Origin of the sequence: Mycobacterium sp. E2327, assembly GCF_001672675.1 — a bacterium.
Classification (GTDB): domain Bacteria; phylum Actinomycetota; class Actinomycetes; order Mycobacteriales; family Mycobacteriaceae; genus Mycobacterium.
In genome coordinates, this window is the sequence record NZ_LZKE01000068.1 from 1 (window position 1) to 56,008 (window position 56,008).

The 56,008-nt window shown below is 68.9% G+C and carries 46 protein-coding genes and 4 pseudogenes; 24 read left to right on the forward strand and 26 right to left on the reverse strand.

Features of this window, described 5'->3' with window-relative positions:
• From A5712_RS08075 to A5712_RS08090, 4 genes and pseudogenes are all read right to left on the reverse strand, one after another.
• Nucleotides 1-1,364: PE family protein (locus A5712_RS08075; RefSeq protein WP_156766476.1), on the reverse strand; the 1,364-nt coding region annotated here is incomplete at its 3' end.
• Nucleotides 1,365-1,462: 98 nt separating this feature from the next.
• Nucleotides 1,463-3,236 (reverse strand): annotated as a pseudogene (locus A5712_RS32665) (PE family protein).
• Between the two features lie 391 nt (nucleotides 3,237-3,627).
• Nucleotides 3,628-4,827, reverse strand: a complete 1,200-nt coding sequence (gene dinB / locus A5712_RS08085; RefSeq protein ID WP_068103343.1) for a DNA polymerase IV — start codon at nucleotides 4,825-4,827, stop codon at nucleotides 3,628-3,630.
• 29 nt (nucleotides 4,828-4,856) lie between these two features.
• Complete coding sequence (locus tag A5712_RS08090; RefSeq protein ID WP_068103345.1) at nucleotides 4,857-5,498, reverse strand: TetR/AcrR family transcriptional regulator; 642 nt, start codon at nucleotides 5,496-5,498, stop codon at nucleotides 4,857-4,859.
• A 76-nt stretch (nucleotides 5,499-5,574) separates the two neighbouring features.
• Between A5712_RS08090 and A5712_RS08095 the strand changes: the two genes are divergently transcribed.
• On the forward strand, nucleotides 5,575-7,044 hold the full coding sequence (locus tag A5712_RS08095) for an NAD(P)/FAD-dependent oxidoreductase (RefSeq protein WP_068103347.1): 1,470 nt from the start codon (nucleotides 5,575-5,577) through the stop codon (nucleotides 7,042-7,044).
• Here the strand turns inward: A5712_RS08095 and rraA are convergent.
• The 10 genes and pseudogenes from rraA to A5712_RS31280 form a co-directional block, all read right to left on the reverse strand.
• Complete coding sequence (gene rraA / locus A5712_RS08100) at nucleotides 7,041-7,523, reverse strand: ribonuclease E activity regulator RraA (RefSeq protein WP_068103349.1); 483 nt, start codon at nucleotides 7,521-7,523, stop codon at nucleotides 7,041-7,043. The two genes, A5712_RS08095 and rraA, sit on opposite strands and share 4 nt — an antisense overlap.
• 1 nt (nucleotide 7,524) lies before the next feature.
• The gene (locus tag A5712_RS08105; RefSeq protein ID WP_068103351.1) at nucleotides 7,525-7,947 is read right to left on the reverse strand and encodes a nucleoid-structuring protein H-NS; all 423 of its coding nucleotides are present in this window, start codon (nucleotides 7,945-7,947) and stop codon (nucleotides 7,525-7,527) included.
• 102 nt (nucleotides 7,948-8,049) lie between these two features.
• Nucleotides 8,050-8,562: a copper resistance CopC family protein gene (locus A5712_RS08110; protein WP_068103353.1), complete on the reverse strand. Its 513-nt coding sequence runs from the start codon at nucleotides 8,560-8,562 to the stop codon at nucleotides 8,050-8,052.
• On the reverse strand, nucleotides 8,559-9,191 hold the full coding sequence (locus A5712_RS08115) for a YcnI family protein (protein WP_068103354.1): 633 nt from the start codon (nucleotides 9,189-9,191) through the stop codon (nucleotides 8,559-8,561). The genes A5712_RS08110 and A5712_RS08115 overlap by 4 nt, the downstream gene beginning before the upstream one ends.
• The gene (locus A5712_RS08120) at nucleotides 9,188-9,844 is read right to left on the reverse strand and encodes a DUF6474 family protein (RefSeq protein ID WP_068103440.1); all 657 of its coding nucleotides are present in this window, start codon (nucleotides 9,842-9,844) and stop codon (nucleotides 9,188-9,190) included. Before A5712_RS08120 ends, A5712_RS08115 begins: the two co-directional genes overlap by 4 nt.
• A 140-nt stretch (nucleotides 9,845-9,984) precedes the next feature.
• Entirely contained in the window at nucleotides 9,985-10,383 is a 399-nt protein-coding gene (locus tag A5712_RS08125; RefSeq protein ID WP_066930409.1) for a helix-turn-helix transcriptional regulator, read from the reverse strand.
• A 484-nt stretch (nucleotides 10,384-10,867) separates the two neighbouring features.
• Nucleotides 10,868-11,533 (reverse strand): annotated as a pseudogene (locus A5712_RS08130) (TMEM165/GDT1 family protein); the annotation flags it as partial.
• Between the two features lie 234 nt (nucleotides 11,534-11,767).
• On the reverse strand, nucleotides 11,768-12,301 hold the full coding sequence (locus A5712_RS08135) for a peptidase (RefSeq protein WP_068103358.1): 534 nt from the start codon (nucleotides 12,299-12,301) through the stop codon (nucleotides 11,768-11,770).
• A 195-nt stretch (nucleotides 12,302-12,496) separates the two neighbouring features.
• A complete protein-coding gene (locus tag A5712_RS08140) occupies nucleotides 12,497-13,120 on the reverse strand; it encodes a superoxide dismutase (RefSeq protein WP_067150615.1) in 624 nt (207 codons plus the stop codon).
• A 138-nt stretch (nucleotides 13,121-13,258) separates the two neighbouring features.
• On the reverse strand, nucleotides 13,259-13,414 hold the full coding sequence (locus A5712_RS31280) for a hypothetical protein (RefSeq protein ID WP_197519334.1): 156 nt from the start codon (nucleotides 13,412-13,414) through the stop codon (nucleotides 13,259-13,261).
• A 520-nt stretch (nucleotides 13,415-13,934) separates the two neighbouring features.
• On the opposite strand from A5712_RS31280, the gene A5712_RS08150 reads away from it, so the two are divergent.
• Both A5712_RS08150 and A5712_RS08155 read left to right on the forward strand, forming a co-directional pair.
• Nucleotides 13,935-14,987 carry a DUF4328 domain-containing protein gene (locus tag A5712_RS08150; protein ID WP_068103362.1) on the forward strand — a complete coding sequence of 351 codons (1,053 nt, stop codon included), beginning with the start codon at nucleotides 13,935-13,937 and terminating at the stop codon, nucleotides 14,985-14,987.
• A gap of 4 nt (nucleotides 14,988-14,991) precedes the next feature.
• Nucleotides 14,992-15,816 carry a glycerophosphodiester phosphodiesterase gene (locus A5712_RS08155; RefSeq protein WP_068103366.1) on the forward strand — a complete coding sequence of 275 codons (825 nt, stop codon included), beginning with the start codon at nucleotides 14,992-14,994 and terminating at the stop codon, nucleotides 15,814-15,816.
• On the opposite strand, the gene A5712_RS08160 is transcribed toward A5712_RS08155, so the two are convergent.
• Nucleotides 15,817-16,959: an LCP family protein gene (locus tag A5712_RS08160; RefSeq protein WP_068103368.1), complete on the reverse strand. Its 1,143-nt coding sequence runs from the start codon at nucleotides 16,957-16,959 to the stop codon at nucleotides 15,817-15,819.
• 22 nt (nucleotides 16,960-16,981) lie between these two features.
• Nucleotides 16,982-17,758, reverse strand: coding sequence for a DUF2470 domain-containing protein (locus A5712_RS08165; RefSeq protein WP_068103370.1), 777 nt, complete (start codon nucleotides 17,756-17,758; stop codon nucleotides 16,982-16,984).
• Nucleotides 17,759-17,853: 95 nt separating this feature from the next.
• On the opposite strand from A5712_RS08165, the gene pheA reads away from it, so the two are divergent.
• Entirely contained in the window at nucleotides 17,854-18,810 is a 957-nt protein-coding gene (gene pheA, locus A5712_RS08170) for a prephenate dehydratase (protein WP_068103373.1), read from the forward strand.
• Nucleotides 18,807-19,493: a histidine phosphatase family protein gene (locus A5712_RS08175; protein ID WP_068103375.1), complete on the forward strand. Its 687-nt coding sequence runs from the start codon at nucleotides 18,807-18,809 to the stop codon at nucleotides 19,491-19,493. Before pheA ends, A5712_RS08175 begins: the two co-directional genes overlap by 4 nt.
• Here the strand turns inward: A5712_RS08175 and A5712_RS31825 are convergent.
• The 3 genes and pseudogenes from A5712_RS31825 to A5712_RS08185 all read right to left on the reverse strand — a co-directional run bounded on the left by A5712_RS31825 (nucleotide 19,470) and on the right by A5712_RS08185 (nucleotide 21,450).
• Nucleotides 19,470-19,670, reverse strand: a complete 201-nt coding sequence (locus tag A5712_RS31825; RefSeq protein ID WP_082973339.1) for a hypothetical protein — start codon at nucleotides 19,668-19,670, stop codon at nucleotides 19,470-19,472. The genes A5712_RS08175 and A5712_RS31825 overlap by 24 nt on opposite strands.
• Nucleotides 19,667-20,069 (reverse strand): annotated as a pseudogene (locus tag A5712_RS08180) (metallopeptidase family protein). The gene A5712_RS31825 and the pseudogene A5712_RS08180 overlap by 4 nt, the downstream one beginning before the upstream one ends.
• Nucleotides 20,070-20,073: 4 nt before the next feature.
• Nucleotides 20,074-21,450 (reverse strand): septum formation family protein, encoded by a 1,377-nt coding sequence (locus A5712_RS08185; protein ID WP_068103379.1) that lies wholly within the window; start codon nucleotides 21,448-21,450, stop codon nucleotides 20,074-20,076.
• 111 nt (nucleotides 21,451-21,561) lie between these two features.
• Here A5712_RS08185 and serS point away from each other — a divergent pair, with 111 nt between their 5' ends.
• Nucleotides 21,562-22,815: a serine--tRNA ligase gene (gene serS, locus A5712_RS08190; RefSeq protein WP_068103381.1), complete on the forward strand. Its 1,254-nt coding sequence runs from the start codon at nucleotides 21,562-21,564 to the stop codon at nucleotides 22,813-22,815.
• Here serS and A5712_RS08195 read toward each other — a convergent pair.
• Entirely contained in the window at nucleotides 22,812-23,330 is a 519-nt protein-coding gene (locus A5712_RS08195) for a carboxymuconolactone decarboxylase family protein (protein ID WP_197519335.1), read from the reverse strand. The two genes, serS and A5712_RS08195, sit on opposite strands and share 4 nt — an antisense overlap.
• Nucleotides 23,331-23,388: 58 nt before the next feature.
• Between A5712_RS08195 and A5712_RS08200 the strand changes: the two genes are divergently transcribed.
• Nucleotides 23,389-23,754, forward strand: a complete 366-nt coding sequence (locus A5712_RS08200; protein WP_068103385.1) for a helix-turn-helix domain-containing protein — start codon at nucleotides 23,389-23,391, stop codon at nucleotides 23,752-23,754.
• Between the two features lies 1 nt (nucleotide 23,755).
• Here A5712_RS08200 and A5712_RS08205 read toward each other — a convergent pair whose 3' ends face one another.
• Nucleotides 23,756-24,235: a DUF2834 domain-containing protein gene (locus tag A5712_RS08205; protein WP_068103387.1), complete on the reverse strand. Its 480-nt coding sequence runs from the start codon at nucleotides 24,233-24,235 to the stop codon at nucleotides 23,756-23,758.
• 71 nt (nucleotides 24,236-24,306) lie between these two features.
• Between A5712_RS08205 and A5712_RS08210 the strand changes: the two genes are divergently transcribed.
• Both A5712_RS08210 and A5712_RS08215 read left to right on the forward strand, forming a co-directional pair.
• Complete coding sequence (locus A5712_RS08210) at nucleotides 24,307-24,915, forward strand: TetR/AcrR family transcriptional regulator (protein ID WP_068103390.1); 609 nt, start codon at nucleotides 24,307-24,309, stop codon at nucleotides 24,913-24,915.
• Between the two features lie 67 nt (nucleotides 24,916-24,982).
• Nucleotides 24,983-26,545, forward strand: coding sequence for an NAD(P)/FAD-dependent oxidoreductase (locus A5712_RS08215; protein WP_068103392.1), 1,563 nt, complete (start codon nucleotides 24,983-24,985; stop codon nucleotides 26,543-26,545).
• 94 nt (nucleotides 26,546-26,639) lie between these two features.
• On the opposite strand, the gene A5712_RS08220 is transcribed toward A5712_RS08215, so the two are convergent.
• Complete coding sequence (locus A5712_RS08220; RefSeq protein WP_068103394.1) at nucleotides 26,640-26,972, reverse strand: hypothetical protein; 333 nt, start codon at nucleotides 26,970-26,972, stop codon at nucleotides 26,640-26,642.
• Complete coding sequence (locus tag A5712_RS08225; RefSeq protein ID WP_068103396.1) at nucleotides 26,969-28,519, reverse strand: MBL fold metallo-hydrolase; 1,551 nt, start codon at nucleotides 28,517-28,519, stop codon at nucleotides 26,969-26,971. The genes A5712_RS08220 and A5712_RS08225 overlap by 4 nt, the downstream gene beginning before the upstream one ends.
• 139 nt (nucleotides 28,520-28,658) lie before the next feature.
• On the opposite strand from A5712_RS08225, the gene A5712_RS08230 reads away from it, so the two are divergent.
• From A5712_RS08230 to A5712_RS08245, 4 genes are read left to right on the forward strand one after another with little or no spacing between them, the layout of a single operon-like run.
• Nucleotides 28,659-29,432, forward strand: coding sequence for a 1-acyl-sn-glycerol-3-phosphate acyltransferase (locus A5712_RS08230; protein ID WP_068103398.1), 774 nt, complete (start codon nucleotides 28,659-28,661; stop codon nucleotides 29,430-29,432).
• Complete coding sequence (locus A5712_RS08235; RefSeq protein ID WP_068103400.1) at nucleotides 29,432-30,199, forward strand: 1-acyl-sn-glycerol-3-phosphate acyltransferase; 768 nt, start codon at nucleotides 29,432-29,434, stop codon at nucleotides 30,197-30,199. Before A5712_RS08230 ends, A5712_RS08235 begins: the two co-directional genes overlap by 1 nt.
• A 16-nt stretch (nucleotides 30,200-30,215) precedes the next feature.
• On the forward strand, nucleotides 30,216-31,001 hold the full coding sequence (locus A5712_RS08240; RefSeq protein WP_068103402.1) for a 1-acyl-sn-glycerol-3-phosphate acyltransferase: 786 nt from the start codon (nucleotides 30,216-30,218) through the stop codon (nucleotides 30,999-31,001).
• 19 nt (nucleotides 31,002-31,020) lie between these two features.
• Nucleotides 31,021-31,836, forward strand: coding sequence for a Cof-type HAD-IIB family hydrolase (locus tag A5712_RS08245; RefSeq protein ID WP_068103404.1), 816 nt, complete (start codon nucleotides 31,021-31,023; stop codon nucleotides 31,834-31,836).
• Here the strand turns inward: A5712_RS08245 and A5712_RS08250 are convergent.
• The 3 genes and pseudogenes from A5712_RS08250 to A5712_RS08260 form a co-directional block, all read right to left on the reverse strand.
• A complete protein-coding gene (locus tag A5712_RS08250; protein ID WP_068103406.1) occupies nucleotides 31,833-33,383 on the reverse strand; it encodes a PE family protein in 1,551 nt (516 codons plus the stop codon). The genes A5712_RS08245 and A5712_RS08250 overlap by 4 nt on opposite strands.
• 103 nt (nucleotides 33,384-33,486) lie before the next feature.
• Nucleotides 33,487-35,121, reverse strand: coding sequence for an LGFP repeat-containing protein (locus A5712_RS08255; RefSeq protein ID WP_197519337.1), 1,635 nt, complete (start codon nucleotides 35,119-35,121; stop codon nucleotides 33,487-33,489).
• A gap of 399 nt (nucleotides 35,122-35,520) precedes the next feature.
• Nucleotides 35,521-36,432, reverse strand: a pseudogene (locus A5712_RS08260) (PirG); the annotation flags it as partial.
• A 243-nt stretch (nucleotides 36,433-36,675) separates the two neighbouring features.
• Here A5712_RS08260 and glf point away from each other — a divergent pair.
• The 11 genes from glf to A5712_RS08315 all read left to right on the forward strand — a co-directional run bounded on the left by glf (nucleotide 36,676) and on the right by A5712_RS08315 (nucleotide 55,871).
• Complete coding sequence (gene glf, locus A5712_RS08265) at nucleotides 36,676-37,875, forward strand: UDP-galactopyranose mutase (protein ID WP_068103410.1); 1,200 nt, start codon at nucleotides 36,676-36,678, stop codon at nucleotides 37,873-37,875.
• Nucleotides 37,872-39,764 carry a glycosyltransferase gene (locus tag A5712_RS08270; protein WP_068103412.1) on the forward strand — a complete coding sequence of 631 codons (1,893 nt, stop codon included), beginning with the start codon at nucleotides 37,872-37,874 and terminating at the stop codon, nucleotides 39,762-39,764. Before glf ends, A5712_RS08270 begins: the two co-directional genes overlap by 4 nt.
• Entirely contained in the window at nucleotides 39,757-40,284 is a 528-nt protein-coding gene (locus A5712_RS08275) for a phosphatase PAP2 family protein (protein ID WP_068103424.1), read from the forward strand. The genes A5712_RS08270 and A5712_RS08275 overlap by 8 nt, the downstream gene beginning before the upstream one ends.
• Nucleotides 40,277-41,185 carry a decaprenyl-phosphate phosphoribosyltransferase gene (locus A5712_RS08280; protein WP_068103426.1) on the forward strand — a complete coding sequence of 303 codons (909 nt, stop codon included), beginning with the start codon at nucleotides 40,277-40,279 and terminating at the stop codon, nucleotides 41,183-41,185. The genes A5712_RS08275 and A5712_RS08280 overlap by 8 nt, the downstream gene beginning before the upstream one ends.
• Nucleotides 41,172-43,154 (forward strand): terminal beta-(1->2)-arabinofuranosyltransferase, encoded by a 1,983-nt coding sequence (gene aftB, locus A5712_RS08285; RefSeq protein ID WP_304528663.1) that lies wholly within the window; start codon nucleotides 41,172-41,174, stop codon nucleotides 43,152-43,154. The genes A5712_RS08280 and aftB overlap by 14 nt, the downstream gene beginning before the upstream one ends.
• Before the next feature lie 329 nt (nucleotides 43,155-43,483).
• Nucleotides 43,484-44,530: an esterase family protein gene (locus A5712_RS08290; RefSeq protein ID WP_068103430.1), complete on the forward strand. Its 1,047-nt coding sequence runs from the start codon at nucleotides 43,484-43,486 to the stop codon at nucleotides 44,528-44,530.
• A 152-nt stretch (nucleotides 44,531-44,682) separates the two neighbouring features.
• The gene (locus A5712_RS08295) at nucleotides 44,683-45,603 is read left to right on the forward strand and encodes an esterase family protein (RefSeq protein ID WP_068103432.1); all 921 of its coding nucleotides are present in this window, start codon (nucleotides 44,683-44,685) and stop codon (nucleotides 45,601-45,603) included.
• A gap of 121 nt (nucleotides 45,604-45,724) precedes the next feature.
• Nucleotides 45,725-46,735, forward strand: a complete 1,011-nt coding sequence (locus A5712_RS08300; RefSeq protein WP_068103434.1) for a cutinase family protein — start codon at nucleotides 45,725-45,727, stop codon at nucleotides 46,733-46,735.
• A 323-nt stretch (nucleotides 46,736-47,058) separates the two neighbouring features.
• The gene (gene fadD32 / locus A5712_RS08305; protein ID WP_068103436.1) at nucleotides 47,059-48,957 is read left to right on the forward strand and encodes a long-chain-fatty-acid--AMP ligase FadD32; all 1,899 of its coding nucleotides are present in this window, start codon (nucleotides 47,059-47,061) and stop codon (nucleotides 48,955-48,957) included.
• A 10-nt stretch (nucleotides 48,958-48,967) separates the two neighbouring features.
• The gene (gene pks13 / locus A5712_RS08310; RefSeq protein WP_068103438.1) at nucleotides 48,968-54,283 is read left to right on the forward strand and encodes a polyketide synthase Pks13; all 5,316 of its coding nucleotides are present in this window, start codon (nucleotides 48,968-48,970) and stop codon (nucleotides 54,281-54,283) included.
• The gene (locus A5712_RS08315) at nucleotides 54,243-55,871 is read left to right on the forward strand and encodes an acyl-CoA carboxylase subunit beta (protein WP_231982050.1); all 1,629 of its coding nucleotides are present in this window, start codon (nucleotides 54,243-54,245) and stop codon (nucleotides 55,869-55,871) included. The genes pks13 and A5712_RS08315 overlap by 41 nt, the downstream gene beginning before the upstream one ends.
• Nucleotides 55,872-56,008: the final 137 nt, after the last annotated feature.

Genomic DNA, 56,008 nt, shown 5'->3' on the forward strand with positions numbered 1-56,008 from the left:
CCGCGTCCGCGGACTTGGACGCGATCGGGTCCGCGATCAGGTCGGCCAATACGACCGCCGCCGTAGGTGGAGTGGTTCGTGCCGGTTCCGGTCACGCCGCTGCCGCCGAAGCCGCCGTCGCCGCCGGCGCCACCGCCGCCACCATCGCCGTTGTGCCCGCTTCCGCTGGAATTGCCGCCGGCTCCGCCGGCGCCGCCGTGGCCACCTTGCCCGCCTTGGCCGGCCACACTGCCGAAGACGTTTCCGCTGACGTTGCCCCCGGTGCCGCCGGTACCGCCGCCTCCGCCGGTGCCGCCCGAGCCACCGCTGCCGGCCTGCCCGAAGAGCCCTCCCCCGGCGCCGCCGGCCCCACCGGCACCGGCGGCACCGCCATCGCCGCCGACACCGCCGGTTCCGCCTGTCGCGGTGCCGCTTCCGCCGCCACCGCCATGTCCGCCGTGTCCGCCGTCGCCGCCGAGGCCGCCCACGCCCGCGGCCCCGCCCAGCAACGCCTGATTGGCGCCGCCGACTCCGCCATGGCCCCCGGCTCCGCCGTGGCCGCCCGGCCCGCCGGTACCGCCGGCGACGGCGTTGTCGATTCCGGCTGCGCCCTGGCCGCCGAGGCCGCCCGCGCCGCCCGCGCCGCCGGCACCGAACAGGGAAACCAGCTGCCGATTCGCGCCGCCGGCGCCCCCGTCCCCGCCGTGGCCGCCGGTCCCGCCGAAGAGGCTCGCGCCGCCCGTCCCGCCGGCTCCGCCGGCACCGCCCGGACCGCCGCCGATCCATCCGCTGGCACCGCCGGCCCCGCCGTTCCCGCCGGCACCGCCGATCAGGGCCTTGCCGTTTCCGCCGGCCCCGCCGTCACCGCCGTGGCCCCACAATCCCGCCGAGCCGCCGTTCCCGCCGGCCTGCCCGGCGCCGCCGGACCCGCCGTTGCCGCCGTTGCCGATCAGCCACCCGCCGTCGCCGCCCGCCTGCCCGGTGCCCGGCGCACCGTTGGCCCCATTGCCGATCAGCGGGCGTCCCGTCAGCAGCTTGACCGGGCCGGGCGGCAACCCCAGGCTCTGGAATTCACCGACGAGGGACGTCAGCGGGTCGGCATTGGCCGCCTCGGCGGCCGCATACTGCCCGCCGCTCGAGGTCAGCGACTGCACGAATTGGTCGTGGAAAAGCGCCGCTTGAGCACTGAGCGAATGAAACTCCTGGGCATAGCTGCCGAACAGCTGGGAGATCGCGGCCGAGACCTCGTCCTGCGCCGCGGCCACCACCGAGGTCGTCGAGGCGGCGGCGGTCGTATTGGCCGACCTGATCGCGGACCCGATCGCGTCCAAGTCCGCGGACGCGGCGGTGAGAATCTCCGGGTCTACCTGCACGAAAGAGGACATCTACGGCTCCTAATCCCTTGTGGGGCCGTAGATTAAAGTCGGCGACTTGCGAGATTCTTGCGGCTGCTCGGCTCGAGCCCGCCTCGCGGACGACTTGGTTAGGGCTGGCCGGTGCCCCCGTCGTTGCTGTTGACAACCACGCCGTGCCCGCCGGAGCCGCCAACGCCAGTGGTGCCCCCGTCACCTCCGCTGTTGTGGAAAACACCGTTGTTGGCGCCGATGCCGCCCGTCCCCCCGCTGGCACCGTCTGTGCCGACGTTGCCGGGGAAGGAGCTCGCGTTGGCGACCGCACCGCCGCCACCGCCGCCGCCGGTGCCGTTGCCGCCACCGCTTCCCCCGAAACTAAGCGCAGCGGTCTGAGTGAGGTTTAACGCGGAGCCGCCGACGCCTCCATCTCCGGCGGTGCCGCTGGCGGTAGCCGCGCCGCCGCCGCCGCCCCCGCCGCCGCCCGCGGAGTTGGTCAATATTGCGGTACCGCCCGCGCCGCCGCCGCCGCCGGCGCCGCCTGATCCGCCGCCCGTCGCGCCGGCACCGCCGCTGCCACCCTCACCGCCGACTCCGACAGCCTGGGGGAGACCTCCAGCCGTCGTTAAGGCGATGCCGCCGCGGCCGCCGGTCCCGCCGTCGCCGCCGGTGCCGCTGCCACCCCCGATCCCGCCGCCACCGACGTGGCCGCCCGTGCCGCCGGCACCGCCGCCACCCCCGCCGCCGGCAAAGACTTCGTTGCCGCTGGCGGGGTCGGTTACGCCTTGACCGCCGATACCGCCGGCGCCGCCGTGGCCCCCGCCGCCGCCGGTGCCGTTGATTCCGCCGCTGGAGTTGCCGCCCGCACCACCGGCGCCGCCATGCCCACCTTGGCCGCCTTGGCCGGCATATCCCTTGGCCAGGGCGCCGTCCGCGGCGCCGCCGGTGCCGCCGGTGCCCCCGTCGCCCCCGGTGCCGCCCTGGCCACCGGCGCCGATCTGCCCGAGCAGGAACGCTCCATTGGTGCCACCGGCCCCACCGGCACCGGCATCACCGCCATCGCCACCGATTCCCCCGCTGCCGCCGAGCAGGGTGGGTAGGTTGTTGACGCCGTCCGCACCGGTGCCGCCGGAGCCGCCCAGGCCGCCGTTGCCGCCCGGGCCGCCCGCCCCGGCATGCCCGCCGAGCGCCGCCGTTCGCGCCGCCTGCCCCACCGTGGCCGCCGGCTCCGCCATGCCCGCCGCCGCCGAACGCGGCAGTGATGCCAGCGCCGCCGGCGCCGCCTGCCCCGCCTGGACCGCCGCCGAGCCATCCATTGGCTCCTCCCGCCCCGCCGTTCCCGCCTGCGGGGCTGGTGAGGGGCTTGCCGTTTCCGCCGGCCCCGCCGTCACCGCCGCGGCCCCACAGTCCCGCCGAGCCGCCCGCCCCGCCCGCCTGCCCGAGCCCGCCGGATCCCCCGTTGCCGCCGTTGCCGATCAGCCAGCCGCCGTCGCCGCCGGCCTGCCCGGTGCCCGGCGCCCCGTTGGCGCCGTTGCCGATCAGCGGGCGGCCTGTCAGCAGCTTGACCGGACCGGGCGGCAACCCCAGGCTCTGGATTTCACCGAGCAATGAAGTCAGCGGGTCCGCGTTGGCCGCCTCCGTGGCCGAATACTGCCCCACACCCGCCGTCAACGACTGCACAAACTGATCATGAAAAAGCGTCGCCTGGGCGCTGAGCGCTTGAAACTCCTGGCCGTAATTGCCGAACACCTGAGAAATCGCCGCCGAAACCTCATCCTCGGCCGCGGCCAATACCGATGTCGTCGAGCCTGCCGCCGCCGCGTGGGCGGATTTGATTGCCGATCCGATCCCGCTTAAATCCGACGAAGCGCTGGTGACGATTTCAGGGGATATCAGGACAAACGACATGCACGGCTCCTTTGTCGGGGAACTGCCACGAAGATCTACGGGTAGCCGAAAATCTACGCTTTCAGTTCGAAGTTTGGAAGCAGTTTCGCTTAGCAAACTGCGCCGAATTTGTTGTGGCACCGCGGTCCATGGGCGGCTCGCGAAATGGCTTACTGGGCCGGCGTGTGACGAATGCCCCTTCGCGTCGGCTGTGGTTCGTTGCGCGAAGCCCTTAACCGAAATAAAGCAGGCAACCGCGGAGCCCCGCCACCTTATTTGACTTTTGGCCACGCACTGCTGCGGTATTGACGACCGGCGGCGCTCACGCTCAGCGGCAAACTGGCAATCGACGCCAAGGCGCATATGTCGTGGCTGCATAGGCAGAGAAATGACACGCGCCGTAGAAGCACAATTAGTCGGGCAGATGTGGCATTTCGAAGCCCGCGTCACGCCCGATCAATACGGCGGGCGTGAGCGCGGATTTGCCATACCGGCGGCGAACCCGGTCGATCGCGTCGTCGATTTCGATTCGGCCCGCGTCCTCGCCGAACGGCAGCATCAGCTGCTGGGCGCCGCTGCGGTCGATCCCCGATACCGCAAACCCCACCAACGTCAGCCCGCGCTGCGCGATCAGGGGAGCCGCGGACGCGACCAGCTGCCGGGCGGCGGCCAGGATGGGCTGCGTCGACGAGGTGGCCCACGGCAAGGTGTGCGAGCGCGTCGCCCGGCCGAAGTCGTCGAAGCGCAGGCGCAGCACCACCGTGCGGCCGGTGCGGCCCGCCGTACGCATCCGAGCGGTGATCCGGTCGATCAGGTTCACCACCACGGCGTCGATCTCGGCGGCCGACATGCGATTGCCCGCGCGGCCCAGCGCCCGCTGCGCGCCCACGGACCGCCGTCGCACCCCGGTGCTCACCCGGCGACGGTCGATGTTGCGGGACAGCGCATACAGCTGGCGGCCCATCGCGGGCCCCAGCAGCGACGCCAGCGTCGACTCGCTGAGCTCGGCGACGTCGGCGACCGTCGCCAGGCCGTGCGCGTGTAGCTTCTCGGCGGTCACCGCGCCGACGCCCCACAGCCGGCGCACCGGCAACGGGCGAAGGAACGCCAGCTCCTGATCGGGCGGCACCAGCAGCAGCCCGTCGGGCTTGGCCTCCTGGCTGGCCACTTTGGCGAGGAACTTCGTCCGCGCGATCCCGACGGTGATGGGCAGCCCGACGCGACTGCGCACGTCGGCGCGCAGCCTGTGCGCGATCTGGGTGGGGGTGCCGGAGACCCGGCGCAGCCCGCCGACATCGAGAAACGCTTCATCGACCGACAGCGCCTCCACGACCGGTGTGCAGTCACGGAACACCTCGAACACGGCGTCGCTGGCGCGGCTGTAGGCGTTCATCCGGGGCGGTACGACGACGGCGTGCGGGCACAGCCGCCGCGCCTGGGACCCGCCCATCGCCGTGCGCACGCCGTAGGCCTTGGCCTCGTAGCTCGCGGCCAGCACGACGCCGCCGCCCACGATCACCGGGCGGCCGCGCAACGTCGGGTCGTCGCGCTGTTCGACGGACGCGTAGAACGAGTCCAGGTCCGCGTGCAGGATGGATGCATCGCACCGCACGAACGTATGTTCGCACGGGCGTCCGACGGCTAAACGGTTTGGCCGTAGATGCTGGTGACCCAGATGTGGGTGAGCGTGTCGACGACGCGTTCCTCGTCGACGGCCGGCTTCTCGGCGGCCAGCGCGGCCATCATCGTGCGCTCGTTCATCTGGTTCAGCGAGGTCGCGAGGTCGGCGGCGGGGATGGTCTCCGGGGCGGCGCCGCGCGCGCGTTCGGCGGTGATCATCGCCGCGGTCTGGTCGATCCATTTCTGCATGAATCCCAGCCACACCGAACGGAGCTCGGAGCTGGTGGCCAGCGCCTCGGTTGCGGCACGCGCCAGCGCGCGATGCGTGCTGAACGCCACGAAGAACGCCTTGATGCCGTTGCGCCACACGCGGCGCGGGTCCTCGGGGAGGCGCTGCACGGCGCCGTCGAACTCGGAGTCGGCGCGCGCGATGACCGGCTCCAGCAGCGACAGCAGCACCGCCTCCTTGGACTTGAAATAGAAGTAGAAGGTCGGCCGCGAAAGGCCGGCGCCCTTGGCCAGGTCGTCGACCGAGATGGCGTTGAACCCGCGCTCTTCGAGCAGGCGCTCGGCGGTCGCCAGGATCGCCTGCTCGCGGTCGTCCCCGGTGGGGCGCAGGGCGCGGCGCCCGCGGAGGGCGCGAGTCGGGCCAACGGCAGTCACGGGGGTTACTTTACATGGAGTCGAAAGTTTCGACAGGCCGTTGACTGGCTCAACAGTGTGTTGATAGCGTGGGGACATGACTGAGCACCTCGACGTCGTCATCGTGGGGGCCGGCATCTCCGGCGTGAGCGCCGCCTGGCACCTGCAGGACCGCTGCCCGACCAAGAGCTACGCCATCTTGGAGAAGCGCGCGGCCATGGGGGGCACCTGGGATTTGTTCCGCTACCCGGGCATCCGTTCCGACTCCGACATGTACACGCTGGGCTTCCGCTTCCGCCCGTGGACCGAGCGCCAGGCCATCGCCGACGGCGGGCCGATCCTCGACTACGTCAAGGGCACCGCGGCCATGTATGGCATCGATGAGCACATCCGGCTCAACCACAGGGTGGTCAGCGCCGACTGGTCCAACGCGGAGAACCGCTGGACGCTGCAGGTCGAAAACAACGGCGCGCCAAGCACAATCACGTGCAACTTCCTGTTCTTGTGCAGTGGCTACTACAACTACGAACAGGGATTCGCGCCGAAGTTCGCCGGCTCGGAGGATTTCCAGGGCCCGATCATCCACCCGCAGCACTGGCCCGAGGACCTCGACTACACGGACAAGAACGTCGTCGTGATCGGCAGCGGCGCGACCGCGGTCACCCTGATTCCGGCGATGGCGGAGTCGGGCGCCAAGCACGTCACGATGCTGCAGCGGTCACCGACCTACATCGTCTCGCAGCCGAAGCGGGACAAGTTGGCCGAGCGGCTCAACCGCTTGCTGCCGGAGAAGCAGGCGTACACCGCGATTCGCTGGCGGAACGTGCTGCGCCAGGCGGCGCTTTACGCGGCCTGTCAGAAGTGGCCGCAGCGGATGCGAAAGATCCTGCTCGGCTTTGTGCAGCGCCAGCTTCCCGAGGGGTACGACGTGCAGAAGCACTTCGGCCCGCATTACAACCCGTGGGACCAGCGGCTGTGCCTCGTCCCCAGCGGCGACCTCTTTCGCGTCATCCGGAAGGGCAAGGCCGACGTGGTCACCGACACCATCGACCGATTCACCCCGACCGGCATCCGGCTCAACTCGGGTCAGGAGCTGCCCGCCGACATCATCATCACCGCAACGGGTTTGAACCTGCAGCTGTTCGGCGGCGCGACCGTGACCATCGACGGGCAGCCGGTAGACCTGACCAAGACGATGGCGTACAAGGGCATGATGCTGTCCGGGCTGCCGAACATGGTCTACACCGTCGGGTACACCAATGCGTCGTGGACGCTGAAGGCCGACCTGGTGTCCGAGTTCGCCTGCCGGCTGCTGAACTACATGGACGACAACGGTTTTGACACCGTGGTCGTCGAGCACCCGGGTTCCGACGTCGAAGAGCGTCCGTTCATGGACTTCACTCCCGGCTACGTGCTCCGCTCGCTCGACGAGTTGCCCAAGCAGGGATCCCGCACGCCGTGGCGGCTGAACCAGAACTACGTGCGCGACATCCAACTGATCCGGCGCGGCAAGATCGCCGACGAGGGCCTGCGGTTCGCCAAAAGCACTGCGGCCGTGTCAGTTTAGTCTGCTAGCACCACGACGATGCCGTCGTCGTCGCTGTAGGCGATATCGCCGGGCGCGAAAGTCACTCCGCCGAGGCTGATTTCGATGTCGCGCTCTCCGGCGCCGGTCTTGCTGCTCTTGCGGGGATTGGTGCCCAGCGCCTTGATGCCGATATCGATGCCCCGCAGCGCGGCGGCGTCACGCACGGCGCCGTTGATGACCAGCCCGGCCCAGCCGTTGGAGCGGGCCAATTCGGCGATGACGTCGCCGACGAGCGCGGTGTGCAGCGAACCCGAGCCGTCGATCACGAGTACCCCGCCGTCGCCCGGCCCCGAGAGCACCGACTTCAGCAACGCGTTGTCCTGGAAGCAGCGCACGGTGCTCACGGGCCCGGCGAATTTCGAGCGGCCGCCGAACTGGCGGAATTGAAGGTCGCAGCTGCGTACGTCGGGGCCGATGGCATCGACGAGGTCGGCGGTCGGCCGAAATGAAACCGCCACCTCAGCGGCGCCGCAGCTGCCGGATCAGCAGGATCGCCAGCAGGCTGAGCGCCACGGCCACGACCAGCGGCACCGGGGATTGGCCGGGTGCGGCCGGCGGGGCCTGGGGCGCGACCGGGTTGTTGGCACCCTCGACGGTCGATTTTGCTTGTGCGGCAGCGTCTTTGGCGGCAGCGGCGAGTTCACCGTTGGTCTCGATCCGCTGCTGTATGCCGAGCGGCGGCGCAGGCGGCGCAGCTTTGGCGGGGGCCTTCTTGGCGGGCGCTTTTTTGGCGACCGCCTTTTTCGCCGGTGCCTTCTTCGCAGGTGCCTTTTTAGCGGGCGCTTTCGCCGCCTTCTTGGCGGCCTTGGCGGGAGGTTTCTTCTCCGGTGGTGTCGAAGCGCCGTCGGGTTCGCTGTTGGGTTCGTCCTGCGGGTCTGCCATGCGGCCGCTCCTTTGCAGCTCTCTAGAGTTCTTTCGCGCGGGCCGGGTTGCTCGCGTCCCATCATGCCAGGAGGCGCGGGACGGCCTCGTCGGCCAGTGCGCTCAGGGTCTGCGGCGCACCGCCCACCAGCCGCCTGCGGCGACCAGGGCCACGGCCGCCACCGCGAACGGCCATGCCGGAATGCCCCCACCGCCGTCGGGACCCGCCGTGGGCGGTCCGGGCGTTCCGGTGCCGGGCACCGTCAGCCGAAACGACCAGGACCCCGACACCACGTGGCCATCCGCGGAGGTCACGCGGTAATTCACCGTGTAGGTGCCGGCCGGGCCGAGCGGCCGCACGCCGACGCCGACGACCGCGCCCTGCACGCTGGGTTCCCCGCTCGACCACTGGTTGCCGTCGGGTCCGACGACCGTCATCGCCGCGAACGTCGTCTGCAACCGCTCGTTGAACGTCGCGGTCACCCGGGCGGGACCGGTCGTGAGAACCGCGTTGTCCGCGGGGTCGGCGGACAACCGCGCCGCGTGCGCGGACGCCGGTTGGGCGGTGAAGATCGCGGTGGACATCATGGCGGCCAGCAGCAGGCCTGCCCAGGCGGCGAGCGCCCAGCGCGTCATGCCCGGCGGCGGACCACGGCCAGGGCCACGCCCAGGACGGCCAGCGCCAGCGCCGCGCCGCCCAGCACGCGCGCGGTGGTGTCCGATGACCTCGGCGGCGCGGCCGCCGCAGGGTGGTGGTGCTCGTGCGGTGCCCCGGCCGTCGCGCTGAGCGTCAACGCGGGTGCCGGGTGTTCCGGTTCACCGCCGCCGGGCAGCGGCGGCTGGTCCCACTTCACGACCGTGCCGTCGGAATAGGTCTGGGTGGCCGGGAAACTGACGGTGTCGGAGTCGGGCAGTTGCACCGAGATCCGGAACAGCGCGAATTGGTCCGGTGCGATCCCGGCGTTGGGCGCGGCGGTCCAGGTCACCGAGCGGACGGTGCCGGCCGCCGCGTCGCGGTCCAGCCGGGCCGTCCATCCGGGAACGGTTTCGGTGCTCGCCGCGGCCACGTTGGGCAGGCCGACGGTCAGCGCGGTGGTCGCCGCACCCGTATTGGATTCGTTGGGCACCTGGAAGGTGACGATCGCCATGGCGCCGCGGACCGGGTTGTCGCTGCTGGCGTGCACGTGCGCCCACGCCGTCGGGATGCCCGCCGCCGAAGCGAGATAGAGCGCTGCGACCGCGATCAGGACGCGCGCGGCGCTCACGTCAGTCCGAGGCGCGCCATCAGGTCCGCCTCGATGCCGTCGAGCTGCGACGAGATCGCCGCGTGCGCCGCCCGCCGTCGCGCGGCCGGCATGTTCTCCGCGGCGGTGACGGCCGCCGAGAGGTCGCTGAGCCGTTCGGTGATGGCGCCGACGAACTGCTTGGTCTCGGCATCCTTGGGCTTCTTTTCCTGCACCACCCGCAGCGACTTCTCCGACCCGGCGATCCGGGCCGACAGCTGGGCGCCCTGCCCGGAGAACTGGCCGATCTGCGCCAACGGGACGCCCAGCTGATCGGCGCGCCGTTGGTCGATCACCGCGCGCGCGGCCATCGCGCCGCGGTAGATCAGCGGCGTCAGGATGGGCGCGAGCAACCGAGATACGGTCAGCACCCGGCGGATCCGAGTAGGCGACAGCAACTTGCCCTCCCGTGCGGTCTTGAGCTCGGCCTCGGCGACCTTCAACGCCGTCCGGTCGCTGTCCCGCTGCGATTTGATCTGTGCCTTGAGGGCCTTTTCGGCGGCGCGCCGGTCGGCCTTGAGCCGGCGGGCGTCGTTCTTGGCGGCCAGCTTGGCCTCGAGCTTGGCGCGGGCCTTGATCGCTCGGGCCTCGGCGCGACGCGTCGCGCGACTCTTTCGCTTGCGGAACAGGCCCATTGCCGGCCGCCTCCCGGTAATCTCGCTGGCTTCGTCGTCCATCGCTCGCGTGTGCGCGATCCGAAAGCCAACCCTAATCGGCATGCGCCGACGGCAGCCGTTCAGGTCGGGGCGTACAACCGGGCGGGCCCGAGCGTGCGCTAGGCGTCCAGGTGTTCGGCGCGGCGCAGTTCCTTGACCCGCTCCACGACGTCCTGCTGTGCCTGCGGGGACAACCCGACCGCGGCCAGGGCGATGCGGCGCACACCGTCATCGCGCATCGTCGCCAGCCAGGACAGCTCCTTGTCGAGCTTCTCGTAGTACTCGTCGTCGGTGAAGTAGGCCGGCTTGATTCGGAAGAAGTTGGCCAGGGCGGCCATGGTCGCGGACGAGGGGTTGGTGCGGTTGCCCGAACGTAGCTGGGACAGGTAGGGAGCCGACATCGTGATGCCCTCCGCCTTCAGTGCCGCGATCACCTCCGCCGAGGTGTGCGGCCCGCGCCCTGGTGGATACACCGTGTCGAACAAGCGATTCAGGCGGGCGGCGAACGTCGTGCTCATCGATATGACCTCCACTTGGCTGTAGAAGTGAACTATTGCCGAGGTGTATTTGCTGATCATCGTAGCGGCGGTTTGGGTCCGCATCCAGGTGCAAACCCCGGGTGGTGGGGGACCGGCATTGCTGACAACTGCCGAATACCCACTTGACGAGCGTCTAACTAATTCGCTGGGGTGTCCACTAAATAACCGAAACTCACAGGTTATCCGCAGCGTTCGGGTTGCGGACGGACGTGGCGGGCGCTCGGCACCACGGGTGGACGCGCGCCTCGAGCGAGGATGCTAGGCGATTGCACGGCAACCAGCGCGCAACGGCCGTCCACCGCCGACAACCTTTGCTGTCAAGTCGGTGACACGCCCACAAAACGGGCCGCGGGTGCACCTAATCGCCCCCGGAAGATACCCCTGGGGCGTCTCCGGGGTCGCGACAGCGTAGGGAAGGTGCGCCGACGGCACTTTAGCCGATGTCCGGTGACCCCCCGGCGGGTGCGGCCTCTATCCGGCGCCGCCGCAGAGTTTGCGCCGCGGCCACGGCGGCGGCGACCAGCGCGACGGCGACGGTCACCGCGATGGCCACCGAGCGCAGGCCCAGCGCGGTGTCGAACAGCATCCAGAGGCCGAACAACAGAAACAGCAGCCCGGCCATCGCGTGCAGCAGCTGCTGGGGAAGACGCTGATGCAGCAACGTCCCGGCCGCGATCGCCAGTCCGTCGGCAAGAACCATCCCCAAGGTGGAGCCGAGCCAGACGCCGGTCCAATCGTGATCGCTGGCCAACGAGACGGTCGCCAGCGACGTCTTGTCGCTCAGCTCGGCAAGCACGAAGGAGGACACCACAGTCAGCAGCGCGAAGCGGGATTCCCCCTTCGTCGAGACCGTCTCGCCGCCGGCCGTGCCCTCCCGCCAGGCCCACACGGCGAAGATCAGGAACGCGATCGCCGACGCAAACGCCATCGGCCGCGCCGGGAGGGTGGTGCCGAGGAAATGGCCGATCCACACCGTCACCCCGTGCACCAGGCAGGCGGCGATCGCCACGCCGGTGAGCACCACCCACCATCGGTAGCGCAGCGCGAAGGTCATGGTGATCAGCTGGGACCGGTCGCCGAGTTCGGCGAGGAAAACCACCCCGAGGGTTAAGAGCGTGGCGGCGAGCATGGCAGGCGACCTTTCGACACGTCGTCGGTGACTGACGGGTCACCGAACATCGGTCGAAGGTCTCGCCCACCGGACCAGAGGACCGGTTCGCCGGCCGGGCTATGCGCCAGTATGTCGACTCGACGATTCGGGGCTACTCCCCTTCGCTAACGGTTCACAGGCTAGCGGGCAGGTCGGGCGAGCGGAAGAAAGGTGGCCGATTTCGGCCAGCCGTATTCTGCGATTTGAATTCCCTTACGCGGCAAGCAGCATCGCCAGGATCGCCGTGTCCGGATGGCTGATCGGGTCGACGCCCACCCGGCTCACCATCGATGTGATGGTTCCGTCGGCCTCCGCCTCCACCCACGCGGCCCGGTGCTCCAATCCGAGGTACGGCAGTCCCGGCAGCAGCACGCACCCGGACGCGGCCCCGTTGCATTCCGGCAACGAGGGCGTCGTTTCCGACGGTGGATGCAGCATCAGCAATGCAGGGGGCTGATGGTCCGCGAAATACCCTGGCTGGATGGCGGATTCGCCGAAGACGGTGCCCTCGGCCAGCACCAGGCCCACGGTGCCCGGCTCGGGTTCGTCGGGCAACTCCTCGCGGGCACCGAACACCGTTGTGGTGGAGAGCAATCCGGGCAGCGACGCGACCCGGACCGCCACCATCAGCAGTTGGGCCCACTCCTTGGTCGAGTCGGGCCATCGCCCGGAGATCACAAACCCCTTGAGGGCGCCGCGGGCATGAAAGGGTGATATCCCTATCGGTCGATCCGACCCGGTTTCCATCTCGACCTCCGCGCGACGCCTCGTTTCGAATAACCACGCTGGTAGCTCGAATAATTAAGCATGCCTGCGCCTTCGGCGCCTTGCAACCCGACACGGTCACTGGCGTACATCTTTTCAAAGTGCCCAAATTCACGCCCGATAAACGACGGGAGCGCCGCGCAATCCGCGCGACGCTCCCGCCGTTTCGAGATGAGGTCAGCCGGCGATCAGTCCCTGGGTTTTGGAGGTCGCGGCCGCATAGCGGTCCTGCACATCCGCCCAGTTCACCACGTTCCAGAACGCCTTGGCGAAGTCAACCTTGACGTTCTTGTACTGAAGGTAAAAAGCGTGCTCCCACATGTCGAGCAGCAGCAGCGGCACGATCCCGAGCGGGAAGTTCGACTGGTGGTCGTACACCTGGAAGATCAGCAGCTTGTTACCCAGCGTGTCCCAGCCAAGCGCCGCCCAGCCCGACCCCTGCACGGTGGTGGCGGCGGCATGAAACTGCGCCCGGAAGTTGTCGAATGACCCGAACGCGTCGTCGATCGCCGCGGCGAGCTCTCCGGTCGGCTTGTCACCGCCGTTCGGGGACAGGTTCTTCCACCAGATGGTGTGGTTGACGTGACCGCCCAAGTTGAACGCCAAGTTCTTCTCGTTCAACAGGATCGCGGCGTGATCTCCCTTGGCCCGCGCCTCTTCGAGCTTCTCCAGGGCGTCGTTGGCGCCTTTGACGTAGGTGGCGTGGTGTTTGTCGTGATGAAGTTCGTTTATCTGACCGGAGATGTGCGGTTCCAGCGCACCGTAATCCCAATCCAAGTCCGGCAAGTTGTATACAGCCACTGCATTCCTTTCTTCGGTTATCGTCTTGGCGCTCCTGCGCGGGGCTGCCACGCGGCGGCCAGCCGTTATCAACCCTGCTCCATGACCGCGCGCGCCGCAAGAACGGCCGCTAGCGAGGGGTACCCGGCGGGCCTTGGTTCAAGACAAGACGATGACGACGAGGACGGCGAGCAGCGCCAGGGCCACCAGCGCGGCGCGCAACGCGGCGACGCTATAGCTGTGGTTGCAGGCAGGCGAGCCGGAATACGAGTTCGACGGGGCCGCCGAACCCGGACCAAACGAATGCGTCGCCATCAAGCGCCTTTCACCTGCACGTCCACCTCGCCCAAGTGAGGTGAGTCACAACGATTTTTCGTGACGGTGATCATAACCCCTCACACTGCCGTTGGAAAACGCACTGGGTAACCGCGTGCCGGAGAAGTGCGGAGCGGGCGGGCACCGGCGATCCCGACGGGGTGATCTGGGGGTGCTTAGCGGGGCAATGCATTTCGCTCTGGTAGCCGACGGGGTTGTTTATGGCACAGCCGTACCACCCGCGCGTTATCCACAGATGCGGTCCGCGGCAGTCGGTAAAGGCCGTGTTGACGCCGTACATACCCAAGGTCTGATTGTGGATAAACCTGTGGAAACTGTGGATAGCCATATGCAACTGTTGGTGTTGCCGCAACCGCTCGAGGCCTCCGCCGGCGGCTTGCGCGGCCTGCAGTGTCGCCAGCGCTGTGTTCGATTGCCCCGCTCTCCCCCGCAAGCGGGAGGTGCCCCCACCGCAGGCCGCTTCCGCGGCCCGCATCGTCGCCAGCGCTACCCTGGTCCGGTGATTCAGGTGTGCTCCCAGTGCGGCACGCGGTGGAACGTGCGCGACCGGCGCCGCGACTGGTGCCCACGCTGCCGCGGGGCGCTGATGGCGCCCATGCCGGACACCCCGTCCCCCGACCCGCGATGGAGTGCCGCGGGCAGCCCGCCGCCGCCCAGGCCGCCCGCGGCTCCAGCGTGGCAGCGCACGGCGCCGCGCCTGCCGCCCGGATTCCGGTGGATCGCGGTGCGTCCCGGCGCCGCGCCGCCGCAGCGGCGCGGACGTCGGCTCCTGGGACCCACCCCGCGCTACGCCGTCATCCCGCGCTGGGGCTTGGCGGACCGCGTCGACCAGGCGCCGTCGGCGGCGGCGGCCGAAAAGCCTTCCCGGACAGGGCCATCCGCACCGCTCGTGCGCACCACGTTGTTTTTGAGCGTGCTGATTCTGAGCGCGGCTGCACTGGTGTACGTCGCACGGTATGCGCTGTTGGTGTACAACCGGAACACCCTGCTGAACTCGGTCGTGGCCGTCATCGCCGATTGGCTCGGGGTGCTGGCCAGCGTGGCGGCGATCGTGGCGGTGATCGTCTCGGCGGTGGTGCTGGTGCGGTGGCTGATCGCGCGACGGGCCGCCGCCTTCGCGCACCATGGGCTGCCGGAGCCGCGTTCCGTCCGGGCGCTGTGGGCGGGCTGCTTGGCGCCGTTCGCGAACCTGCTCTGGGCGCCGGTGTACGTCATCGAACTGGCGACCGTCGAAGAGCATTACGCCCGGGCGCAACGACCCATCCTGCAGTGGTGGATCGCGTGGCTGGTCAGCTACCTCGTTTCGATCTTCGCCATCGCCACCAGCTTCGCCACCGACGCCCAGGGCATCGCGAACAACACCGTGCTGATGGTGTTCGCATACCTGTTCGCGGCGGTCACCGTGGCCGCGATCGCCCGGGTCTTCGAAGGCTTCGAGCGCAAACCGGTAGCCCGTCCCGCACACCGCTGGGTGATCGTCGAACCGGACCGTCCCGCAGGCCGCCCGTCGAGCGCTCCGGTTGAGTTGGAGGGGCAGGAACCGGCAGCATAGGGATATGACGTGGGCCGACGAGGTGCTCGCCGGGCATCCCTTTGTCGTTGCCCATCGCGGAGCTTCGGCCGCCCGTCCCGAACACACCTTGGCTGCCTACGATCTCGCGCTCAAGCAGGGCGCCGACGGCGTGGAATGCGACGTGCGCCTGACCCGCGACGGCCACCTCGTCTGCGTTCACGACCGCCGCCTGGACCGGACCTCGACGGGAGCCGGTTTGGTCAGCACGATGACGCTCGCTCAGCTGCGCGAGCTCGAATACGGCGCCTGGCACGACAGCTGGCGTGAGGACGGCACGCACGGCGACACCAGCCTGCTGACGTTCGACGACCTCGTTTCGCTCGTCCTGGACTGGCACCGGCCGGTCAAGATCTTCGTCGAGACCAAGCACCCGGTCCGGTACGGCTCGCTGGTGGAAAACAAGCTCCTGGCCCTGCTCCATCGCTACGGCATAGCCGCGCCCGCATCCGCGGACCGCTCGCGCGCGGTGGTCATGTCGTTTTCGGCGGCGGCGGTCTGGCGCATCCGGCGGGCCGCGCCGTTGCTGCCGACGGTGTTGCTCGGCAAAACGGCCCGGTACTTGGCGAGCAGCGCGGCCACGGCCGTCGGCGCCACCGCCGTCGGGCCGTCGTTGGCGACGTTGAAGGACTATCCGCAACTGGTGGACCGCGCCGTCGCGCAGGGTCGCGCGGTCTACTGCTGGAACGTCGACGAGTACGAGGACATCGACTTCTGCCGCGATGTCGGCGTGGCCTGGCTGGCCACCCACCACCCGGGCCGCACCAAGGCCTATTTGCAGCGGGCGCGCGCCGCCGACGGCAGCATCTGATCAGCCCGGCACCGGCGCGTCGGAGGCCAGCGCGTCGAACAGCCTGCCGGCGGCATCGTGGTCCCACACCACCACCGCGCCGACGTCGCCGGTGGTGAACTCGCCGATCGGGACGGTCAGCGCGGTCGTCGGCCCGTGCAGCGCCCAGCCGAGCCGCGCCAAATCCCACACGTGGTCGCCCCGATCGACGGTCATCGCGCCCGCGGCCGAGCGGGGCACCGAGTACCAGCGCAGCGGGTCGAGCCACACGGCAGGGCTGGCGGCGCGGTGCAGCAGCGCCGACAAGAACTCGCGCTGGTTGGCCATCCGGTCCAGGTCCGCGCGCGGGGTGTCCCGCGTCCGGACGTACCCCAGGGCGTCGCGGCCGGACAGTTTCTGGCAGCCGGCCGGCAGGTCGATGCCGGCCAACGGGTCGCTGATCGGGGCGGTCGGGCACACGGTGACGCCGCCCAGCGCATCGACCACGCTCGCGAATCCGCCGAATCCGATCTCGACATAGTGATCGAGGCGCAACCCGGTCGCGCGCTCCACGGTCTCGGTAAGCAGGGGCGCCCCGCCGATCGCGAACGCCGCGTTGATCTTGTCCTTGCCATGGCCCGGAATCAGCACATACGAGTCGCGGGGGATCGACACCATCGTTGCCGGTGTGCTCGACCCGAATTCGGGCACGTGCACCAGCAGGATCGTGTCCGTTCGGCTGCTGCCCACATCGCCGCCGGTCGCCAGGTCTTGCTGCTGCTCGGCGGTGAGGCCTTGCCGGCTGTCCGAGCCGACGATCAGCCAGTTCGTCCCGCGGCCGGCCGCGGGTCGGTCGGGATAGTCGGTCAGCGCCTGCTCGCGCCGCAGCGTGGTGTCGAACCATATGGCGCCGCCGACGATGCCGGCGCCGGCGAGCAGCGCGCCGATCAAGGCGGTGAGCGCCACCGCACGGACCCAGCGGCGGCGGCCGCGCTTGCGGCGGGCCCTCGGGCCGACCGGTCGTGGCGGGGGAGTCGACGGCGGTGCCGGGGTGAGCGGTGGCGCGGGCCGGCGCAGCGGGGTGGTCGGCGGGTCGGCGGCCGGCCCGGTGGCACGGCGAATCGCCTGCGGCGGCTCGGGCCGGCGCGGCGGCACCGGCCGTTGGGGCGAGCGGTCGCCGTTCACCCGGATAACGTACGTGCAGGGACTACCGGCGGGCTCGCAGCCCGTTGATGAACGGGCAACCCATCAGCACGCGGATGGCCTGGCGCAGCCCCGTCATGTCGTCGACCGGCTTGTGGAACGGCAGCCGGACGTCGTGGTCGCCGTCGTAACCCTCGATGCGGAACCGCACGCCGTATCGGTCGAGTCCGAGCGGGCGAACCTGGCCGCGGCGCACGCCCGGCGGCAGCTTCGACACCAGCCGCGCGACGACGTCGTTGTGGACGGTGTCGAGGTGCCACAGCAGGCTCGACTCGATCTCGCAGAAGGGGTCGGGACGGGCGGCGAGCAGATCGGCCACGCTGACCGGCTCGGCGCCGGTGGCGTCGGTGACGACCACCGAGTCGATCTCCAGCCGCAGTAGCCGGTACCGAGGCCCTCCCGCGCACGCCGCCGACCGCGGTGTCTCGACCTCGAGCAAGGCCGGATTCGGGTCCTCGGTGGCGATCAGGTCCAGCGTGTCGGTCAGCGCGTCGTCCGGGACCTCCTGCAAGCGGCCGCGCACCCACACCAACGAACGGACCGGCTCGCGCACCGGCAGCGGCGCATAGTCTGTCAGCTCCAGCAGCGCCTGCGATCCGGAGGTCAGGCAATCGCGCGAGGCCGGCAGGACGACCGCGAAGGATCCGTCGGCCAGCAGGTGGTGCACCGGGGTGGCGATCGGGTCCGCGCCCTCGATGGCCAGGAGCGCGCCGGCGGCCTTGGCGCAGGCGCTGCGGATGCGTTCTGCGGTCGTCGGTGCGGGGTGGCTCAGCGAAAGCATCGGACTCCTCGAGGCAAATTAGGTAAGCCTAAGTTAACTTACGACCCATCCCGTCGCAAGACCCGTTTGACGTGGCGCGCCGTTAGGGTTGGGGCGTGGTCCGCATCGCATACCTCGGTCCCGAAGGGACGTTCACGGAGGCGGCGCTGCTGCAAATCACGGCCGCCGGCCTCGTCCCCGACCAGGGACCGGGTGCCGTGCGCACGATGCCGATCGAGAGCACGCCCGCCGCGCTGAATGCGGTCCGCGACGGTGACGCCGACTACGCGTGCGTGCCGATCGAGAACTCGATCGACGGCTCCGTGATACCCACGCTGGATAGCCTGGCGATCGGCTCGCCCCTGCAGGTGTTCGCCGAGACCACCCTGGACGTGGCCTTCAGCATCGTCGTCAAGGCGGGTCTGGGCGCGGCCGACGTCCACACGCTGGCGGCGTTCCCGGTGGCGGTGGCGCAGGTGCGGCAGTGGTTGGCCGCCCACCTGCCCGGCGTCGAGCTGCGGCCGGCCTACTCCAACGCAGACGCGGCGCGCCAGGTGGCCGAGGGACAGGCCGACGCCGCGGTCACCTCGCCGCTGGCCGCCGAGCATTGGGGGCTGGGGTCGCTGGCCGACGGCGTCGTCGACGAGCCGAACGCCCGCACCCGCTTCGTCCTGATCGGGCTGCCCGGGCCGCCGCCGGCCCGCACCGGAGCGGATCGAACGTCGGTGGTGCTGCGCATCGACAACGTGCCGGGCGCGCTGCTGTCCGCGCTGGCCGAATTCGGCATCCGCGGCATCGACCTGACCCGGATCGAATCCCGGCCGACCAGAACGGAGCTCGGAACCTACCTGTTCTTCGCCGATTGTGTCGGCCACATCGACGACGGCGCGGTCGCCGAGGCACTCAAGGCGCTGCACCGTCGTTGTGCGGATGTGAGATACCTGGGTTCCTGGCCGACGGGATCGGCCGCCGGGGTGCTGCCGCCACCGGCCGACGAGGCGGCGCGCTGGCTCGCGCGGCTGCGCGAAGGCAAGCCCGAGCAGAGTTTCGAGACCGGGGGGTCGGAGCGATGAGCGGTCGCTTGGTGTTGTTGCGGCACGGGCAGTCCTACGGCAACGTCGAGCGCCGGCTCGACACAAGGCCGCCCGGGGCCGAGCTGACGCCGTTGGGCCGCGACCAGGCCCGCGCGTTCGCCCGCGGCTCGGGGCGCCCGGCGATGCTCGCGCACTCCGTGGCCACGAGGGCCTCGCAGACGGCCGAGGTGATCGGCGCCGAACTCGAGATGGGCGCCGTGCAGTTCACCGGCATTCACGAGGTGCAGGTCGGCAAGCTGGAAGACCGCAGCGACGACGAGGCGGTCGCGGAATTCAACGCGATCTACGAGCAGTGGCATCGCGGCGATCTCGACGTGCCCCTGCCGGGCGGGGAGACCGGCAACGACGTCCTGGACCGCTACGTGCCGGTGCTGACCGAGCTGCGGCTGCGTTACCTCGACGACGACGACTGGAACGGCGACATCGTCGTCGTCAGTCACGGCGCGGCGATCCGGCTGGCTTCCGCGGTCCTGGCCGGGGTGGATGGCAATTTCGCGCTGGACAACCACCTGGAGAACGCCGATTCGGTGGTGCTGGCCCCGATCACCGACGGGCGGTGGAGCTGCGTGCGCTGGGGGTCCTTGACGCCGCCGTTCTACCCCCAGGCCGACGCGAGCCCGGTCGCCGACGCGGTCGGCTCAAGCACCGATCCGATGGGCTGACGACTCTTCCGTACACGCGCAGCCGACGGCGTCGCAGTCGACGACGAACGTGTGCACCACCAGCTCGGGGCTGTCGCAGTCCGGCTCGGTGCATTCCCACCGGCGCAACGAATGACGAATGATGGTGCCGTGGCAGTGATCTAAGCCCGCCCGGCACTCGCGACACTCAGCGCTCATGAACCGTTCATAACATCCGGTCCGGACGAAATCGGGTTGCCGCGCCCGTCAGGCCCAGCCCAGTTCCTCCAGCCGGTTGTCGTCGATGCCGAAGTGGTGGGCGATTTCGTGGATCACCGTGATCGCCACCTCCTCGACGACGTCGTCGTCGGAGTCGCAGACGTCCAGCAGCGCCTCGCGGTAGATCGTGATGGCGTCTGGCAGTGAGCCGGCGTAGTCCGAGTCACGCTCGGTCAGCGCCACCCCTTCGTACAGCCCGAGCAGTTCGGCGTCCTCGGGGTGGCGGTCTTCGACGAGCACGACGACGTTGTCCATCGCGGCGGCCAATTCGGGCGGGATCAGGTCGAGCGCATCGGAGACCAGCTCGTCGAACCGGCGCGGATCCATCCGCACGGGCACGCGGCTAGCCCGCCGGGGCCGGGGCCGGTTCAGCCGGGGCGGGTGGTGGCGCCTCCGCCGGCGGGTTGGGCGCCTGCGGCGCCGGGTTGGCCGGTGGGGCCGCCCCGCCGTCCTGCGGGGGCGGGACGTCCTGCGGGGCCGGGGCCTGCGTTGCGGGCGCTTGCGGTTGCGTTGCGACCGGCTGCTGCCCGGGCAGGTGCTGGTTGTTCGGCGGTATGGCGTCGGGCGCGGTGCTGGCCTGGGTGGGCTGGCTCGGCGCCTGAACCGGGATCGGCGGCATCGTCAGCCGCTCCTCGGGAATGTCGGGTGGGGCGATTGGCGCTTGGCCGTTGATCAGCAGCTTGCCTTTGGCGCTGTTCACCAGCGTGGCCCAACCGCCGTTGCCCAGCGTGGCGCCGATGCTGCACGCGACCTCGCGGCTACCCGCCGACCAACTCGGCAGGGACACGGTCGGGTAGATCAGCGTCAGGGTGGTGGTGCGCAGTTTGGTCGGCGCCAGGTACGCGTCCGTCATCTTGGTGCACGCGTCCTTGATGAAGCCGTCCTGGTCGGGCTCGGCGGGCAGCGGACCTTGAAACTTCTCGGCCAGGTTCACGGTGCCGGTGACTTCCATCGCGTGCGGCGTCGCGCAGTCGACCGGGACATCCGTGGGCTGGTTGATCGCCGGGTCGATGCCCAGGCAGGTGCCGGTGGGCCAGACCTTGGACTGGTCCACGTCGGCGACCTTGCCCTTGAACGCCTGCTGCTGGTTGTTGCCGCCGGGGAGTTGCAGGCCGCACAGCATGCGGCGGTCACCGGACTGGCGCCAGGCTCGGTCACCGGCCCACAGCAGGCTGACCATGAACTTGCTGTTGGGATCGAACTTGGGGCCCAGGTAGTTGTGGACCGCGGGCTCGCATTGTTCCTGGGTCATCTGCTGGATCCGGGCGGGCGACGGGGGCGCGGCACTGGGCCCGTACTCCGAGCCGGGGAAGGTCCGCATGTCGACGGACTCGGCGACCTCGAACTTGTGGTCCTCGGTGCAGTTGACGATGCTCGCGGACTCGGGGGTGGCGTCCGGCCACATCAGGCAATCGCCGCCCTTGGCGCGATTGAACGCGGCGTCGCTCTTGGTTCCGGTGCTGGGCACCGGGTCGATGTAGCCGGCCAGCCGCCCCGGGCCGCCGCCGACCGGGATCGCGGTGACCAGTCCGGCGATCAGCAGGCCGCCGAGCGCGGTCAGCAACAGCGCTCGCCTGGTCGCCGTCGCCTGCAACCCGCGCGGCCAGCGGAAGCTGCTCGGCGGTTGGTTCGTCGCGTCGTCGCGGGAGCCGGCGTTCTCCGAACTGGAGGCGCTGGCTTCCGAAACTTCCTTCTCCGGCGCTTGCGACATCGGCTCCATTCTGACAGGGCGCCCTGAGTGACGTGACAAAAGTTACTGATGTGGTATGTGGGGCCCGCGTTGGCGGGTGCTCTGCCATCTCGTCCGGGCCGCAAAAGTAGTGTCGGGGCCGTGATCGACCTGAAGCTGCTCCGGGAAGACCCCGATGCCGTGCGCCGTTCGCAAGTCAGCCGTGGCGAGGACCCGGCCCTCGTGGACGCCCTGCTGGCCGCCGATGCCGCGCGCCGCTCGGCGATTTCGGCCGCCGACGGCCTGCGCGCCGAGCAGAAGGCCGCCAGCAAGAGCGTGGGCGCCGCGTCGCCCGAGGAACGCCCGGCCCTGCTGCAGCGCGCCAGGGAGCTCGCCGAGCAGGTGAAGGCCGCGGAGGCCGCGCAGGCCGACGCCGAGGCGGCGTTCACCGCGGCACACATGGCGATCTCGAACGTCGTCGTCGACGGGGTGCCCGCCGGCGGCGAGGACGACTACCGCGTGCTGGACATCGTCGGCGAGCCGCCGGTGATCGAAAGCCCCAGGGACCATTTGGAACTCGGCGAGGCGCTGGGCCTCATCGACATGCAGCGCGGCGCCAAGGTGGCCGGCTCGCGGTTCTACTTCCTGACCGGCCGGGGCGCCCTGTTGCAGCTCGGCCTGCTGCAGCTGGCGCTGCGGCTGGCCGTCGACAACGGCTTCGTCCCGATGATTCCGCCGGTGCTGGTGCGCCCGGAGGTGATGGCGGGCACGGGATTTCTGGGCGCCCACGCCGAGGAGGTGTACCGGGTCGAGGCCGACGACCTCTACCTGGTGGGGACCTCCGAGGTACCGCTGGCCGGCTACCATTCCGACGAAATCCTGGACCTGTCCGGCGGCCCGCGCCGGTACGCGGGCTGGTCCTCGTGCTTCCGGCGGGAGGCCGGCAGCTACGGCAAGGACACCCGCGGCATCATCCGGGTGCACCAGTTCGACAAGGTGGAGGGCTTCGTCTACTGCATCCCCGACGATGCCGAGGCCGAACATCAGCGGCTGCTGGGTTGGCAGCGCGAGATGCTGGCCCTGATCGAGGTGCCGTATCGGGTGATCGACGTGGCGGCGGGAGACCTCGGCTCGTCCGCGGCGCGCAAATTCGACTGTGAGGCATGGGTTCCCACGCAGGGGACCTACCGCGAGCTGACGTCGACGTCGAACTGCACCACGTTTCAGGCGCGCCGGCTGTCCACCCGCTACCGGGACGACAACGGCAAGCCGCAGATCGCCGCCACGCTCAACGGCACGCTCGGCACCACCCGGTGGCTGGTGGCGATCCTGGAGAACCACCAGCGGCCCGACGGCAGCGTGCGGGTGCCGGCCGCGCTGGTTCCCTTCGTGGGCACCGAGGTGCTCGAGCCCTAACCGACGTCGGCGAAGGTCGGGCTGCCCGCCTCCAGCGGCACGCGCGCGGCGCGCGCGGTGAAGCTGATCGCGTGATACCAGCCGCACAGCATGGTGAGGTCGAGCATCTCGCGTTCGTCGAACTCGTCGCGCAGCGCCGCCCACAGGGCGTCGCCGATGTCGCGGTGGTCGCACAGCGCGTCGACCGCGCGAATCAACAGCCGATCGCGCTCGGCGGCCCAGCACGGGTCGTCGGGGGTCCCATGGGTCAGGGAGCGGATCTGGCCGCGGTCGAGGCGCGCCTTTTCCGCGAAAAACGCGATGTGCACTCCCCATTCGTACTCGCACGCACACCGCGCGCAGGTGCGGTCGATGACGATCTCGCGGTCGCGCAGCGATAGCGACAGCGCGCGGCTCAGCTCGTAGCTGCCCCACAGCGTCATGGCTTCGGCCATGGGCAGGTTGCGCACCACGGTCCGAAACAACGCGATCGGCGGCACGCCCGGCGGCATCATCTTGTCCAGCTGGGCGGCCACCGCCGGCTCATAGGGGGGTTCGCTCGCGCCGATCCGAGGCGTTACTATTTCCGTAACCATGAAAAACGAAACTACGTTACGGAAATCGAAACGTCAATCGGGGGTCCGCCCGGGCACCCCGGTGCGCGGGTCGACGACGGGGCGTCCGCTGATGGCCGCCCTCGACCTGCTCGGGCGGCGCTGGTCGCTGCGCATCCTGTGGGAGCTTCGGGACGGCCCGCTCGGGGCCCGCTCGTTGCGCGACCGCTGCGACGGCATGTCGCCCAGCGTCCTCTACGACCGCCTCGGCGAGCTGACCGATGCGGGCCTCGTCGTCCAACGGGACGACCAGAGCTACGAGCTGAGCGAGGCGGGCCGCTCCCTCGGCAAGGCCCTGACCCCGCTGGAGCGCTGGGCCGCGCGATGGGCCGAGACGGCTCGCTGAGTCAGGCGTTCACCGGCTCGCGGCTGCGCTCGTGGCGGCGGACTCGTTCTGCCGTGGCGAAGTACCAGGCCAGCGGGAAGGAAAAGCTGGTGAAGAAGCTGGCCACGAAGAACAACCACGGGCGCCGCACGCCGCGCCGGTAGCCGTCCACGATCGTAAACACCGGCAGCAGAATGACATTCGCGATGATGTAGTCCTGGCTACCGGATCCCGCCGCCGGGTTGCCGAACTGCTGCGCCAGGAAGTGCGGGTAGCTGGCCGGCCCCGAGACGATGCTGCCCTCGCCGTGCGCGGCGAGCACGAAGTGGATGTTGAAATACCAGCCCAGCACGATCGAGGCGATGCCCGCCGCGTAGTAAACGAGTTCTAGCGCCGAGAACCATGGTCCGTCGGCGGGTTTGGCGTAGATTCTCGGGTTCGACGCGATAATCCAGCCGATGACGGCGATCCCGAGGATTGCGTGAATGTAGAGCCAGATCATGGGCGAAGTGTCACCCTCATCCCGAAGTTTTGTCAATATTGACACACAATGCCTGGGGTACCTTACTGAGCATGGTCAGGCCGGCGCAGACGGCGCGTAGCGAACGCACCCGGGAGGCGCTGATACAGGCCGCCCTGGTGCGGTTCCTCGCGCAGGGCGTCGAGGAGACGTCGGCCGAGCAGATCGCGGCGGACGCCGGGGTGTCGCTGCGGACGTTCTATCGCCACTTCCGGTCCAAGCACGACCTGCTGTTTGCCGACTACACCGGGTTGAACTGGTTCCGCGCCGCGCTGGACGCGCGTCCCGCCGACGAACCGATCATCGATTCCGTGCAGTCGGCCGTCTTCTCGTTCCCATATGACGTTGAGGCCGTGACGAAGATTGCCGCGCTGCGGGGTGGCGAGATCGATCCCGGCCGCATCGTCCGCCACATCCAGGAAGTGCAGGCCGACTTCGCCAACGCCGTCCAGGAGCAGCTGCACCGGCGTAGCTGCGCCGCGGCCGCCACGCCAGACGCCCGCCTGCGCGCCGCGGTCACCGCACGCTGCATCGCGGCCGCGGTGTTCGGTGCGATGGAGTTCTGGATGCTCGGCGACGATCGGTCGCTGGGCGAGCTGGCGCGGGTGTCCCACGTCGCGCTCGAGTCGCTGCGGGCCGGCATCACCGACGCCTGGACCTGACCCCGGTTTCGTCATAATTGACAAAACTTCGCGGGCATGCCAGCCTCCATTCCTGGAGGGCAGGGACATGACTGAATACGACGCGATCGTCATCGGCGCGGGACACAACGGGTTGGCCGCGGCCGTGCTGCTGCAGAAGGCCGGGCTGCGAACGGTGTGCCTGGACGCCAAGTTGTACGCCGGTGGGATGGCTTCCACCGTCGAGCTTTTCGACGGGTACCAATTCGAGATCGCCGGCTCGGTGCAGTTCCCGACGGCGTCGGTGGTCGTCGAGGAACTGGGCCTGGACACCCTCGAGACGCTCGACCTCGAGGTGATGTCGGTCGCGGTGCGCGGCGTCGGTGACGACCCGCTGGTCCAGTACAGCGACCCGATCAAGTTGTTCACCCATCTCAACGAGGTGCACGGCGCGGACGCCGTCAACGGGATGGCCGGCCTGATGGCCTGGAGCCAGGCGCCCACCCGGGCGCTCGGCCGATTCGAGGCGGGGACGGAGCCCAAGACTTTCGACGAGATGTACGCCTGTGCCACCAACGAATTCGAGCGCTCGGCGATCGACGACATGCTGTTCGGGTCGGTCACCGACGTGCTGGACCGCTACCTGCCGGACCGCGAGAAGCACGGCGCGCTGCGCGGCTCGATGACCGTGCTGGCCGTCAACACCCTGTACCGGGGGCCGTCCACCCCGGGCAGCGCGGCCGCGCTGGCCTTCGGGCTCGGGGTTCCCGACGGGGACACCATGCAGATGAAGAAGCTGCGCGGCGGCATCGGCGCGCTCACCGCGCACCTCGCCCGGCTGTTGGAGAGCCTGGGCGGCGAGGTCCGGCTGCGCACCAAGGTGACCGAGATCCTGGTCGCCGACGGGCGGGTGACCGGCGTGCGCACCGAGGCGGGCGACACCGTGAGCGCGCCGGTCGTCGTCTCGAACCTGGCGCCGGACCTGACGCTCAACGAGATGATCGACCCCGCGGCGCTGCCCGCGGACATCCGCGAGCGGTACGCGGGGATCGACCACCGCGGCAGCTACCTGCAGATGCACTTCGCGCTGGACGAGGCCCCCCAGTTCGCCCCGCCGTACGAGGCGCTCAACGAGCCGGCGATGCAGGCCTCGATCGGCCTCTTCTGCACCCCCGAGGAAGTCCAGCAGCAGTGGGAGGATGCCCGACGCGGCATCGTGCCGGCCGACCCGACCGTGGTGTTGCAGATCCCCTCGCAGAACGATCCCGACCTGGCGCCCGAGGGCAAGCACGCCGCATCGGCGTTCGCACTGTGGTTCCCGATCGAGGGCGGGGCGGACTATGGGCAGACGAAGGTCGAAATGGGCCAGCGGGTCATCGACAAGATCACCCGGCTCGCGCCGAACTTCGAGCGCAGCATCATCCGGCACACCACGTTCACGCCCCGGCACATGGGCGTGATGTTCGGCGCCCCCGGTGGCGACTACTGCCACGGCCTGTTGAGCTCGGACCAGATCGGGCCGAACCGGCCGGGCCCGAGAGGCTTTCGCGGCCAACCCATCCCGATCCAGGGGCTGTACCTCGGCGGCGCCGGCTGCCACGGTGGCCCGGGAATCACGTTCATCCCCGGCTACAACGCCGCCCGCGCGGCGCTGGAGGACTTGGGCCGATAGAGGCCGCTGCCGGCGCCGCTAGTACCTCGTCGAGCGTGCAACCATTGCGAGAAATCGCGCGAGAATTCGCAAGGAATCCACGTTCGGTGACTCGTCAGCCCCGCCCGGCCAGCAGTTCGTCCAGCAGTGCGACGAACTCGTCCGGGCGCGCCGGCGTGAACGCCGGGCTGGGCCAGGTCCCCGGGACGTCCAAGGTGATCAAGGTGGACCTGAACGGCCGTTGCACGTCCAGGGGCAGCCAGCGGCGCAGGTCGGAGCTGCCCCAGATGCGGAAGCGCTGCATGAACATGCCCAGCCCCTCGGCCTTGTAGCCGTCGATGGCGTCCAGCGCGATAACCTTCGACGTGCCGGAGGGAAAGTGGTAGCGGCGCAACGTGATCGCCGCGCGATCCAGCTGGACCAAGCCATCGTCGTAACTGGCGTTCATTTCCGAGTGCTCCGCAGCTGGTGTCCCCGTGCGGTCAGGCAGCGGCCGTCGTCCAGCCGCCACTGCCACCCGTGCAGGTTGCAGGTCAACGTGTCGTCCTCGATCACACCGAATTTCGACAGGTCAGCCTTGAGGTGGGGGCATCGGCGCTGAATCTCCCAGCCGTCCAAGGTGATTGACGCGGAATCGTCGTGGGTCTCGGCGAACCAGCCGTCGGCGTAGGCGATGCGTTCGTCGGTCAGGCACTTGAAGAACGTGTACAGGTACTCGTTGTAGCCGCCCACCCGCCACGCGGAAAACCGGGTGGACAAGAAGATGGTGTTGACCCAGTCGGGTTCGTGATCGCGCAGCACGGTGCGCACCAACTCGGGCGCGATGGCGAAACCGTAGCGGACCTTTTCGTCGGGAATCCGTTCGCGCACGGTTCTTTTCGGGAAGTCCAGGATCACCGCTTCGGGGCCGATGACCAGTTCGACGGGATAACCGATGCCGTCGCAGATCTCGTCGCTTTGCAGCATGATCGGCTCGAACAGCGCGCGCAGTTGTTCCAGCAGCGGCTCGCCCGTCGCCGGCGCCCAGCTCGCCCGCTCGGCGGCCAACACCGGAGCCATCCGCTCGGCGTACTCGGCGATGTAGGCCGCTTTTCCGGTGGTGAAGATGGCCTCGACCTGGTCCTCGGGCAGCGGATGGGTCAGCGAATTCAGCGTCGAGCCGGTGAAGTCCGCGGTCGACCCGGGCATCATCAGCAGGCCGCGATCGTGGCCGTGCGCGCGCATCTGCTCGAGGAACACCACCTGGTCGGGAAAGATGTTGGCCGGATCGCCGTGGTCGTCGTTGAGGTGGCGCAACTCGGGGTCCAAGAAGCACGGCGGCCCGGCCGACGGCACGACCCAGGTCGCCCCGACCTGGGCGATGTACTGACGGGCGCGGTCCATGCCGCGCTGCCTCTTTTGGCTGGCGAACGACTCCTTGGCGCGGGCCGGCATGTCGTAGACCATCGGATACCAGATCGCCCCGGAGTACTGCAGCAGGTGCACGTCGACCTGGCCGAAGTCCGCGGCCAACACGTCCAGATCCACCGGCCGGGCGTCGTTCATGTTGAAAACCGTTGTCTCGCCGTCGGAAACGACCAGCGCCGAATCGCCGATCGGGCCGTCGGCCGGCGCGCGCAGGGCGATGATCATGATGTCGAGCTCGCCCTTGGGCCCACTGAGCCGGTGCGTGGTCGAGTCGGTGGTCTCGAAAAACCGGTGAAACCCCAGCTTTTGCAGCTCGTTTCGCAGGTCGGGCACCGGGAAGTCGGGCAGCAGCACCACCGCGTCCTTGTTGACGTGCTCGCGCAGATTCTTGGCGTCGAAGTGGTCCTTGTGCAGGTGCGAGACGTACAGGTAGTCGCAGTCGCCCAGCTGGTTCCAGTCCAGCCCGCTGTTGTCCGGGAACGGGAACCAGGACGCGAAGTAGGCGGGATTGACCCAGGGGTCACAAAGGATGTTGCCCGCGCGGGTCGCGATCAGGAATCCGGCGTGGCCTACGCTCGTGACCTGCACTGATACCTTTCGGGGACGTTGGGGGTTGACGGCTCGTCAGGCCCCGAGCTTAGCGCGATGCCGCATCTTCGGGCGGTCTGCGTCGCCGGGCTCCAACGCTTGAGGCGCCGCACAGCCCGGAGCACTAGGCTGAAGCGCTGTGGAACCGGTATACGGGACTGTCATCCAGCTCGCCCGCCTGGTCTGGCGCATCCAGGGTCTCAAGATCTCCGTCTCGGGCGTCGAGAACCTGCCGAAGACCGGCGGTGCCGTCATCGCGATCAACCACACCGGCTACCTGGACTTCACGTTCGCGGGACTGCCCGCCTACAAGCAGGGCCTGGGGCGCAAGGTGCGGTTCATGGCCAAGCAGGAGGTCTTCGACAGCAAGATCACCGGGCCGATCATGCGCAGCCTGCGGCACATCTCGGTGGACCGACAGGACGGGGCCGCGTCCTACGAAGCCGCCGTCAGGAACCTCAAAGACGGTGAGCTGGTGGGCGTCTATCCCGAAGCCACGATCAGCCGCAGCTTCGAGATCAAGGAGTTCAAGTCGGGGGCGGCCCGGATGGCGGTCGACGCGGGCGTTCCGATCGTTCCGCACATCGTCTGGGGCGCGCAGCGGATCTGGACCAAGGGGCACCCCAAGAAGCTGTGGCGCCCGAAGGTGCCGATCGTGGTGCTCGCGGGCGAGCCGATCGAGCCGACGCTGGGCGTCGAGGAACTCAAGGGGCTGTTGCATTCCCGGATGCAGCATTTGCTGGAGCGGGCCCAGGAACAGTATGGGCCCCACCCGGCCGGGGAGTTCTGGGTGCCGCACCGGTTGGGCGGCGGCGCCCCGTCGTTAGCTGAGGCGGCCCGCATGGACGCCGAGGAGGCCGCCGAGAGGGCTGCCCGCCGCGCCCGGGCCGCCGGGCCACCACCGGAGCAGTAATGGCGGAGCCGACCTTTCGCACGCTCGAGATCCTGGCCCAGCTCGTCGTCCTGGCCACCGGCACGCGCATCAGCTACAGCGGGGAGGAGAACATTCCCGACCGCGGCGGGGCCGTGATCGCGATCAACCACACCAGCTACGTCGACTTTCTTCCTGCCGCATTAGCCGTGCATCGCCGCCGCCGTCGGCTTAGATTCATGATCAAAGCCGAGATGCAGCAGGTGAAGGTGGTCAATTTCTTGATCAAGCACACCCGCACCATTCCCGTGGATCGTGGCGCCGGGGCGGACGCCTACGCGGTGGCCGTGCGGCGGCTGCGCGAGGGCGAGCTGGTCGGTGTCTACCCGGAGGCCACGATCAGCCGCAGCTTCGAGCTCAAGGAGTTCAAGACGGGCGCGGCCCGGATGGCCACCGAAGCCGACGTCCCGATCGTCCCGGTTGTCGTCTGGGGTGCGCATCGCATCTGGACCAAGGACCATCCCCGGAACGTCGGCCGCAAGAAGCTGCCGATCAGCGTCCAGGTGGGGGCGCCGTTGCGGGCCGCCGGAGACATTGAATCCACCAATGCCGCGCTGCGCGAATCGATGACGACGCTGCTGCACCGGGCGCAGCAAGACTATCCGCACCCCGCCGGCGCCTACTGGGTGCCGCGCCGGCTCGGCGGCGGCGCGCCGACCTTGGCGGAGGCGGCGCAGATAGAGGCCGACGAGGCGGTGGCACGGTCGGCCAGGAGGGCCGCCCACCGTACTCCGCATCAGCCGCGTTAGGGGGAAGGAGAAGAACATGGCAGAGCCGTTTTTCCGCTTCGCGGAGATCGTTGTTCCCGCGTTCGCTGCGATGAACGGAACCAAGCTCAATTACGAAGGCCTGGAGAACATTCCCGCCCGCGGTGGCGCCTTGATCGCGCTCAATCACACCAGCTACCTGGACTGGATGCCCGCGTCGATCGCCGCCCACGAACGCAAGCGACGGCTGCGCTTCATGATCAAGGCCGAGATGGCGGACGTGAAGGCCGTCAACTTCGTGATCAAGCACTGCCAGCTCATTCCGGTGGATCGCCGGAACGGGGAAGAGGCGTACGCGGTGGCAGTCCAGAAGCTGCGCGAGGGTGAACTCGTCGGGCTCCATCCCGAGGCCACCATCAGCCGCAGTTACGAACTCCGGGAGTTCAAGTCGGGAGCGGCCCGCATGGCGCTGGAGGCCCAGGTGCCGATCATCCCCATGATCGTGTGGGGCGCGCACCGGATTTGGCCCAAGGACCATCCAAAGAAGGTGTTCCGCAACAAGGTTCCGATCACCGTGGCCGCCGGCCGGCCGCTCGCACCGCAGGGCAACGTCGAGCAGCTCATCGCCGCGTTGCGCCAGACGATGAACGCGATGCTGTACCGGGTGCAGGAGCAGTATCCGCACCCCGAGGGCGAGTTTTGGGTCCCGCGCCGGCTGGGCGGTTCCGCGCCGAACCAGGACGATTCCAGGGCGATCCGGTTGGCCGAATTGCAGCAGCGGATGCAACGATCCGGCACCGACGGCGTGACGCGACCGGGCCAGAGCCAAAGCGGAATCCACTGAGAGAAAGCGGATTCGCTCAATGACCTTGCCGGCGCTGATCGCCTGCGACGTCGACGGCACCTTGTTCGACGAAAGCGAGACCATCTCCCCGCGCACCCGCGCCGCCGTGCGTGCCGCCGTCGACGCGGGGGCGCAGTTCGTGGTGGCGACCGGCCGGCCGCCACGCTGGATACGACCCGTGGTGGAGGCGCTCGGTTTCGCGCCAATCGCGGTGTGCGCCAACGGTGCCGTTCTATACGATCCCGCGAACGACCGCGTGCTGTCGTCGCGAACGCTGGCCGTGGACACGCTGGCCGAGTTGGCGGAGCTCGCGACGCGCGTCATCCCGGGCGCGGGGCTGGCCGTCGAGCGGATCGGCGAACGCGCCCATGACACGGCGACGCCCCAGTTCATCAGCTCGCCGGGCTACGAGCACGCGTGGCTGAACCCGGACAACACCGAGGTGTCGATCGCCGATCTGCTGAGCGCCCCGGCGATCAAGCTGCTGATCCGCAAGGCCGGTGCCCGCAGTTCGGACATGGCCGCCGAACTCGCCAAACATGTTGGCATCGAAGGTGATATCACCTACTCGACGAACAACGGCCTGGTCGAGATCGTGCCGCTGGGGATCAGCAAGGCCAGCGGTGTGGAAGAGGTCGCCAAGCCGCAGGGGATCACCAGCGACGAGGTGGTGGCGTTCGGCGACATGCCCAACGACATCCCAATGCTGCTGTGGGCGGGCCACGGTGTGGCGATGGGTAACGCGCATCCCGACGTGCTGGCCGCCGCCGACGAGGTCACCACGCCCAACAGCGACGACGGGGTGGGACGCGTGCTGGAACGCTGGTGGCTCTAGCCCGCGGGCGTGATTGCGGCCGCTAGTTGTTGGGGCAGGTAATTGACCATCAGCGGGACCAGTCCCATGAACGGCGTGCCGAAGATGGTGACGAGTAGGGGCACACCGCCCGGGAACCCGCTGAAATCTACCGTGGCCGTAATGGGATGGGGCGGAACGAGAATGCCGTCGAAGGGCAGGTGCAAGGTGATCGGCAGGGTGGTGCTGACGGGGCCAATGATCGGCACTGTCACGTTTATCGGCACGGGGATCGTCATGTCCACGATGGTTTCTCCGTTCAGGAAGCCGTTGGCCACCACGGCCGGAGCATTTACCAACGCACCGAGGGCCCCCACGGGGTTGCCGGCCAACAGGGCCGTCTGAACCGCCGTCGCGCTGGTCGCGAGCCCCGTGAGCCCGGCGAGCGGCGCACCCGCAGCCGCGTAGGTGATCACCAGCGGCAACCCGAAGAAGGCGCTCAGCGATCCCGTCGTGGGATTTGCCAGTGGTAACGACGCCGTCGCCGAAATGCTGGGAATCGTAAGTACATTGAGCACATTGGTGAAGTTCTGCGACATCTGCCTGGGGATCGAGGGCGGCATCAGGTTGGTGAAGTACTGTGCCTCCTGCCCGGGAATGTTGGCCAGCGTGAACAGATTCCCCAGCGGGCCGAGCAGGGTGGGAGTCACTACGACATTCACCGTGGGAAGGACAGGGGGGAGGATGCTTCCGCCCGTTATCGTGATCACCGGCGTCCCCGGGTCGGCTCCCGTGACGAGGAGATTGGCGAACGCCTGCGCCACGTCCTGCACCGCGCCGAAGTAATTGCCCGCCAGGACGGCCTGCAGGGCCACCTGGAGCTGCGCGCCGAAAGCGGGCAGGCCGGTGATGATGCCGGTCGTCGCGGCGTAGAGGTTGATGAAGAACTCCTGGGCGAAGCCGATCTGGGTGGTGACGAACCCCTGCAGGGCCGTGACCGGGTTGAACGCCAGAAGTTGCTGGATTGCGGCCTGGATGGTCGTTGGCAGGTTCGCCAGCACCGTCGGGAAGTTCTGGATGGTGTAGGTGAGCGCCGTCGCGACTTGCTGCCAGTAACCCATCTGGTTGGCGATGACCTGGCGCAGGAATGGGAAGGGGTCGGCCGCCCAGGCGCCGAAGACCGACTGCAGGTTCGCCGAAGTCGTGGCGATCAGCTGCCCGTACGCACCGCCTGGGACGAAGGCCGCGGCCGCGCCGCCGAGCGCCTGGGCGGGGGAGTACACCGTACTCAGCAGGCCCTGCTCGACGTTGGCGATCTCGGTGCCCAGGTACGCCGCCGCGCTACCGTTCAAGAGGCTCACGAACTCGTCGTGAAAAGCCGCCGCCTGCGCCGCGGCGGCGTGGAATTCGCGGCCGTAGGCGCCGAACACCTGCGAGATCGCCGCGGACACCTCGTCGGCGGCCGCGGCCGCGATCCCAGTGGTGGGGGCCGCCGCCGCCGCGGTCGCCTCGCTCAGGTTGGAGCGGATACCCGCCAGGTCGTCGGCCGCCGCCGTCACCAGCTCCGGTTCTGTGATCACGAACGACATCGCCGTCTCCCCTCGACTCGGTATCAACCGGGTGATTGCCAGGCAAAGCCGAGCCTAATGTGACGGAGCCCACATCCGGCCCGGAATGGCGGTCAAAGTGCCGTTAGGTGGCGGTGGGGTGCGCCGGCAGCGAGAAGTGTTCGGAGGGCACCTCGGGACCGCTCGGCGACTGCAGCGGCGTCGTGATGCCGTCGACGACCTCGGTGACGTTTCCGGTGAGCCGCTCGTAATTCAGGACCCCGTGCTGGAAATTCTGCGTAATGCGCAGCGGCTCTTGGATTTCCGCGCTGGTGGGCAACCCGAGCGGGCCGCGCTCGTAGCTGAGCGAGGCCCAGGCGTCATAGATGGCGCCGGTCACCGGCTGCGCGCCCGTCTCGGGCGACCAGTACATCGCGCCCTTGGCGAAGGTCGCGAAGCGGGCGCCGCCTTCGGCGTCGTCTTCCGGCGAGGTGGGTGCGCCGAGGACGCTGTTCATGCCGCCGAGCGCGAGCCAGTGCTCGTAGATGGCGCCGCCCTGCAGTGCCTTGATCAACTCCTCCGGAGGGTCGTTGAAATGCGATGCGATATCGCGGATTTCGTCCATCAGCGCGTAGGCGGCGTTGCCGGGGCAGTCGGTGTTGCCGACGTCGCGGTGGGTGAAGATGGTCGGCAGGTTCGCGATGGCGCCGGCCGGGAACGTGGTGTAGTGGCTGCCGGCCGACTCCAGGGCCACCGTGCCCTTGGGGTCGACGCCGTCCATGCCCAGCCGCCAGCCGAGCAACCGGCCCACGGTCCGCAGCTGGATGGGGGTCGGCGGCACGTCATCGAAGTTGCCGATCATCGCCACACCCCAGGTGTTGCGGTTGAAGCCGCCGGTGTGGAAGGCCTCGACGGCCTTGGTCAGGCCTCCGGCGCTGCCCTCGAACACCTGGCCGTACTTGTCGACCAGCGCGTTGTAGGCGATGTCGCACCACCCCAGGGTCTTGCTGTGGTAGGTGTAAATCGCCTTGACGATCCCGGCCGATTCCAGCGGGGAGTAGTCGTTGCTGCCCGCGGTGTGATGGATGACGGCGGCGCGAATCCCGTTGTCGTACTGTGGACTACCGCATCGCAGCGACTCGTCGGCGCCCCACTCCGCCCGGCTGATGATGGCGGGGGGCTGGCCGGGCATCATGACCCCCGACGGCGGCGTCCACTGGGTTCTGGCCGGCGATTGCGGCGGGGAGATGAGGATCGCCGAGATGTTCTCCGCGTACGGCTGTTCCCTGGACGCCGGCTTGTATCCGAGGCCCGCGTCGTTGGCCGGGGCCGGGGGCGGTTGGGTCATCGGCGCATCGATCGGTCGAGTGACCGCGATCTGGACCGTTGTCGTGGTGCCGACGAACACCGGGTCGGTGCTGCGCGGGCCCTCGGTGGCTCCGGCGCTCGCGGGTCCGGCGTCGGGGGCTGCGGTCTCGTATTCGGTCTGGTACCAGGGGCCCCAGGAGCCGTCGGGACGCTTGGCGCGCACCCGGGTGGACGTGCCGGCGAGGTCCCCGGTGAGGGCCACCAAGGAAAACGGGGTGTCTTGGCTGAGTTCGCGGACCGTAACCCCGCCCCCGAGCCCGATCAGTGGCTGCTCGGCCAGCTGGGTCTCGGGCGGCCGCGGAGGTTTCGGGGTTCCCCGGTCGCGCGTCGCGTCGCCAACCCAGCAGACGATGACGACCGTCGCCGCGATGGCGGTGAGCAACATCGTCGGCGCGCGACTCCGGGACACCAGCTGATGTTACTTGTGTTTCTGGTGTTATTTATGAGGCGACACGACCTGTGCCGCCGAAAGACCCCGAAAACCTGTTCGACGGCACCGCAGAGGGCGGGCTCTGCGGTGCCGTCAGGGGGCAGGTTCCTCGCGGTCCTAGTGGGGCAGAACCGGCGCGGCGGCGCCGGTCAAAGCGCCGGTGGCACCGGTCGCGGCCGGTAGCGCACCCGCGGCGGCCGGCAGCGCACCGGCTGCAGCACCCGGCAGCGCACCCGCGGCACCCGGCAGGGCACCCGCGGCACCCGGCAGCGCACCAGCGGCACCCGCGGCGGCCGGCAGCGCACCGGCGGCAGCGCCAGGCAGGGCACCCGCGGCACCCGGCAGGGCACCCGCGGCGCCCGGCAGGGCACCCGCAGCGCCCGGCAGGGCAGCGGCGGCGCCCGGCAGGGCCTTGGCCGCACCCGGCAGCGCACCCGCGGCGGCCGGCAACGCGGCGCCCGGCGCGGCACCCGCGGCGCTCTGCTGGATACCTTGCGTGATGGCCGGCATCACCAGGCCCTTGAGCAGGTCGATCGCCTGGTTGGCCCCCAACTGGTTGGCGGCCTGCATCAGGTCGTTCATCAGACCGCCGCCGCCGCCAGAGGTGCCGCCGGTCCCGCCGGTGCCGCCGGACGCGATCGGCGAAGCGCCGCCCAGCGTCGACGGGTCACCAAGGATGGGGTACGTGCCGCCGGCGCCCGGGTCCAGCCCGGTCGTCGAGTCGATCGGCACCTCGCTGGGCGAGAGCGTGGGGCTCGCGAGCCCGGGTGTGACCCCGGCCGGGCTGGTCAGCCCGGGGTTGGCAAGCGCGGGGTTGAGCCCCGCGGCCGGCGTCGTCGGCACCGCGCCGGGCGTGGCGACCCCGGGTGTACCCGGCGTCGTGGGCGGCAGGCCCGGGTTCGCCAAAGCGGGGCTCGTCAAGCCCGGGCTGGTGAGCGCGGGGCTCGTCAGGCCTGGGCTGGTCAGGCCTGGGCTCGTCAAACCTGGGCTGGTCAGGCCCGGGCTGGTGAGGCCCGGACTGGTCAGACCCGGCGTCGCGGCACCGGTGCCACCACTTAGGGCGGGCACCGGCGGCAAGTTGATGCCGAACTGCGACAGGCCCTGCGACAGCGCGCCCATCAGCTCGCCGGGCAGGTCGGACATCACCGCGGCCTGCTTGAACTCGTGGTGCTCGGCCGGCTTGCTGCCGGCGGTCGATTCGTAGACCAGGAAGTATGCGCAAGGACTCGCCACTGCCACAGCGGCGACCGCGCTCATGGCTGTCGAAACCTTGCGTCGGCGTCGATTCGGCACGGAAGTCTCCTCGTATCTGGACAACTATTTGAACTGCTTGTTGTGTCGGCGTGCCCTGCCCGTCGTATCCGGCGTGAAGCACACAGAGTTGATGGTACGAGTGAGATTGCTGTGACTAGAGTGCTGATATTGAATCGTGAGGTAATTGAGAGTCCGACTGTGACCGCGGATCCTCGACCAACCCCGGCGCCGTGGCCTCGCCAAATGGGTTAGGCCCGCGCCGTCGGATACCCTAAGCAACCGATGACAGCTCGTTTCGACCTCCTCGTCGTCGGCTCCGGATTCTTCGGCCTGACCATTGCCGAGCGCGCGGCTACCCAACTCGGGAAGCGCGTGCTCGTCCTCGACCGGCGCCCGCATCTGGGCGGCAATGCGTACTCCGAGGCCGAGCCCCAGACCGGCATCGAGGTGCACAAGTACGGCGCACACCTGTTCCACACCTCTAATAAGAGGGTCTGGGATTACGTGCGCCAGTTCACCGACTTCACCGACTACCGCCATCGCGTCTTCGCGATGCACAACGGGCAGGCCTACCAGTTCCCCATGGGGCTGGGCCTGGTGTCGCAGTTCTTCGGCCGGTACTTCACCCCGGACGAGGCGCGCCAGCTGATCGCCGAGCAGGCCGCCGAGATCAACACCGCGGACGCGCAAAACCTGGAAGAGAAGGCGATCTCGCTGATCGGCCGGCCCCTTTACGAGGCGTTCGTCAAGGGCTACACGGCCAAGCAGTGGCAGACCGACCCCGCCACGCTGCCTGCCGCCGTCATCAATCGGCTGCCGGTGCGCTACACGTTCGACAACCGATACTTCAGCGACACCTACGAGGGCCTGCCGGTCGACGGCTACACGGCGTGGCTGCAACGGATGGCCGACGACGACCGCATCGAGGTCAGGCTGAACACCGACTGGTTCGACGTGCGCGACCAACTGCGCGCGGAGTCACCGGACGCCCCCGTCGTGTACACGGGGCCGCTGGACCGCTACTTCGACTACGCCGAGGGCCGCCTGGGCTGGCGCACACTGGACTTCGAGGTGGAAGTGCTGCCGATCGGGGATTTCCAGGGGACGCCGGTGATGAACTACAACGACCTCGACGTGCCCTACACCCGGATCCACGAGTTCCGGCACTTCCACCTCGAGCGTGACTACCCGACCGACAAGACGGTGATCATGCGCGAGTACTCCCGCTTTGCCGAAGACGATGACGAGCCCTACTACCCGATCAACACCGAGGCCGACCGCGCCCTGTTGGCGGCCTATCGAGAACGGGCGAGGGCCGAGACGGCGTCGTCGAAGGTCCTGTTCGGCGGCCGGCTGGGCACTTACCAATACCTGGACATGCACATGGCCATCGCCAGCGCGCTGAGCATGTACGACAACATCCTTGCGCCGCATCTGCGCGACGGCGCACCACTCATGCAGGACGAGGGGGCGAACGCATGAGCGCGGTCAGTCTGCTGTCACGAATCATCCTGCCGCGGCCGGGCGAACCCCTCGACGTGCGCAAGCTTTACCTCGAGGAGTCGACCACCAACGCGCGGCGCGCGCACGCGACGTCGCGCACTTCGCTACAGATCGGCGCCGAATCGGAGGTGTCGTTCGCGACGTACTTCAACGCGTTCCCGGCCAGCTACTGGCGGCGCTGGTCGATCTGCACGTCGGTGGTGTTGCGGGTCGAGCTGACCGGAACCGGACGCGTCGACATGTACCGGACCAAGGCCACCGGGGTGCGGATCTCGGTGGAGGGCCGCCAGTTCGTCGGCACCGACGATCAGCCGGCGGTCGTCGAGATCGAGGTGCCTCTCAAGCCGTTCGAGGACGGCGGCTGGATCTGGTTCGACATCACCACCGACACGGCGGTCAGCCTGCTCAGCGGTGGGTGGTACGCCACCGAGCCCGCTCCGGGCACCGCCAACGTCGCCGTCGGTATCCCCACCTTCAACCGTCCCGCCGACTGTGTCAACGCACTGGCCGACCTCACCGCAGATCCATTGGTGGACAAGGTGATTGGGGCGGTAATCGTGCCGGACCAGGGCGTCCGCAAGGTGCGCGACCATCCGGACTTTCCGGCCGCAGCCGCCGGTCTGGGCGACCGGCTGTCGATCCACGACCAGCCGAACCTCGGCGGTTCCGGCGGATACAGCCGGGTGATGTACGAGGCGCTGAAAAACACGGACTGCCAACAGATCCTGTTCATGGACGACGACATCCGCATCGAGCCGGACACCATCCTTCGGGTGCTGGCGCTGAACCGCTTCGCCAGGACGCCGATGCTGATCGGCGGTCAGATGCTCAACCTGCAGGAGCCGTCGCACCTGCACATCATGGGCGAGGTGGTCAACCAGTCGAACTTCATGTGGACCGCCGCGCCGCACGCCGAATACGACCACGACTTCGCGCAATTCCCCTTGAACGACAACAACGATCGGAGCGCGCTGCTGCACCGGCGCATCGACGTCGACTTCAACGGCTGGTGGACGTGCATGATCCCGCGGCAGGTCGCCGAGGAGATCGGCCAGCCGGTGCCGTTGTTCATCAAATGGGACGACGCCGAATACGGCCTGCGCGCCGGCGAGCACGGCTATCCCACGGTCACCTTGCCCGGGGCCGCGATCTGGCACATGGCCTGGAGCGACAAGGACGACGCCATCGACTGGCAGGCCTATTTCCACTTGCGCAACCGGTTGGTGGTCGCGGCGCTGCACTGGGACGGCGATATCACCGGATTGGTCCGCAGCCACCTCAAGGCGACGCTGAAACACCTTGCCTGCCTTGAATACTCGACGGTCGCGATCCAGAACAGGGCGATCGACGACTTTCTGGCCGGTCCCGAGCACATCTTCTCGATCCTGGAATCGGCGCTGCCCGAAGTGCACCGCATCCGCAAGGAGTACCCGGACGCCGTTGTGCTGCCGGCCGCGAGCGAGCTGCCGCCGCCGCAGAACAAGACCAAGGCGATGAAGCCGCCGGTGAACCCCGTCTCCATCGGTTACCGGCTGGCGCGCGGGATATTGCACAACATGACAGCGGCCGACCCGGAAGCCCACACGCGCCCGGAGTACAACGTGCCGACCCAGGACGCGCGCTGGTTCCGGCTCTGCACGGTCGACGGCGTGACGGTGACGACCGCCGACGGGTGTGGCGTGGTCTACCGGCAGCGCGACCGGCGAAAGATGATGTCGCTGTTGGCCAAATCGCTACGCCGCCAGCGTAAGTTGCTGGGCCGGTTCGACGAGATGCGCCGGGTCTACCGGGAGGCGCTGCCCGTGCTGTCCAGCAAGCAGAAGTGGGAGACGGCGTTGTTGCCGGCCGGCGAGTCAAAACATGGTTGAATCGGCCGCCCCGCGCGGTGAGGTGGCCGCGCTGGTGGCCGTCCAGTCGGCGCTGGCCGATCGGCCCGGAATGCTGGGCGCGGCGCGAGGGCTCTCCCACTTCGGCGAGCACAGCATCGGCTGGCTGGTGGTGGCGCTGCTCGGTGCGGTGCTGATGCCGAGCCGTCGCCGCGAGTGGCTGGTGGCCGGGGCCGGCGCGTTCGTCGCGCACGCCGCCGCCGTGCTGGTCAAGCGCCTGGTGCGGCGCAAGCGGCCCCATCACCCGGCGGTCGCGGTGAACGTCGGCACCCCGAGCCAACTGAGCTTCCCCTCCGCGCACGCCACCTCCACCACCGCCGCGGCCATCCTGATGAGTCGCGCAACCGGGCTCCCGTTACCCGTGTTGCTCGTCCCTCCGATGGCGCTGTCGCGGATACTGCTGGGCGTGCACTATCCCAGCGACGTAGCCTTCGGCATCGCCCTCGGTGCCGCCGTCGCGGGGATCGCCGACCGAGCGCGAGAGGCGTGCCCAAATGAGTGAAGACGTGGTGGTCGGACCTCCGGCGAACCTGATCGTCGGGGTGGTCAAGGCGATCCGCCCGCGCCAATGGGTGAAGAACGTCCTCGTCCTGGCCGCGCCGCTGAGCGCGGCGGGACGCGGTCACCGTTATGACTACGGCCAGCTGGGAATTCAGGTCGCGGTGGCCTTCGCGGTGTTCAGCCTGGCGGCCTCCGCGGTGTACCTGATCAACGACGTCCGCGACGTCGAGGCCGACCGCGAACACCCCACCAAGCGGTTCCGCCCGATCGCCGCCGGCGTGGTGCCGGAATGGCTGGCCTATGCCCTGGCGGTGGTGCTCGGGGTGGCGTCGCTCGGCCTGGCGTGGTGGCTGACGCCGAACCTCGCGGTGGTGATGGCGGTCTACATCGCCATGCAGCTGGGCTACTGCTTCGGCCTCAAGCACCAGGCGGTGATGGACATCTGCATCGTGTCGTCGGCGTACCTGCTGCGGGCCATCGCCGGGGGCGCGGCCACCGACACCCGGCTGTCGCAGTGGTTTTTGCTCATGGCGGCATTCGCGTCGCTGTTCATGGTGGCCGGCAAGCGCTACGCCGAACTGCAACTGGCCGAACGCACCGGCGCGGCCATCCGCAAGGCGCTGGAGAGCTACACCAGCACCTACCTGCGCTTCGTCTGGACGATGTCGGCCACCGCGGTGGTGCTGTGCTACGGGCTGTGGGCATTCGAGCGCGAACACGGCGAGGCGGGCTGGTTCGTGGTGTCCATGGTCCCGTTCACCATCGCGATCCTGCGCTACGCGGTCGACGTCGACGGCGGGCTGGCCGGGGAGCCCGAAGACATTGCGTTGCGCGACCGGGTGCTGCAGCTGTTGGCGCTGGCGTGGATCGCAACAGTTGGGGCCGCCGTTGCCTTCGGCTAGCCCCCATCTGGAAGGCCTGAAGGCGCTGGGGGTGGGGGTGCTGCGCCGGCCGGTGATCAGGCGGCCCGGCCGGCCGCTCTTCCCCTACGTCACCGCGGTGCGGGTCAGCCTGTGGATCAGCGTGGCGGTGGTGGCCGTCCTGTTCGGGTGGGGCGCGTGGCAGCGGCGTTGGATCGCCGACGACGGGCTCATCGTGCTGCGCACGGTGCGCAATTTGCTGGCCGGCAACGGCCCGGTATTCAACCAGGGCGAACGGGTCGAGGCGAACACGTCCACGGCGTGGACCTATCTGATGTATCTGGGCAGCTGGGTCGGCGGTCCGATGCGCATGGAGTACGTGGCTTTGGCGCTGGCCCTGACGCTTTCGGTGCTGGGCGTGGCATTTTTGATGCTCGGCGCCGGCCGCTTGTACGCGCCCAGCCTGCGGGGCCGCAGGGCGATCATGCTGCCCGCCGGCGCGCTGGTCTACATCGCGTTGCCGCCCGCCCGCGACTTCGCCACATCGGGCCTGGAGAGCGGCCTGGCGCTGGCCTACCTGGGGTTGCTGTGGTGGATGATGGTGTGCTGGGCGCAGCCGGTGCGCGGGCGCCCGGGTGGCCCGGTCTTCGTCGGTGCGCTGGCCTTCGTCGCCGGGTTCAGCGTGCTCGTCCGGCCCGAACTGGCGCTGATGGGGGGGCTGGCGCTGATCATGATGCTCATCGCCGCCCGCACCTGGCGGCGACGGGCGCTGGTCGTGGTGGCTGGCGGATTCCTGCCGGTCGCCTACGAGATCTTCCGGATGGGCTACTACGGCCTGCTGGTGCCCGGCACGGCGTTGGCCAAGGACGCGGCCGGCGACAAGTGGTCGCAGGGAATGATCTACCTCGCCAACTTCAATGCGCCCTACGCCGTGTGGGTTCCGGTGCTGCTGTTGGTGCCGCTCGGCGTGCTGGTGGTGGTGGCCCGCCGCCGCCCGTCGTTCCTGCGCCCGGCGCTGTCGCCGGACTACGGGCGCCTGGCGCGGGCGGTGCAGAGCCCGTCGGCGGTCGTCGCATTCATCCTCGTCAGCGGCCTGCTGCAGGGCCTCTACTGGATCCGGCAGGGCGGCGATTTCATGCACGCGAGGGTGTTGCTGGCGCCGCTATTTTGTTTGCTGGCGCCGGTGGCCGTCGTCCCGGTTGCGCTTCCCGACGGGCAGGACTATTCGCGGGAGACCGGCTACTGGGCGGCCGGTGCCGCCGGCGCGCTGTGGCTGGGCGTCGCGGGTTGGTCGCTTTGGGCAGCAAACTCACCCGGGATGGGCGACGACGCCACCCACGTCACCTACTCGGGCATCGTCGACGAGCGCCGCTTCTATGCACAGGCCACCGGGCATGCGCACCCGCTGACGGCCGCGGACTACCTGGACTACCCGAGGATGGCCGCCGTCCTGACCGCGCTCGACAACACCCCGGAGGGCGCGTTGTTGCTGCCGTCGGGCAACTACACCCAGTGGGACCTGGTGCCGATGCTGCAGCCCGCGCCCGGGGACGCCAACGCGCCGCAAAAACCGCAGCATGCCGTGTTTTTCACCAACCTGGGCATGCTGGGGATGAACGTCGGGCTTGATGTGCGGGTGATCGATCAGATCGGGCTGGCAAACCCGCTCGCCCAGCACACGGAGCGGCTGAAGCACGGCCGCATCGGGCACGACAAGAACCTCTTCCCCGACTGGGTGATCGCCGACGGCCCGTGGGTGAAGTTGTATCCGGGAATTCCAGGCTATTTGGACGTGAACTGGGTCGCGCAGGCCGTCGCGGCGCTGCAATGCCCCGAGACGAAGGCGATGCTGAGCTCGGTGCGAGCCCCAATGACCTTGCATCGCTTCGTTTCCAACGTCGTACACAGCTTCGAGTTCACCAAGTACCGAATCGATCGCGTTCCGCTCTACGAGCTCGCCAGGTGTGGGCTGCCGGTTCCGCCGGCGATCCCGCCGCCTCCCCGCGAATGAGGCGTCGCATCCGGATTTTTTTCGGCACGTCTTGAAACCGGCGCTGCCGGTGACTGTGCGGCACATTGCCAGCAACTTCACATCTGTGCTCTCACCAGTGATCGACCGCGGCCAAGCACATGCGGAAACGCGATTCTCGACCGCGCCGTTCGGCCCGAAATTCGTTGCAAAAATGGGCCGAATGACTGTTTGCCTGACCTGCTCGATGAGAGGGGATGGCCGATGGTGTGGTTGACTACACGAGCACTGCTGCGCAGATCGTATGCAGTACGACCCAATTCGACGATGCGCCTGTACTAAGGGCGCGCCGAAAGGATGAGGAAGCAAGGATGACGCTTGTCGACAGGTTTCGCGGCGCCGTGGCTCGCATGCCACGACGACTCGTGGTGGGGGCCGTTGGCGCGGCCCTGCTCTCGGGTCTGATTGGCGCCGTGGGGGGCTCGGCGACCGCTGGGGCGTTCTCGCGCCCGGGTCTGCCGGTGGAGTACCTGCAGGTTCCCTCGGCCGCAATGGGCCGCGACATCAAGGTTCAGTTCCAAAGCGGTGGTGCCAACGCGCCGGCGCTCTACCTGCTCGACGGCATGCGCGCGCAGGACGACTACAACGGCTGGGACATCAACACCCCCGCGTTCGAGTGGTACAACCAGTCGGGCATCGCCGTGGTCATGCCGGTCGGCGGGCAGTCCAGCTTCTACTCCGACTGGTATGCGCCCGCCTGTGGTAAGGCCGGCTGCACCACCTACAAGTGGGAGACCTTCCTGACCAGCGAGCTGCCGGCGTACCTGTCGGCCAACAAGCAGGTCCGGTCCACCAACAACGCGGCGGTCGGTCTGTCGATGGCCGGCTCGTCGGCGCTGATCCTGGCCGCCTACCACCCGAACCAGTTCGTCTACGCCGGCTCGCTGTCGGCGCTGCTGGACCCGTCGCAGGGAATGGGTCCGTCGCTGATCGGGCTGGCCATGGGCGACGCGGGTGGCTACAAGACCAAGGACATGTGGGGCCCCAAGGAGGACCCCGCCTGGCAGCGCAACGACCCGTCGCTGCAGGTCGGCAAGCTGGTCGCGAACAACACCCGCATCTGGGTGTACTGCGGTAACGGCAAGCCGTCGGACCTGGGTGGCGACAACTTGCCCGCCAAGTTCCTCGAGGGCTTCGTGCGGACTTCCAACCTGAAGTTCCAGGACGCGTACAACCAGGCCGGCGGCCACAACGCGGTGTGGAACTTCGACGCCAACGGCACCCACGACTGGCCCTACTGGGGCGCGCAGCTGCAGGCGATGAAGGGTGACTTGCAGTCGACGCTGGGCGCCACCCCGGGCGCCGGTCCGGCCACGGCCGCGGCCGCGGGCAACCAGGGCACGGGCACCGGCACCTAAGAACGAGCACGCGACTGACGGCGGCGATCCATTCGGGTCGCCGCCGTTGGTTTGCGCGCGGCGAGTGTGGCCTATATCACTACCCTGCTGACCGCCCCGCCTGTCGCCCTGGCTAATGTGCAGACACAGCGACTAGACGATGGAGGGTGGACATGAGGGTCGTACGGGGTCTGTCAGCGCTTCTGCGGATGTTTGGCGTCACCGCACTGTCCGTCGGGTTGGCGGTGACCTTCGCCTTGGTGACGACGGCAACCGCCGGCAAGGCCAGGGCCGCGGGTTACGAGAGCCTGATGGTCCCGTCGGCGGCGATGGGCCGTGACATCCCGGTGGCCTTCCTGGCCGGCGGTCCGCACGCGGTGTATCTGCTCGACCCCTTCGACGCCGCCCCGGACGTCAGCAACTGGGTCACCGCCGGCAACGCGATGAACACGCTGGCCGGCAAGGGCATCTCGGTGGTGGCCCCCGCCGGGGGCGCCTACAGCATGTACACCAACTGGGAGAACGACGGCAGCAAGCAGTGGGACACGTTCCTGTCCAGCGAGCTGCCCAACTGGCTGGCCGCCAACAAGGGCCTGGCGCCCGGCGGGCACGCCGCCGTCGGTGCCTCCCAGGGCGGCTACGCCGCGATGGCGCTGGCTTGCTTCCACCCCGACCGGTTCGGCTTCGCCGGTTCGCTGTCCGGTTTCCTGTACCCGTCGAACACCACGACGAACGGTTCGATCCTGGCCGGCCTGCAGCAGTTCGGCGGCGTTGACGGCAACGGCATGTGGGGCGCGCCGCAGCTGGGCCGGTGGAAGTGGCACGACCCGTGGGTGCACGCCTCCCTGCTGGCGCAGAACAACACCCGCGTCTGGGTTTGGAGCCCGACCACCGACGCGGCCAGCGATCCCGCCGCCATGATCGGCCAGGCCGGCGAGGCGATGGGCAACAGCCGGATGTTCTACCAGCAGTACCGCAGCGTCGGCGGGCACAACGGCCACTTCGACTTCCCCGGCGGCGGCGACAACGGCTGGGGCTCATGGTCGGGTCAGCTGGGCGCCATGTCGGGCGACATCGTGGGCGCGATCCGCTAGGACGCGAGGCCCGGGGTGCCGCGCGCAACGCCGGTACCGTGTAGGAAAGTGCAGCAGGGGGCGGGACGTCCGCTTGCCCGGGAACCGAGCTGCGATCGACCGACTCTGCCGGCAGGAGACCATGACGACGAGCGCGCGGCGTAAACGCCACCGGATCCTCGCCTGGGTTGCCGCCCTTGCCGTGGCGGGCGTCGTGTTGCTGGTCGTGGTAGCCGTCATCACGCTGTTGCGCAACCGGGAATCGCCGCCCAGCGCCGTGCCGCCCGGCATCCTGCCGCCGCCCTCCACGTCGACCCACCCGCACAAGCCGCGGCCGGCGTCCCAGGACGCCTCGTGCCCCGACGTGCAGCTGATCAACGTCCCGGGCACCTGGGAGTCCGCCCCGCAGGACGACCCGCTCAACCCGGGGCAGTTCCCGAATGCGTTGCTGCACAAGGTGACAAACGAGATCTCCCAGCAGTTTCCGTCGTCGCGGGTGCAGACTTTCACCACGCCCTACACGGCGCAGTTCCACAACCCCTTGAGCGGCGACACGCAGATGTCCTACAACGAAAGCCGGGCGGAGGGCACCCGCGCGACCGTCCAGGCGATGACCGACATGAACAACAAGTGCCCGCTGACCAGTTACGTGCTGATGGGCTTCTCCCAGGGCGCGGTGATCATCGGCGACATCGCCAGCGACATCGGCAACGGCCGCGGACCCGTCGACGACGACCTGGTGCTCGGTGTGACGTTGATCGCCGACGGCCGTCGCCAGGACGGGGTGGGCAACGACATCGGGCCCAACCCGCCGGGCGAGGGCGCCGAGATCACGCTGCACGAGGTGCCGGTGCTGTCCGGGCTCGGCCTGACCATGACGGGTGCGCGGCCGGGCGGCTTCGGTGCGCTGAACGGCAAGACGAACGAGATCTGCGCCCCGGGTGACCTCATCTGCGCGGCGCCGAACGAAGCGTTCAGCGTCGCCAAGCTGCCGGACACGTTGAACACCCTGGCCGGTGGTGCCGGGCAGCCGGTCCACGCGCTGTATGCCACGACGCAGTTCTGGAACCTCGACGGGGCGCCGGCGACCGATTGGACGCTGAATTGGGCCCGCGGGCTGATCGAAAACGCGCCGCATCCCAAACATGGGTGACTTCGCCGGATGACGATGGGCCGGTCGGCGGGGAAGAGGGCACTAGACACAGCCGCGACGTAGGCGAATCCGTGACGGGATCGGCGGTACCTTGTGATTTGGTCTGCCGCGGGGCGGCCCTTAACATTAAGAGAAAATTAAGAGCAATCAGCACTTGGTTGCGGTCCCGATCGGGGGCCGAAGCTGGCGGGGACTGGCACGGACCGGCGCTCCCAGCCGGGTGTCGTGCACAGCCGGCTCGTGTATAGAGGACCAGTCGGCGAAGCCGACAAGGCATTGAGTCGGCCAAGCCGACCGAGATGGTTGTGACAGGAGAAGACGGCATGGCGTACCACAACCCGTTCATCGTGAATGGAAAGATCAGGTTCCCGGACAACACGAACCTGGTTCGTCACGTTGAGAAGTGGGCGAAGGTTCGCGGCGAAAAGCTCGCCTATCGGTTCATCGACTACTCCACCGAGCGCGACGGCGAGTACCGCGACATCTCGTGGTCGGAGTTCAGCGCCCGCAACCGGGCCGTCGGCGCTCGCCTGCAACAGGTCACCCAGCCCGGTGACCGCATCGCCATCCTGTGCCCCCAGAACCTCAACTATCTGGTCGCGTTCTTCGGCGCGCTGTATGCCTGCAGGATCGCCGTGCCGTTGTTCGACCCGAGCGAACCGGGCCACGTCGGCCGTCTGCACGCCGTGCTCGACGACTGCACCCCGTCGACGATCCTGACCACCACCGAGGCCGCCGAGGGAGTCCGCAAGTTCATCCGCGCCCGCTCGGCCAAGGAGCGCCCGCGCGTCATCGCCGTCGACGCCGTGCCGAACGAGGTCGCCGCCACCTGGGAAGAGCCGGTGGCCGACGAGAACACCATCGCCTACTTGCAGTACACCTCCGGCTCCACGCGCACCCCGACCGGCGTGCAGATCACCCACCTGAACCTGCCGACCAACGTGCTGCAGGTGCTCAACGGCCTCGAGGGCAAAGAGGGTGACCGCGGGTTGTCCTGGCTGCCCTTCTTCCACGACATGGGCCTGATCACCGCGCTGCTGTCACCGGTGCTCGGCCAGAGTTTCACCTTCATGACCCCGGCCGCGTTCGTGCGGCGACCGGGCCGCTGGATCCGGGAGATGGCGCGCAAGCCCGACGACGCCCCGGAGTGCGAGGTCTTCACCGTCGCGCCGAACTTCGCCTTCGAGCACGCCGCGGTGCGCGGCGCGCCCAAGGAAGGTGAACCGCCCCTGGACCTGAGCAACGTGAAGGGCATCCTCAACGGCAGCGAGCCGGTGTCCCCGGCGTCGATGCGCAAGTTCTACGAGGCGTTCGCGCCGTACGGACTGCGGGAGACGGCGATCAAGCCGTCCTATGGCCTGGCCGAGGCGACTTTGTTCGTCTCCACGACGCCGATGGACGAGGCGCCCCGGGTCATCCACGTCGACCGCGACGAGATGAACAACCAACGCTTCGTCGAGGTCCCCGCCAACGCGCCGAACGCGGTCCCCCAGGTGTCCGCCGGCATCATCGGTGTCGACGAGTGGGCCGCCATCGTCGATCCGGACACGGCCAGCGAGCTGCCGGACGGGCAGGTCGGCGAGATCTGGCTGCACGGCAACAACCTCGGCACCGGGTACTGGGGCAAGGAAGAGGAAACCCAGCACACCTTCCGCAACATCCTGAAGTCCCGCGTCAGCGAGTCGCACGCCGAGGGCGCCCCGGACGACGGGCTTTGGGTGCGCACCGGTGACTACGGCACCTACCACGACGGCCACCTCTATATCGTCGGCCGCATCAAGGACCTGGTCATCATCGACGGGCGCAACCACTACCCGCAGGACCTCGAGTACTCGGCGCAGGAAGCCAGCCGCGCGCTGCGCACCGGCTACGTGGCCGCCTTCTCGGTTCCGGCCAACCAGCTGCCCCAGGTCGTGTTCGACAACCCGCACGCCGGCATCAAGCACGACCCCGAGGACACCTCCGAGCAGCTCGTGATCGTCGCCGAGCGCGCCGCCGGCACGCACAAGCTCGACTACCAGCCCATCGCCGACGACATCCGCGCGGCCATCGCCGTGCGACACGGCGTCACCGTGCGCGACCTGCTGCTGGTGCAGGCGGGAACCATTCCGCGCACCTCGAGCGGCAAGATCGGGCGCCGCGCCTGCCGCGCCGCCTACCTCGACGGAAGCCTGCGCAGCGGCATCGGTTCCCCGACCGCCTTCGCGGGCGCGAACGACTGAACCAGGAATCATGACTGACATAGACGAATCCCAGGAGAATCTGCCCGCCAAGAAGGCCGAGTTAACCGTCCCCGAGATGCGCCAATGGCTGCGCAACTACGTCGCCAAGGCCACCGGGCAGTCGCCCGATTCGATCGACGAGTCGGTGCCGATGGTCGAGCTGGGCCTGTCGTCGCGCGACGCGGTGGCGATGGCCGCCGACATCGAGGACATGACCGGTGTCACGCTGTCGGTCGCGGTGGCGTTCCAGCATCCGACCATCGAGTCGCTGGCGACCCGGATCATCGAGGGCGAGCCCGAACCGGACCTGTCGGACGACGACGTCGTCGACTGGTCGCGCAACGGCCCCGCCGAGCGCGTCGACATCGCCGTCGTGGGCCTGGCGACCCGGCTGCCCGGCGACATGAACAGCCCCGAGGAAACCTGGCAGGCGCTGATCGAGGGCCGCGACGCCATCACCGATTTGCCCGAGGGCCGCTGGGAGGAATTCCTCGACGAGCCGCGGCTGGCCGAGCGGATCGCCAAGGCCCGCACCAAGGGTGGCTACCTGAAGGACATCAAGGGCTTCGACTCCGAGTTCTTCGCGATCGCCAAGACCGAGGCCGACAACATCGACCCGCAGCAGCGGATGGCGCTGGAACTGACCTGGGAGGCGCTCGAGCACGCCCGCATCCCGGCGTCGAGTCTGCGCGGCGAGGCGGTCGGCGTCTTCGTCGGCGTCTCCAACCATGACTACGGCTTCTTGGCCATCTCCGACCCGACCGCCGCGCACCCGTACGCGATCACCGGTAACTCACCGTCGATCATCGCGAACCGGGTGTCCTACTTCTACGACTTCCGTGGGCCTTCCGTCGCGGTCGACACCGCGTGCTCGAGCTCGCTGGTGGCGATCCACCAGGCCGTGCAGGCGCTGCGCAACGGCGAGGCCGACGTGGCGGTGGCCGGCGGCGTCAACGCGCTGATCACGCCCGCGGTGACGCTCGGTTTCGACGAGATCGGCGCGGTGCTGGCCCCCGACGGCCGGATCAAGTCGTTCTCCTCGGACGCCGACGGCTACACCCGCTCGGAGGGCGCCGGCATGCTGGTGCTCAAGCGGGTCGACGACGCCCGCCGCGACGGCGACCAAATCCTGGCCGTGATCGCCGGCAGCGCGGTCAACCACGACGGCCGGTCCAACGGCCTGATCGCGCCCAACCAGGACGCGCAGGCCGACGTGCTGCGGCGCGCCTACAAGGACGCCGGCATCGATCCGCGCAACGTCGACTACATCGAGGCGCACGGCACCGGCACCGTCCTCGGTGACCCGATCGAGGCCGAGGCGCTGGGCCGCGTCGTCGGCCGCGGCCGCCCGGCCGACCGCCCCGCACTGCTGGGCGCGGTGAAAACCAATGTGGGCCACATGGAGTCGGCCGCCGGCGCGGCCAGCATGGCCAAGGTGGTGCTGGCGCTGCAGCACGACAAGCTGCCGCCGTCGCTGAACTTCGCAGGTCCCAGCCCCTACATCGACTTCGACGCGATGCGCCTGAAAGTGATTGACAAGGCGACAGATTGGCCGCGCTACGGCGGCTACGCGCTGGCCGGGGTGTCCAGCTTCGGCTTCGGTGGCGCCAACGCCCACGTGGTGGTGCGCGAGGTCCTGCCCCGCGACGTGATCGAGAAGGAGCCGGAGCCGCAACCCGAGGCCAAGGCTGACGCCGACGCGGCCTCGGAAACCGCTCAAGCGCCCACGTTCGAGGCGCACTCGCTGCGGTTCGACGACTTCGGCAACATCATCCCCGACGCGCCGGCGGCCGAGGAGGAAGAGCCCGACCTGCCCGAGGTCACCGAGGAGGCGCTGGAGCTTAAAGCGGCTGCACTGGAAGAGCTTGCGGCGCAAGAGCTTCCGCCACCGGTTGTCCCGCTCGTCGTGTCGGGGTTCCTGACCTCCCGCAAGAAGGCCGCGGCGGCGGAGCTCGCGGACTGGATGGAAAGCCCCGAGGGACAGGCGTCGTCGCTGGAATCGATCGGCCGGTCGCTGTCGCGTCGCAACCACGGCCGCTCGCGCGCGGTGGTGCTGGCGCACGACCACGAGGAGGCCATCAAGGGCCTGCGCGCGATCGCCGAGGGCAAGCAGCGGCCGAACGTGTTCAGCGTCGACGGCCCGGTGAGCAACGGGCCGGTGTGGGTGCTGGCCGGTTTCGGTGCCCAGCACCGCAAGATGGGCAAGAGCCTGTACCTGCGCAACGAGGTCTTCGCCAAGTGGATCGAGAAGGTCGACGCGCTGGTCCAGGACGAGCTGGGCTACTCGGTGCTCGAGCTGATCCTGGACGACTCGCAGGACTACGGCATCGAGACCACCCAGGTGACCATCTTCGCGATCCAGATCGCGCTGGGCGAGCTGCTCAAGCATCACGGTGCCAAGCCCGCGGCCGTGGTCGGTCAGTCGCTGGGCGAGGCGGCGTCGGCGTACTTCGCCGGCGGCCTGTCGCTGCGCGACGCCACCCGGGCCATCTGCTCGCGCTCGCACCTGATGGGCGAGGGCGAGGCGATGCTGTTCGGTGAGTACATCCGGCTGATGGCGCTGGTGGAGTACTCCGCCGACGAGATCAAGACGGTGTTCTCCGACTACCCCGACCTGGAGGTGTGCGTCTACGCCGCACCCACCCAGACCGTCATCGGCGGACCGCCCGACCAGGTGGACGCGATCATCGCCCGGGCCGAGGCTGAGGGCAAGTTCGCCCGCAAGTTCCAGACCAAGGGTGCCAGCCACACCCAGCAGATGGATCCCCTGCTCGGGGAGCTGGCCGCGGAGCTGCAGGGCATCAAGCCGATGAGCCCGACGTGCGGCATCTACTCGACCGTGCACGAGGGCAGCTACATCAAGCCGGGCAGCGAGCCGATCCACGACGTGGACTACTGGAAGAAGGGGCTGCGCCACTCCGTCTACTTCACCCACGGAATCCGCAACGCCGTCGACAGCGGGCACACCACCTTCGTCGAACTGGCGCCCAACCCCGTTGCGCTGATGCAGGTCGGCCTGACCACGGCGGACGCCGGGCTGCACGACGCCCAGCTGATCCCGACGCTGGCCCGCAAGCAGGACGAGGTCGAGTCGATCATCTCCACCCTGGCCCAGCTCTACGTCTACGGCCACGACCTGGACCCCCGCACGCTGTTCACCCGCGCCGCGGGGCCCGCGGATTACGCGAACATCCCGCCGACCCGGTTCAAGCGCAAGGAGCACTGGCTCGACGTGCAGGTCGCCTCGGGCAGCGGCGCGATCATCATGCCGGGCAACCACGTCGCGCTGCCGGACGGCCGCCACGTCTGGGAGTACGCGCCCAAGGGCCTGACGGATCTCGCGTCGCTGGTGAAAGCCGCTGCGGCCGAAGTGCTTCCGGACGCCAAGTTGACCGCCGCCGAGGAGCGCGCCAAGCCGGGGGAGGGCTCCCGGCTGGTGACCACCCTGACCCGGCACCCCGGTGGGGCGTCGGTTCAGGTGCACGCCCGTATCGACGAGTCGTTCACGCTCGTGTACGACGCGCTGGTGACGCGGGGCGGTGCCGAGTCCGTGCTGCCGGTTGCGGTCGGCGCCGGCACGGCGCTCGCGGCTCCGAACAACGGGGCCGTCGCGGAGGCTCCCGTCGACGGTCCGGAGGAGGAGGCGCTCACCGACAGCTTGACCAACCGGTACATGCCGGCCGGCTTCGCCAAATGGTCGCCGGATTCCGGCGAAACCATCGCCGAGCGGCTCGGCGCCATCGTCGGCGCGGCCATGGGTTACGAGCCCGAGGACCTGCCGTGGGAGGTGCCGCTGATCGAGCTGGGCCTGGACTCACTGATGGCGGTGCGGATCAAGAACCGCGTCGAGTATGACTTCGACCTGCCGCCGATCCAGTTGACCGCGGTGCGCGACGCCAACCTCTACGCGGTCGAGAAGCTGATCGAGTACGCCGTCGAGCACCGCGACGAGGTGCAGCAGCTGGCCGAGCACCAGAAGACGCAGACGGCCGAGGAGATCGCCAGGGAGCAGGCCGAATTGATCAGCGGCGCGACGCCCGCGTCGGTGGTGGCGCCGGCGCCGGACCCGCAGGCCGAGCCGCAGACCCAGGCGCCCCCGGCGTCGGACCTTCCGATCCCGCCGCCGCCGACCAACCCGTCGGGCCCCGCGGCTAATGGCGCCGGGCAGCCGAACCTGGCCGGGGCGGCCGAGGCGCTCAACCAGCAGGCGGTCGCCGAGGCGCTCAACTCCGACGTGCCGCCGCGCGACGCGGCCGAGCGGGTCGCGTTCGCCACGTGGGCGATCGTGACCGGCAAGTCCCCGGGCGGCATCTTCAACCCGCTGCCCAAGCTGGACGCCGACGCCGCCGCCAAGATGGCGCAACGGCTTTCGGAGCGCGCCGAGGGTCCGATCACCGCCGAGGACGTGCTGGCGTCGGAGAACATCGAGGCGCTGGCCGAGAAGGTGCGCGAGCACCTGGAGGCCGGGGTGGTCGACGGTTTCGTGCGCACCCTGCGGGCGCGCCCGGAGGGCAGCACGCGGACACCGGTGTTCGTGTTCCACCCGGCCGGCGGCTCGACGGTGGTCTACGAGCCGCTGCTCAACCGGTTGCCGGCGGACACCCCGATGTATGGCCTCGAGCGGGTCGAGGGCACGATCGAAGAGCGTGCGGCGCAATACGTTCCGAAGCTGATCGAGATGCAGGGCGACGGGCCCTACATCCTGGCCGGCTGGTCGCTCGGCGGCGTGCTCGCCTACGCGTGCGCGATCGGGCTGAAGCGACTGGGCAAGGACGTCGAGTGGGTCGGCCTGATCGACGCCGTGCGCGCGGGCGAGGAGGTTCCGCAGACCAAGGAGGAGATCCGCAAGCGCTGGGACCGCTACGCCCGGTTCGCCGAGAAGACGTTCAACGTCACCATTCCGGAGATTCCCTACGAGCATCTCGAGCAGCTCGACGACGAGGGCCAGATCAAGTTCGTGCTGGAGGCGGTCAGCCAGAGCGGGGTGCAGATCCCGGCCGGGATCATCGAGCACCAGCGCACGTCGTACCTGGACAACCGGGCCATCGACACCGCCCAGATCCAGCCGTACGACGGGCACGTCACGCTCTATATGGCCGATCGCTACCATGACGACGCGATCATGTTCGAGCCGCGCTACGCCACCCGCAAGCCGGACGGCGGTTGGGGCGAGTACGTGTCCGACCTCGAGATCGTGCCGATCGGTGGCGAGCACATCCAGGCCATCGACGAGCCGATCATCGCCAAGGTCGGTGCGCACATGACCCAGGCGCTGAACAAGATCGATGCCGAAAGGCAGCAGGACAAGTCCGAACAGGTTAGGTAGGCAAGTAGTGACGGAGACCGTGCCAGCTCCAGCGCCCGTTCAGCACACCACTGCGGAGAAGTTGGCCGAGCTGCACGCTCGCCTGGAACTCGCCAAGGAACCCGGCGGCGAGAAGGCGGCCGCTAAGCGCGACAAGAAGGGCATCCCGAGCGCCCGCGCGCGGGTGCATGCGTTGGTCGATCCCGGCACGTTCTTCGAGGTCGGGGCGCTGGCCAAGACGCCTAACGACCCGAACGCGCTCTACGGCGACGGGTGCATCACCGGCCACGGCATGATCGACGGCCGCCCGGTGGGGGTGTTCTCCCATGACCAGACGGTGTTCCAGGGCACGGTCGGCGAAATGTTCGGGCGCAAGGTGGCCCGCCTGATGGAATGGTGCGCCATGGTCGGGTGCCCGATCATCGGCATCCAGGACTCCGGCGGCGCCCGCATCCAGGACGCGGTCACCTCGTTGGCGTGGTACGCCGAACTGGGCCGGCGCCACGAGGCGCTGTCCGGTCTGGTTCCGCAGATCTCCCTCATCTTCGGCAAATGCGCTGGGGGAGCGGTGTATTCGCCGATCCAGGACGACTTGCTGGTGTCGGTGCGTGACCAGGGCTACTTCTTCGTGACGGGGCCCGACGTGATCCGGGAGGTCACCGGCGAGGACGTCACCCTCGACGAGCTCGGCGGCTCCGACGCGCAGGCCCGCTACGGCAACATCCACCAGGTCGTCGACTCCGAGGCCGAGGCGTTCCAGTACGTGCGCGAGTTCCTGTCGTTCCTGCCGTCCAACTGCTTCGACAAGCCGCCGATCGTCAACCCCGGCCTGGAGCCGGAGATCACGCCGACCGATCTGGAGCTCGACTCGATCGTGCCGGACTCCGACAACATGGCCTACGACATGCACGAGATCCTGCTGCGGATCTTCGACGACGGCGACTTCCTCGAGGTCGCCGCGCAGCACGGGCCGGCCATCATCACCGGGTACGCCCGGGTCGACGGGCGCCCGGTCGGCGTGGTCGCCAACCAGCCGATGCACCTGTCCGGTTCCATCGACAACGAGGCCTCCGACAAGGCGGCCCGGTTCATCCGGTTCTGCGACGCGTTCAACATCCCGCTGGTCTTCGTCGTGGACACGCCGGGGTTCCTGCCGGGCGCCGAAGAGGAGAAGCGGGGCATCATCAAGCGCGGCGGCCGGTTCCTGTACTCAGTCGTCGAGGCCGACGTGCCGAAGGTGACGATCACGATCCGCAAGTCCTATGGCGGCGCGTACGCCGTGATGGGCTCCCGGCAGCTGACCGCAGACTTCAACTTCGCCTGGCCGACCGCGCGCATCGCGGTGATCGGCGCCGAGGGCGCCGCGCAGCTGTTGATGAAGCGGTTCCCGGACCCGACGACGCCCGAGGCGCAGCAGATCAAGAAGGACTTCATCGAGGGCTACAACCTCAACATGGCGATCCCGTGGACCGCCGCCGAGCGGGGTTTCATCGACGCGGTCATCGACCCGCACCAGACCCGGCTGCTGCTCCGCAAGTCGATGCACCTGCTGCGCGACAAGCAACTGTGGTTCCGCGTCGCGCGCAAGCACGGCCTGATCCCGGTCTAGTTTTCACCGCGAGCAGACGCAAAATCGCCCATTCGACAACGAAATTGTGCGATTTTGCGTCTCAGTGTCAGGGTGAGAATGCCGCGTGGCGGCGTGTCTTCGTGACAGAGGCCCGCGCGTGGTGTTGGTTCCGGATC

Coding starts and splice junctions, on each gene's coding strand:
- A5712_RS08165 (WP_068103370.1), bottom strand. CDS start 17,758: ATGCTTTCGCTGAGCCACCCCGCACCGACGACCGCAGAACGCATCCGC.
- A5712_RS08280 (WP_068103426.1), top strand. CDS start 40,277: ATGAGTGAAGACGTGGTGGTCGGACCTCCGGCGAACCTGATCGTCGGG.
- A5712_RS08110 (WP_068103353.1), bottom strand. CDS start 8,562: ATGACGCGCTGGGCGCTCGCCGCCTGGGCAGGCCTGCTGCTGGCCGCC.
- A5712_RS08210 (WP_068103390.1), top strand. CDS start 24,307: ATGGTCAGGCCGGCGCAGACGGCGCGTAGCGAACGCACCCGGGAGGCG.
- A5712_RS08250 (WP_068103406.1), bottom strand. CDS start 33,383: ATGTCGTTCGTGATCACAGAACCGGAGCTGGTGACGGCGGCGGCCGAC.
- pks13 (WP_068103438.1), top strand. CDS start 48,968: ATGACTGACATAGACGAATCCCAGGAGAATCTGCCCGCCAAGAAGGCC.
- fadD32 (WP_068103436.1), top strand. CDS start 47,059: ATGGCGTACCACAACCCGTTCATCGTGAATGGAAAGATCAGGTTCCCG.
- A5712_RS08295 (WP_068103432.1), top strand. CDS start 44,683: ATGAGGGTCGTACGGGGTCTGTCAGCGCTTCTGCGGATGTTTGGCGTC.
- glf (WP_068103410.1), top strand. CDS start 36,676: ATGACAGCTCGTTTCGACCTCCTCGTCGTCGGCTCCGGATTCTTCGGC.
- A5712_RS08185 (WP_068103379.1), bottom strand. CDS start 21,450: ATGGAGCCGATGTCGCAAGCGCCGGAGAAGGAAGTTTCGGAAGCCAGC.
- A5712_RS08235 (WP_068103400.1), top strand. CDS start 29,432: ATGGCGGAGCCGACCTTTCGCACGCTCGAGATCCTGGCCCAGCTCGTC.
- A5712_RS08120 (WP_068103440.1), bottom strand. CDS start 9,844: ATGGGCCTGTTCCGCAAGCGAAAGAGTCGCGCGACGCGTCGCGCCGAG.
- A5712_RS08300 (WP_068103434.1), top strand. CDS start 45,725: ATGACGACGAGCGCGCGGCGTAAACGCCACCGGATCCTCGCCTGGGTT.
- A5712_RS31825 (WP_082973339.1), bottom strand. CDS start 19,670: ATGAGCGCTGAGTGTCGCGAGTGCCGGGCGGGCTTAGATCACTGCCAC.
- A5712_RS08105 (WP_068103351.1), bottom strand. CDS start 7,947: ATGGCAGACCCGCAGGACGAACCCAACAGCGAACCCGACGGCGCTTCG.
- A5712_RS08155 (WP_068103366.1), top strand. CDS start 14,992: ATGACGTGGGCCGACGAGGTGCTCGCCGGGCATCCCTTTGTCGTTGCC.
- A5712_RS08245 (WP_068103404.1), top strand. CDS start 31,021: ATGACCTTGCCGGCGCTGATCGCCTGCGACGTCGACGGCACCTTGTTC.
- A5712_RS08220 (WP_068103394.1), bottom strand. CDS start 26,972: ATGAACGCCAGTTACGACGATGGCTTGGTCCAGCTGGATCGCGCGGCG.
- A5712_RS08200 (WP_068103385.1), top strand. CDS start 23,389: ATGAAAAACGAAACTACGTTACGGAAATCGAAACGTCAATCGGGGGTC.
- A5712_RS08125 (WP_066930409.1), bottom strand. CDS start 10,383: ATGAGCACGACGTTCGCCGCCCGCCTGAATCGCTTGTTCGACACGGTG.
- A5712_RS08290 (WP_068103430.1), top strand. CDS start 43,484: ATGACGCTTGTCGACAGGTTTCGCGGCGCCGTGGCTCGCATGCCACGA.
- A5712_RS31280 (WP_197519334.1), bottom strand. CDS start 13,414: ATGGCGACGCATTCGTTTGGTCCGGGTTCGGCGGCCCCGTCGAACTCG.
- A5712_RS08095 (WP_068103347.1), top strand. CDS start 5,575: ATGACTGAGCACCTCGACGTCGTCATCGTGGGGGCCGGCATCTCCGGC.
- A5712_RS08205 (WP_068103387.1), bottom strand. CDS start 24,235: ATGATCTGGCTCTACATTCACGCAATCCTCGGGATCGCCGTCATCGGC.
- A5712_RS08315 (WP_231982050.1), top strand. CDS start 54,243: ATGCCGAAAGGCAGCAGGACAAGTCCGAACAGGTTAGGTAGGCAAGTA.
- A5712_RS08270 (WP_068103412.1), top strand. CDS start 37,872: ATGAGCGCGGTCAGTCTGCTGTCACGAATCATCCTGCCGCGGCCGGGC.
- A5712_RS08240 (WP_068103402.1), top strand. CDS start 30,216: ATGGCAGAGCCGTTTTTCCGCTTCGCGGAGATCGTTGTTCCCGCGTTC.
- A5712_RS08215 (WP_068103392.1), top strand. CDS start 24,983: ATGACTGAATACGACGCGATCGTCATCGGCGCGGGACACAACGGGTTG.
- A5712_RS08135 (WP_068103358.1), bottom strand. CDS start 12,301: ATGGAAACCGGGTCGGATCGACCGATAGGGATATCACCCTTTCATGCC.
- A5712_RS08175 (WP_068103375.1), top strand. CDS start 18,807: ATGAGCGGTCGCTTGGTGTTGTTGCGGCACGGGCAGTCCTACGGCAAC.
- A5712_RS08275 (WP_068103424.1), top strand. CDS start 39,757: ATGGTTGAATCGGCCGCCCCGCGCGGTGAGGTGGCCGCGCTGGTGGCC.